Origin of the sequence: Microbacterium aurum (genome assembly GCF_016907815.1) — a bacterium.
GTDB lineage: Bacteria > Actinomycetota > Actinomycetes > Actinomycetales > Microbacteriaceae > Microbacterium > Microbacterium aurum.
This window is the reverse complement of the sequence record NZ_JAFBCQ010000001.1, coordinates 2876629-2932854: the sequence shown is the minus strand read 5'-3', so window position 1 is coordinate 2932854 and position 56226 is coordinate 2876629. Positions and strand designations below refer to the sequence as shown.

Annotated in this window: 49 protein-coding genes and 3 pseudogenes (2 of these 52 cut by a window edge); 30 read left to right on the top strand and 22 right to left on the bottom strand. The window is 71.9% G+C overall.

Translation table 11 applies throughout. The features are described from left to right. The 5 genes from atpA to JOD60_RS14400 form a co-directional block, all read left to right on the top strand. Window positions 1-1481, top strand: partial view of a F0F1 ATP synthase subunit alpha gene (gene atpA, locus JOD60_RS14420; protein ID WP_076691318.1) — the 3' portion only. It extends 160 nt beyond the left edge of the window; 1481 of the gene's 1641 nt are visible here — the last part of the coding sequence; its start codon lies off the left edge, out of view; its stop codon occupies window positions 1479-1481. Window position 1482: 1 nt separating this feature from the next. Beyond that, on the top strand, window positions 1483-2397 hold the full coding sequence (locus JOD60_RS14415) for a F0F1 ATP synthase subunit gamma (RefSeq protein WP_076691317.1): 915 nt from the start codon (window positions 1483-1485) through the stop codon (window positions 2395-2397). Window positions 2398-2436: 39 nt separating this feature from the next. Next, window positions 2437-3891: a F0F1 ATP synthase subunit beta gene (gene atpD, locus JOD60_RS14410; RefSeq protein ID WP_076691316.1), complete on the top strand. Its 1455-nt coding sequence runs from the start codon at window positions 2437-2439 to the stop codon at window positions 3889-3891. A 1-nt stretch (window position 3892) separates the two neighbouring features. Continuing rightward, window positions 3893-4153 (top strand): F0F1 ATP synthase subunit epsilon, encoded by a 261-nt coding sequence (locus JOD60_RS14405; protein ID WP_076691315.1) that lies wholly within the window; start codon window positions 3893-3895, stop codon window positions 4151-4153. A 93-nt stretch (window positions 4154-4246) separates the two neighbouring features. Further along, window positions 4247-4996: a YaaA family protein gene (locus JOD60_RS14400; protein WP_076691314.1), complete on the top strand. Its 750-nt coding sequence runs from the start codon at window positions 4247-4249 to the stop codon at window positions 4994-4996. 2 nt (window positions 4997-4998) lie between these two features. Here JOD60_RS14400 and JOD60_RS14395 read toward each other — a convergent pair whose 3' ends face one another. Beyond that, on the bottom strand, window positions 4999-5484 hold the full coding sequence (locus tag JOD60_RS14395) for a DUF4282 domain-containing protein (RefSeq protein ID WP_076691313.1): 486 nt from the start codon (window positions 5482-5484) through the stop codon (window positions 4999-5001). A gap of 34 nt (window positions 5485-5518) precedes the next feature. Between JOD60_RS14395 and JOD60_RS14390 the strand changes: the two are divergent. The 4 genes and pseudogenes from JOD60_RS14390 to JOD60_RS14375 form a co-directional block, all read left to right on the top strand. Continuing rightward, window positions 5519-5986, top strand: a pseudogene (locus JOD60_RS14390) (ABC transporter transmembrane domain-containing protein); the annotation flags it as partial. Continuing rightward, window positions 5983-6351: pseudogene (locus tag JOD60_RS14385) on the top strand (ABC transporter ATP-binding protein); the annotation flags it as partial. The pseudogenes JOD60_RS14390 and JOD60_RS14385, both read left to right, overlap by 4 nt. A 2-nt stretch (window positions 6352-6353) precedes the next feature. Next, window positions 6354-7142 carry a PP2C family protein-serine/threonine phosphatase gene (locus JOD60_RS14380; protein WP_076691312.1) on the top strand — a complete coding sequence of 263 codons (789 nt, stop codon included), beginning with the start codon at window positions 6354-6356 and terminating at the stop codon, window positions 7140-7142. 67 nt (window positions 7143-7209) lie between these two features. After that, entirely contained in the window at window positions 7210-10188 is a 2979-nt protein-coding gene (locus JOD60_RS14375) for an FtsK/SpoIIIE domain-containing protein (RefSeq protein WP_076691311.1), read from the top strand. Between the two features lie 42 nt (window positions 10189-10230). Here JOD60_RS14375 and ald read toward each other — a convergent pair whose 3' ends face one another. Further along, window positions 10231-11346 (bottom strand): alanine dehydrogenase, encoded by a 1116-nt coding sequence (ald, locus tag JOD60_RS14370; RefSeq protein WP_076691310.1) that lies wholly within the window; start codon window positions 11344-11346, stop codon window positions 10231-10233. Between the two features lie 44 nt (window positions 11347-11390). Continuing rightward, window positions 11391-12380 carry an asparaginase gene (locus JOD60_RS14365; RefSeq protein ID WP_076691309.1) on the bottom strand — a complete coding sequence of 330 codons (990 nt, stop codon included), beginning with the start codon at window positions 12378-12380 and terminating at the stop codon, window positions 11391-11393. 140 nt (window positions 12381-12520) lie between these two features. On the opposite strand from JOD60_RS14365, the gene JOD60_RS14360 reads away from it, so the two are divergent. After that, on the top strand, window positions 12521-12997 hold the full coding sequence (locus tag JOD60_RS14360; RefSeq protein WP_076691308.1) for an OsmC family protein: 477 nt from the start codon (window positions 12521-12523) through the stop codon (window positions 12995-12997). A 250-nt stretch (window positions 12998-13247) separates the two neighbouring features. Here JOD60_RS14360 and JOD60_RS14355 read toward each other — a convergent pair whose 3' ends face one another. Together JOD60_RS14355 and JOD60_RS14350 are read right to left on the bottom strand one after the other, a co-directional pair. Continuing rightward, window positions 13248-14093 (bottom strand): DUF559 domain-containing protein, encoded by an 846-nt coding sequence (locus JOD60_RS14355; protein ID WP_076691307.1) that lies wholly within the window; start codon window positions 14091-14093, stop codon window positions 13248-13250. Window positions 14094-14626: 533 nt separating this feature from the next. Then, a complete protein-coding gene (locus JOD60_RS14350) occupies window positions 14627-15466 on the bottom strand; it encodes a lysophospholipid acyltransferase family protein (RefSeq protein WP_084202027.1) in 840 nt (279 codons plus the stop codon). An 87-nt stretch (window positions 15467-15553) separates the two neighbouring features. Here JOD60_RS14350 and JOD60_RS14345 point away from each other — a divergent pair, with 87 nt between their 5' ends. Next, a complete protein-coding gene (locus JOD60_RS14345; RefSeq protein ID WP_076691306.1) occupies window positions 15554-16525 on the top strand; it encodes an FKBP-type peptidyl-prolyl cis-trans isomerase in 972 nt (323 codons plus the stop codon). Window positions 16526-16591: 66 nt separating this feature from the next. Continuing rightward, on the top strand, window positions 16592-17677 hold the full coding sequence (dxr, locus tag JOD60_RS14340; RefSeq protein ID WP_076691305.1) for a 1-deoxy-D-xylulose-5-phosphate reductoisomerase: 1086 nt from the start codon (window positions 16592-16594) through the stop codon (window positions 17675-17677). A gap of 18 nt (window positions 17678-17695) precedes the next feature. Here the strand turns inward: dxr and pflA are convergent, their stop codons facing one another. The 5 genes from pflA to JOD60_RS14315 form a co-directional block, all read right to left on the bottom strand. After that, the gene (gene pflA / locus JOD60_RS14335; protein ID WP_076691304.1) at window positions 17696-18604 is read right to left on the bottom strand and encodes a pyruvate formate-lyase-activating protein; all 909 of its coding nucleotides are present in this window, start codon (window positions 18602-18604) and stop codon (window positions 17696-17698) included. A gap of 22 nt (window positions 18605-18626) precedes the next feature. Beyond that, window positions 18627-20891 carry a formate C-acetyltransferase gene (gene pflB / locus JOD60_RS14330; RefSeq protein ID WP_076692236.1) on the bottom strand — a complete coding sequence of 755 codons (2265 nt, stop codon included), beginning with the start codon at window positions 20889-20891 and terminating at the stop codon, window positions 18627-18629. A gap of 127 nt (window positions 20892-21018) precedes the next feature. Then, a complete protein-coding gene (locus JOD60_RS14325) occupies window positions 21019-22653 on the bottom strand; it encodes a Mur ligase family protein (protein ID WP_076691303.1) in 1635 nt (544 codons plus the stop codon). A gap of 104 nt (window positions 22654-22757) precedes the next feature. Then, complete coding sequence (locus tag JOD60_RS14320) at window positions 22758-23465, bottom strand: DUF1775 domain-containing protein (protein ID WP_076691302.1); 708 nt, start codon at window positions 23463-23465, stop codon at window positions 22758-22760. 50 nt (window positions 23466-23515) lie between these two features. Continuing rightward, window positions 23516-24106, bottom strand: a complete 591-nt coding sequence (locus JOD60_RS14315) for a hypothetical protein (RefSeq protein WP_076691301.1) — start codon at window positions 24104-24106, stop codon at window positions 23516-23518. A 71-nt stretch (window positions 24107-24177) separates the two neighbouring features. Here JOD60_RS14315 and JOD60_RS14310 point away from each other — a divergent pair, with 71 nt between their 5' ends. Then, window positions 24178-25524 (top strand): M50 family metallopeptidase, encoded by a 1347-nt coding sequence (locus tag JOD60_RS14310; protein ID WP_076691300.1) that lies wholly within the window; start codon window positions 24178-24180, stop codon window positions 25522-25524. 42 nt (window positions 25525-25566) lie between these two features. On the opposite strand, the gene JOD60_RS14305 is transcribed toward JOD60_RS14310, so the two are convergent. Both JOD60_RS14305 and JOD60_RS14300 read right to left on the bottom strand, forming a co-directional pair. Beyond that, entirely contained in the window at window positions 25567-27501 is a 1935-nt protein-coding gene (locus JOD60_RS14305; protein ID WP_076691299.1) for a chorismate-binding protein, read from the bottom strand. 157 nt (window positions 27502-27658) lie between these two features. Beyond that, complete coding sequence (locus JOD60_RS14300) at window positions 27659-28030, bottom strand: hypothetical protein (RefSeq protein WP_076691298.1); 372 nt, start codon at window positions 28028-28030, stop codon at window positions 27659-27661. 60 nt (window positions 28031-28090) lie between these two features. Between JOD60_RS14300 and ispG the strand changes: the two genes are divergently transcribed. After that, complete coding sequence (gene ispG / locus JOD60_RS14295) at window positions 28091-29242, top strand: flavodoxin-dependent (E)-4-hydroxy-3-methylbut-2-enyl-diphosphate synthase (RefSeq protein WP_198159056.1); 1152 nt, start codon at window positions 28091-28093, stop codon at window positions 29240-29242. A gap of 184 nt (window positions 29243-29426) precedes the next feature. Here the strand turns inward: ispG and JOD60_RS14290 are convergent, their stop codons facing one another. Continuing rightward, window positions 29427-30644: a trans-sulfuration enzyme family protein gene (locus JOD60_RS14290; RefSeq protein WP_076691297.1), complete on the bottom strand. Its 1218-nt coding sequence runs from the start codon at window positions 30642-30644 to the stop codon at window positions 29427-29429. 116 nt (window positions 30645-30760) lie between these two features. Here JOD60_RS14290 and JOD60_RS14285 point away from each other — a divergent pair, with 116 nt between their 5' ends. Continuing rightward, a complete protein-coding gene (locus tag JOD60_RS14285) occupies window positions 30761-31276 on the top strand; it encodes an Lrp/AsnC family transcriptional regulator (protein WP_232321626.1) in 516 nt (171 codons plus the stop codon). A gap of 155 nt (window positions 31277-31431) precedes the next feature. Here JOD60_RS14285 and JOD60_RS14280 read toward each other — a convergent pair whose 3' ends face one another. From JOD60_RS14280 to JOD60_RS17230, 4 genes and pseudogenes are all read right to left on the bottom strand, one after another. Then, window positions 31432-32460 carry a 1-aminocyclopropane-1-carboxylate deaminase gene (locus tag JOD60_RS14280; RefSeq protein WP_076691295.1) on the bottom strand — a complete coding sequence of 343 codons (1029 nt, stop codon included), beginning with the start codon at window positions 32458-32460 and terminating at the stop codon, window positions 31432-31434. After that, window positions 32457-33131 carry a GntR family transcriptional regulator gene (locus JOD60_RS14275; protein WP_076691294.1) on the bottom strand — a complete coding sequence of 225 codons (675 nt, stop codon included), beginning with the start codon at window positions 33129-33131 and terminating at the stop codon, window positions 32457-32459. Before JOD60_RS14275 ends, JOD60_RS14280 begins: the two co-directional genes overlap by 4 nt. Before the next feature lie 128 nt (window positions 33132-33259). Next, window positions 33260-34102: a hypothetical protein gene (locus JOD60_RS17235; RefSeq protein ID WP_307823875.1), complete on the bottom strand. Its 843-nt coding sequence runs from the start codon at window positions 34100-34102 to the stop codon at window positions 33260-33262. Window positions 34103-34223: 121 nt separating this feature from the next. Then, window positions 34224-34862, bottom strand: a pseudogene (locus tag JOD60_RS17230) (RNB domain-containing ribonuclease); the annotation flags it as partial. On the opposite strand from JOD60_RS17230, the gene JOD60_RS14265 reads away from it, so the two are divergent. Further along, window positions 34754-35821, top strand: a complete 1068-nt coding sequence (locus tag JOD60_RS14265; RefSeq protein WP_198159206.1) for a hypothetical protein — start codon at window positions 34754-34756, stop codon at window positions 35819-35821. The pseudogene JOD60_RS17230 and the gene JOD60_RS14265 sit on opposite strands and share 109 nt — an antisense overlap. A 41-nt stretch (window positions 35822-35862) precedes the next feature. After that, window positions 35863-37620, top strand: coding sequence for a proline--tRNA ligase (locus JOD60_RS14260; protein ID WP_076691292.1), 1758 nt, complete (start codon window positions 35863-35865; stop codon window positions 37618-37620). 335 nt (window positions 37621-37955) lie between these two features. Here the strand turns inward: JOD60_RS14260 and JOD60_RS14255 are convergent, their stop codons facing one another. Beyond that, the gene (locus tag JOD60_RS14255; protein WP_076691291.1) at window positions 37956-38465 is read right to left on the bottom strand and encodes a pyridoxamine 5'-phosphate oxidase family protein; all 510 of its coding nucleotides are present in this window, start codon (window positions 38463-38465) and stop codon (window positions 37956-37958) included. Between the two features lie 105 nt (window positions 38466-38570). Between JOD60_RS14255 and JOD60_RS14250 the strand changes: the two genes are divergently transcribed. After that, entirely contained in the window at window positions 38571-39632 is a 1062-nt protein-coding gene (locus tag JOD60_RS14250) for an LOG family protein (protein ID WP_076691290.1), read from the top strand. Window positions 39633-39657: 25 nt separating this feature from the next. On the opposite strand, the gene JOD60_RS14245 is transcribed toward JOD60_RS14250, so the two are convergent. Next, window positions 39658-40464: a DUF1206 domain-containing protein gene (locus JOD60_RS14245; RefSeq protein ID WP_232321625.1), complete on the bottom strand. Its 807-nt coding sequence runs from the start codon at window positions 40462-40464 to the stop codon at window positions 39658-39660. 1 nt (window position 40465) lies between these two features. Further along, complete coding sequence (locus tag JOD60_RS14240; protein WP_076691289.1) at window positions 40466-41089, bottom strand: acetate uptake transporter family protein; 624 nt, start codon at window positions 41087-41089, stop codon at window positions 40466-40468. A gap of 124 nt (window positions 41090-41213) precedes the next feature. Between JOD60_RS14240 and nusA the strand changes: the two genes are divergently transcribed. The 4 genes from nusA to rbfA all read left to right on the top strand — a co-directional run bounded on the left by nusA (window position 41214) and on the right by rbfA (window position 45867). After that, complete coding sequence (gene nusA / locus JOD60_RS14235) at window positions 41214-42203, top strand: transcription termination factor NusA (RefSeq protein WP_076691288.1); 990 nt, start codon at window positions 41214-41216, stop codon at window positions 42201-42203. Between the two features lie 9 nt (window positions 42204-42212). Then, on the top strand, window positions 42213-42464 hold the full coding sequence (locus JOD60_RS14230; RefSeq protein ID WP_076691287.1) for a YlxR family protein: 252 nt from the start codon (window positions 42213-42215) through the stop codon (window positions 42462-42464). A 92-nt stretch (window positions 42465-42556) separates the two neighbouring features. Continuing rightward, a complete protein-coding gene (gene infB / locus JOD60_RS14225) occupies window positions 42557-45316 on the top strand; it encodes a translation initiation factor IF-2 (protein WP_198159055.1) in 2760 nt (919 codons plus the stop codon). Between the two features lie 110 nt (window positions 45317-45426). Then, window positions 45427-45867 (top strand): 30S ribosome-binding factor RbfA, encoded by a 441-nt coding sequence (gene rbfA / locus JOD60_RS14220; protein WP_076691285.1) that lies wholly within the window; start codon window positions 45427-45429, stop codon window positions 45865-45867. A gap of 15 nt (window positions 45868-45882) precedes the next feature. On the opposite strand, the gene JOD60_RS14215 is transcribed toward rbfA, so the two are convergent. Beyond that, window positions 45883-46749, bottom strand: coding sequence for an HhH-GPD family protein (locus JOD60_RS14215; RefSeq protein WP_076691284.1), 867 nt, complete (start codon window positions 46747-46749; stop codon window positions 45883-45885). Window positions 46750-46908: 159 nt separating this feature from the next. Here JOD60_RS14215 and truB point away from each other — a divergent pair, with 159 nt between their 5' ends. The 4 genes from truB to JOD60_RS14195 are packed head-to-tail and all read left to right on the top strand — an operon-like array spanning window position 46909 to window position 49720. Beyond that, window positions 46909-47913, top strand: a complete 1005-nt coding sequence (gene truB / locus JOD60_RS14210) for a tRNA pseudouridine(55) synthase TruB (protein WP_076691283.1) — start codon at window positions 46909-46911, stop codon at window positions 47911-47913. Then, the gene (locus tag JOD60_RS14205; protein ID WP_076691282.1) at window positions 47910-48278 is read left to right on the top strand and encodes a hypothetical protein; all 369 of its coding nucleotides are present in this window, start codon (window positions 47910-47912) and stop codon (window positions 48276-48278) included. The genes truB and JOD60_RS14205 overlap by 4 nt, the downstream gene beginning before the upstream one ends. Before the next feature lie 33 nt (window positions 48279-48311). Then, entirely contained in the window at window positions 48312-48770 is a 459-nt protein-coding gene (locus JOD60_RS14200; RefSeq protein ID WP_076691281.1) for a hypothetical protein, read from the top strand. Further along, window positions 48767-49720 (top strand): bifunctional riboflavin kinase/FAD synthetase, encoded by a 954-nt coding sequence (locus JOD60_RS14195; protein WP_076691280.1) that lies wholly within the window; start codon window positions 48767-48769, stop codon window positions 49718-49720. The genes JOD60_RS14200 and JOD60_RS14195 overlap by 4 nt, the downstream gene beginning before the upstream one ends. A 6-nt stretch (window positions 49721-49726) precedes the next feature. Here JOD60_RS14195 and deoC read toward each other — a convergent pair whose 3' ends face one another. Continuing rightward, window positions 49727-50443, bottom strand: coding sequence for a deoxyribose-phosphate aldolase (gene deoC / locus JOD60_RS14190; RefSeq protein WP_076691279.1), 717 nt, complete (start codon window positions 50441-50443; stop codon window positions 49727-49729). A gap of 95 nt (window positions 50444-50538) precedes the next feature. Between deoC and JOD60_RS14185 the strand changes: the two genes are divergently transcribed. From JOD60_RS14185 to JOD60_RS14170, 4 genes are all read left to right on the top strand, one after another. Next, window positions 50539-51423, top strand: a complete 885-nt coding sequence (locus JOD60_RS14185; protein ID WP_076691278.1) for a glycerophosphodiester phosphodiesterase — start codon at window positions 50539-50541, stop codon at window positions 51421-51423. A 75-nt stretch (window positions 51424-51498) separates the two neighbouring features. Then, complete coding sequence (locus tag JOD60_RS14180) at window positions 51499-51711, top strand: heavy-metal-associated domain-containing protein (RefSeq protein ID WP_076691277.1); 213 nt, start codon at window positions 51499-51501, stop codon at window positions 51709-51711. Continuing rightward, window positions 51708-54017, top strand: coding sequence for a heavy metal translocating P-type ATPase (locus JOD60_RS14175; protein WP_076691276.1), 2310 nt, complete (start codon window positions 51708-51710; stop codon window positions 54015-54017). The genes JOD60_RS14180 and JOD60_RS14175 overlap by 4 nt, the downstream gene beginning before the upstream one ends. Window positions 54018-54246: 229 nt before the next feature. After that, window positions 54247-56226, top strand: the 5' portion of a protein-coding gene (locus JOD60_RS14170) for a DEAD/DEAH box helicase (protein ID WP_076691275.1). Its footprint extends 183 nt past the window's final position; only the first 1980 of its 2163 coding nucleotides appear in the window; its start codon is at window positions 54247-54249; the stop codon falls past the right edge of the window.

The following is a 56226-nucleotide window of genomic DNA, read 5'->3' as shown; positions in this document are numbered from 1 at the left end:
ACGAGCTCGTCCGGTTCGCCAACGGCGTCGAGGGCTTGGCGCTGAACCTCGACGAGAACGAGATCGGTGTCGTCGTGCTCGGCGACTTCTCGGGCATCAACGCCGGCCAGAAGGTCACCCGCACCGGTGAGGTGCTCTCCGTCGCCGTCGGCGACGGCTACCTCGGCCGCGTCGTCGACCCGCTCGGCAACCCGATCGACGGTCTCGGCGAGGTCGCGACCACCGGTCGCCGCGCGCTCGAGCTCCAGGCGCCGGGCGTCATGCAGCGCAAGAGTGTGCACGAGCCGATGCAGACCGGCATCAAGGCCATCGACGCCATGATCCCCGTCGGCCGCGGTCAGCGTCAGCTGATCATCGGCGACCGCCAGACCGGCAAGACCGCCATCGCGATCGACACGATCATCAACCAGAAGGCCAACTGGGAGTCGGGCGACGTCACCAAGCAGGTGCGCTGCATCTACGTCGCCATCGGTCAGAAGGGCTCCACCATCGCCTCCGTCAAGGGCGCGCTCGAGGATGCCGGTGCGATGGAGTACACGACGATCGTCGCGGCCCCGGCATCCGACCCTGCCGGCTTCAAGTACCTCGCCCCCTACACCGGCTCGGCCATCGGCCAGCACTGGATGTACGAGGGCAAGCACGTCCTGATCATCTTCGACGACCTGTCCAAGCAGGCCGAGGCGTACCGCGCCGTGTCGCTGCTGCTGCGCCGCCCGCCGGGCCGCGAGGCCTACCCCGGCGATGTCTTCTACCTGCACTCGCGTCTGCTCGAGCGCTGCGCGAAGCTCTCGGACGAACTCGGTGCGGGCTCCATGACGGGCCTTCCGATCATCGAGACGAAGGCCAACGACGTGTCGGCCTATATCCCGACGAACGTCATCTCGATCACCGACGGCCAGATCTTCCTGCAGTCCGACCTGTTCAACGCCAACCAGCGTCCCGCGGTCGACGTGGGCATCTCGGTGTCGCGCGTCGGCGGTGACGCCCAGGTCAAGTCGATCAAGAAGGTCTCCGGCACGCTCAAGCTCGAGCTCGCCCAGTACCGCTCGCTCGAGGCGTTCGCGATGTTCGCCTCCGACCTCGACGCCGCCTCGCGCCGTCAGCTCGAGCGCGGTGCGCGTCTGACCGAGCTGCTCAAGCAGCCGCAGTACGACCCGTACCCGGTCGAGGAGCAGGTGGTGTCGATCTGGGCCGGCACCAACGGCAAGCTCGACACCATCGAGGTCGAGGATGTGCTCCGCTTCGAGCGCGAGCTGCTCGACTACCTCAAGCGCAACACGACGATCCTCGACACGCTCCGCGACACCAACGTCTTCGACGACGCCACGGCTGCAGAGCTCGAGAAGGTCACCGACGAGTTCATCCTGGAGTTCCAGGGCGGCAAGGGCCAGGCCATCAACAAGCCGGGTCACGAAGAGGTCGCCGCCGCGCACGAAGAGGACGTCAACCAGGAGAAGATCGTCAAGGGCCGCCGCGGCTGATATGGGCGCACAACTCCGGGTCTACAAGCAGAAGATCGCTTCTGCTCAGACGACCAAGAAGATCACGAAGGCGATGGAACTCATCGCGGCTTCGCGCATTCAGAAGGCGATGGCGCGCGTGCGCGCATCCTCGCCCTTCGCGCGGGCCGTGACGCGCGCCGTCTCCGCCGTGGCGACCCACTCGAACATCCAGCACCCGCTCACGACCGAGCGCGAGACGATCCGCCGCTCGGCGGTGGTCATCTTCGCCAGTGACCGGGGCCTGGCCGGCGCGTTCAACTCGCAGATCCTCCGTGAGGGCCTGCAGTTGGGCGAGCTGCTGCGGTCGCAGGGCAAAGAGGTCGAGTACTTCCTCGTCGGCCGCAAGGCCGTCGGCTACTTCCAGTTCCGTCGCATGTCGGCGGCGGGGGAGTGGACCGGCGACACCGACACCCCGCACTTCAACACCGCCGAGCAGATCGCGGGCGCCCTCCTGGACGCCTACGACCGCGGCGGCGAGGAGCAGGGCGGCGTCGACGAGATCCACCTCGTCTACAACCGCTTCGTCAGCATGATGACGCAGGAGCCCGAGACGGTGCGCCTGCTGCCGCTGGAGGTCGTGGAGGCCGACGAGGTGGAAGCCGCCACTTCCGCTCCGAACGCGGTGTACCCGCTGTACGAGTTCGAGCCGAGCCCCGAGGTCGTCCTCGACGCGCTGCTGCCGGTGTACGTGCAGAGCCGCGTGTTCAACGCGCTGCTGCAGTCCTCGGCCGCCAAGCACGCCGCGACGCAGAAGGCGATGAAGAGCGCGAGCGACAACGCCGACAAGCTCATCACCGACTACACCCGGCTGCGCAACAACGCGCGTCAGGCCGAGATCACCCAGCAGATCGCCGAGATCGTCGGCGGCGCCGACGCGCTCGCGTCGGGCAAGTAAGCCGCGACGGCATCCAGACCACACCGAAAGAGACAGACAATGACTGCCACCGCCACCGCCGAAAAGGCCGAGACGACGGTCGTCGGGCGCGTCGCACGCGTCACCGGCCCGGTCGTCGACATCGAGTTCCCGCACGATGCGATCCCCGACATCTACAACGCGCTGAAGACGACGATCACGATCGGCGACGAGTCCACCGAGATCACGCTCGAGGTCGCCCAGCACCTCGGCGACGACCTCGTCCGCGCCATCTCGCTGAAGCCCACCGACGGCATGGTCCGCGGCCAGGAGGTGCGCGACACCGGCGGCCCCATCACGGTTCCGGTCGGTGACGTCACCAAGGGTCGCGTGTTCAACGTCACCGGTGACGTGCTGAACGCCGAGCCGGGCGAGACGATCGAGGTCACCGAGCGCTGGGGCATCCACCGCCAGGCGCCGAACTTCGACCAGCTCGAGTCGAAGACCCAGATGTTCGAGACCGGCATCAAGGTCATCGACCTGCTCACCCCGTACGTGCAGGGTGGCAAGATCGGCCTCTTCGGCGGCGCGGGCGTCGGCAAGACCGTCCTCATCCAGGAGATGATCCAGCGCGTCGCGCAGGACCACGGCGGTGTGTCGGTGTTCGCCGGCGTCGGCGAGCGCACCCGTGAGGGCAACGACCTCATCCACGAGATGGAGGAGGCGGGCGTCTTCGACAAGACCGCGCTCGTGTTCGGTCAGATGGACGAGCCGCCGGGGACGCGTCTGCGCGTGGCCCTGTCGGCGCTGACGATGGCGGAGTACTTCCGCGACGTGCAGAAGCAGGACGTGCTGCTGTTCATCGACAACATCTTCCGCTTCACGCAGGCCGGTTCCGAGGTCTCGACCCTCCTCGGTCGCATGCCGTCCGCGGTGGGTTACCAGCCCAACCTCGCCGACGAGATGGGTGTGCTCCAGGAGCGCATCACCTCGACCCGCGGTCACTCCATCACCTCGCTCCAGGCGATCTACGTGCCCGCCGACGACTACACCGACCCCGCGCCGGCGACGACGTTCGCGCACCTCGACGCGACGACCGAGCTCAGCCGTGAGATCGCGTCGAAGGGTCTGTATCCTGCCGTCGACCCCCTGGCATCCACCAGCCGCATCCTCGACCCGCGCTACATCGGCGCCGACCACTACCGCGTGGCGACCGCCGTGAAGCAGATCCTGCAGAAGAACAAGGAACTGCAGGAGATCATCGCGATCCTCGGTGTCGACGAGCTCTCCGAAGAGGACAAGGTCGTCGTGGCCCGCGCCCGCCGTATCCAGCAGTTCCTCTCGCAGAACACCTACATGGCGAAGAAGTTCACCGGCGTCGAGGGCTCCACGGTCCCGATCAAGGAGACGATCGAGTCGTTCGACGCGATCGTCAAGGGTGACTTCGACCACGTCGCCGAGCAGGCGTTCTTCAACGTCGGCGGCATCGGCGACGTCGAGGAGAAGTGGGCGAAGATCCAGAAGGAGAACAGCTGACATGGCTCTGACCGTCACCCTCGTCTCCGCCGAGGAGGAGGTCTGGCACGGCGAGGCCTCCCTCGTCGTGGCGAAGACCGTCGAGGGCGAGATCGGCTTCATGTCGGGCCACGAGCCGGTGCTGGCGATCCTCGCCGAGGGCCAGGTGCGCATCACCCAGGCCGACGGCTCCAAGGTGATCGCGAGCGCCGACGACGGGTTCCTGTCGATGGAGAACGACGAGCTCACCATCGTCGCCGGACACGCCAGCCTGCAGTCCTGATCACCTCCCGCCGAGAAACCACTTTCCGCTCGAGAAACCACGTCACGCGTGGTTTCTCCCGCGGGGAGTGGTTTCTCGCATGAAAGGGCACGGATGCTGATCTTGCTGCCGCCGAGCGAGACCAAGCGACCCGGGGGCCGGGCGCGCCCCCTCGACCTCGGCTCCCTCGCGCTGCCGCAGCTCGCGCCGCAGCGCGCGGCGGTGATCGAGGCGCTGGGCGCCCTGAGCGCCGACGAGGACGCCGCCGCGCGCGTGCTGAAGCTGTCACCCCGCCAGCGCGGCGAGATCGCCGGCAACGCCCTGCTGCGCACGGCGCCGACGCTCCCCGCTGTCGACCGCTACACGGGGGTGCTCTACGACGCGCTGGATGCCGGGACGCTCGACGGAGCCGCGCGGCGGTGGCTCGGCGGCCACGTCCTCATCCACTCCGCGCCGTTCGGCCCGGTGGGAGCGCTCGACGCCATCCCGGCGTACCGACTCGCCGCCGGCACGACGTTGCCGGGCCTGCCGCCGCTGCGCCGGCTGTGGGCCGACGCCGTCACCGACGCCCTGGCCGCGGCGGCGCCGACGTTCGTGCTCGACCTGCGCTCGGAGGCGTACGCGGCGCTCGGGCCGGTGCCCGCCGGCATCCGTTCGGCGTACCTGCGTGTCGTCACGCGCGGCGACGACGGCACGACGCGCGCGCTCAACCACTTCAACAAGCACGCCAAGGGCGACCTCGTGCGGGCTCTGGCGGCCTCGCGGCCCCGCGTCGCGACGGCGCAGAGCCTCATGGACTGGGCGGGCGCTACCGGCCTGGAACTCCGCGCCGGAGCGGACGGCGAGCTCGACCTCGTCGTGTGAGCTCAGCGCCGCGTGTTCGCCGCCGTGCGCTCGGTGTTCTCGGCGATCGCGACGAGGGCGACACCCGCTTCGATCACGAAGCGGAGCACGACGACCGCGAGGAACGCCAGCACCGGGACGACGATGATCGTCGACACGATCAGCGCGATGCCGCCGCCCGGGTTCCACCACAGGGCGCCGATGCCCGACACGATGCCGCCGACGAACGCCGCGACGAACGAGATGCCGATGGCGACGAGCCCCACGAGGTAGAACACGCTCGCCAGCCGACGCGTGATGAACCGGGTGAAGGTCAGGTCGAACAGCGCGGCGAGGAAGCCGCGCCCGATGTCGTCGAGGTCGCCGACCAGGCGCGGGACGCCGGTGTCGTCGACCCCGGCGATGCCCACGGTGTCCTCGCCGCCCGCGGGGGTCGCGCCGGCGCGCGCCGCCTCGGCGGCGGGTCGGTCCGGCAGCGGCGGCGGGGTGGGGGTGTTCGCGTCGGTCATGGGGTCCTCCCTGTGGATGCTGTGGCCAGGCTACCGGGTCGTCGCGTTCTCGCAGCGCGAGGTCGGGCAGTTCGGGGCGCCGTCGCTGATCACCCGCAACACCAACGACGTACAGCAGGTGCAGATGCTCGTGCAGATGTCGGCGACGGTCATGGTGTCGGCCGCCATGCTCGCGATCGGCGGCATCGTGATGGCGGTGCGCCAAGACGTGGGCCTGTCGTGGCTGATGGCCGTCTCGGTGCCGGTGCTGCTGGTGATCGTCTCGCTCATCGTCGTGCGGATGGTGCCCGCGTTCACGAAGATGCAGGCGCGCATCGACCGCATCAACCAGATCATGCGGGAGCAGCTCACCGGCATCCGCGTCGTCCGTGCCTTCGTCCGCGAAGACGAGGAGCGCACCCGCTTCACGGCGGCGAGCGCGGACGCCATGGTGACCGGGCTGCGCGCGGGCAATCTCATGGCGCTGAAGTTCCCGGCCGTCATGCTCGTCATGAACGTGAGCGTCAGCTCGTGACGATCGCGCGCGCGTTCCTCGCCGACCCCCGCATCCTCATCCTCGACGAGGCGACCAGCTCGGTCGACACGCGCACCGAGCTGCTGATCCAGCGCGCCATGTCGCGGCTGCGGGCCGACCGGACCGCGTTCGTCATCGCGCACCGGCTGTCTACGATCCGCGACGCCGACCTCATCCTGGTGATGGAGGACGGCGCGATCGTCGAGCAAGGCGCACACGACGAACTGCTGGCCGCGCATGGCGCGTACCGCCGGCTGTACGACGCGCAGTTCGAAGCCGCCATCGACGAGGGCGATGCGGCGCCCGGCACGCCCGTCGCGCCGTGGGCGGGGGAGGCGTCCACTAGAGTGTGACCGTGCCCGAAGCCGCGACCCAGTCGCGCACCGTCCCGCTGCAGGACGGTGCGCTGGAACTGCAGTGGTCGGCGATCACCCACACCGGTCGCCGCCGCGAGGTGAACCAGGACGCCGTGCTCGCCGAGTATCCGCTGTTCGTCGTGGCCGACGGTATGGGCGGCCACATTGGCGGCGAGATCGCGAGTTCCCGCACGATCGAGCGGCTGCGCGCCGTCGTCGGCAAGGGCGAGGTGACGCCGAAGACGATCGAGAAGGCGCTGGCCCGGGCCGTCGCCGACATCGCCTCCCACCCCGAAGCCACCGACGACGGGACCGGCACGACGGTCACCGGCGTGTACCTCGACACCTCCACCCCCGAACCGACGTGGGTGACTCTCAACATCGGGGACTCGCGGGTGTACCTGTTCCGCGACGGCGGGCTCGCGCAGGTCACGACCGACCATTCGGTCGTCCAGGAGCTCATCTCCGCGGGGCGCCTCAGCCCCGAGGAGGCCGAGAACCACCCCTACGGCAACGTGATCACCCGCGCCGTCGGGCCGTCGGACGGCGTCTCGCCGGACTACGTGCGTCTCGAGGTGCAGGACGGCGACCGGTTCGTGGTGTGCAGCGACGGTCTCACGAAAGAACTCACCGACTACGGCATCCTGCACTTCCTGCTGCAGCACGAGGACCCCACCGAGGCCGCGGTCGACATGCTCGAGGCGGCGCTGGAGAACGGCGGGCGCGACAACATCACGATCATCGTGCTGAACGTGCGCCGCATCGCCTCCTCCCCAGCGGCCGACTGACGCGAGTCCTCCACCGATCCGCCCTTTCGGGCGCCGCGCGGCGCGGCGACGCGCTTGACTGTCGCGCATGCATCACGAGGACCTCGACACGGATGCCGGCGACGCGATCCGGCTGCCCGCACCCCCGCCGGCGCCACCGCGACCGGCGATTCCGCTCCTCACCGCCGTCGTGCCCGTCATCGGCGCCGTGGTCCTCTGGCGGCTGACAGGTTCGGTGTATTCGCTCTGGTTCGCCGCCCTCGGCCCGGTGCTGGCGATCGCCGGGTTCGCCGACGGGCTGCGCGGATCGCGACGCGTCGCCCGCCGGGCACGCCGTCAGGCGACGACGGAACTGGCCGCGATCGACGCGGCGCTCGCCGAGCGTCACGCCGACGAACGTCGCCGGGCCTGGGCGCGGACGCCCGACGTCGCGGGATACTGCGCCGCGCCCGGCGAGATCTGGCGTCAGGTTCCGGGGCGGGAGGAGGTCGTCGTCGTCGGTCGCGGCACCGCCCGGAGCGCGGTGCGCGTGGACGGCGAGCCGCACGACGACGCCGCCCGCGCCGTGCGGCGACGCGCGCGGCTGCTCGAGGACGCGCCCGTCGCGGTGCCGCTGCAAGCGGGCATCGCGGTCTGCGGACCCGCACCCGCCGCCGCGGCGGTCGCGCGGGCGCTCGCGCTGCAGGTGTGTCTCGCGCATCCGCCGGGCCGTGTGCGCGTCGTGGGTGCCGGGGAGCGGGATGCCGACGCGCTGCCGGCGCGGCTGCCGCAGCGCGAGGCCGCCGGCGGCGCGACCCTGCTCGTGGCACCGCACGGGCGCAGCGTGCCGGACGACGTCGACATCCCGATCGTGCGCGTCGCGGACGGCGCGCCCCCGCCACCGCGGTGCGCGGCGGTGCTGACGCTGACGGCGCCGGGGCGGGCGCGGCTGGAGCACGGCGGCGCCACGCGCGAGATCCGCGTCGAGGCGGTGTCCGCCGGTCAGGCGCTCACCGTCGCCGACGAACTCGCGGCGCGGGCCGCGCAGCTGGGGCAGCGGATCGACGGGGCGGTCGCGTTCGCGGATCTGCCCGCCGCGGCGCCGTCGGCGGAATCGTTGGCGACGTGGATCGGATCGTCCGGGGGAGAGGCCGTCCTCGTCGATCTCGTCGCCGACGGCCCTCATGCCGTCGTCATCGGGGTCACCGGGTCGGGCAAGAGCGAGCTGCTGACCACCTGGGTCGCGGGGATGTGCCGCGGCCGCAGCGCGCGGGAGGTCTCGTTCCTGCTCGTCGACTTCAAGGGCGGCCGCACCTTCGACGCACTCGCCGGTCTGCCGCACGTGGCGGGGGTGCTGACCGACCTCGATGACGCCGAGGCGCTCCGCGCCGTCGAGAGCCTGCGCGCCGAGATCCGGCACCGCGAGCGGGTGCTCGCCGAGGCCGGGGCGCGGGAGATCGGCGATGACCCCGGCATCCTGTCGCGCCTCGTGATCGTCGTCGACGAGTACGCCGCGCTCGTGGCCGCCCACCCGGGGCTTCACGAGCTGTTCGGTGACATCGCCGCGCGCGGCCGCGCGCTCGGCATGCACCTGGTGCTCGCCTCGCAGCGCGCCGCCGGATCGTTCCGCGACGCGGTGCTCGCCAACGCGCCGCTGCGGATCGCGCTGCGGGTGACCGATGCCGCCGACTCGCGCGCCGTGCTCGGCACCGACGAAGCCGCGCACCTGCCCGGCGCGCCCAGCGCCCGGGGCGTGGCGTTCGTGCGTCGAGCCGCCGACTCCGCGGCTCTCCGCGTACGCGTCGCACGGTGCGCGCCCGGCGATCTCGCCGCGGTCGCCGGTTCGGCGCCCACGGCCGAGCGTGCCCGGGCGCCGTGGCTGCCCGCGCTCCCCGCCCTCGTGCCGCTGTCGCGCGTCGCGGAACCCGGTCGGATCGCGCTCGGACTCGTCGACGAGCCCGAGCATCAGCGGCAACCGGCGCTGCTGCTGCCGGGCGTGGTGGCGGCGGCGGGCGGGGCGAATGCTGCGGTCGGGGGTGCATCAGGCGGGGACGCCGTCGGCGCGTGCGGCGGGTTCGCTGTGGTGGGAGCGTCGGGCAGCGGTCGCACGACGCTGCTGCGGACGGTCGCGGCCCAGCATCCGCGGGTCATGTGGGTCCCCGCCGACCCGGAGGGGGCGTGGGACGCGCTGGCCGCGGTGGATGCGGCGCCGGGCGGGACGGCGCTGCTCGTCGACGATGCCGACGTCATCGCCGGTCGATTGCCCGCCGAGTACGCCGCGGAATGGCTGGCGCGGCTGGAGCGCGCCGCGCGCGAGGCGCGCGGCCGGGGGATGCTCGTCGTCGTGGCGGCAGCGCGTGTGTCGGGTGCGCTGTCGCGGACGATCGAGCTTCTGCCGGGGCGGGCGCTGCTGCCGCTGGCCTCCCGCGCCGATCACGTCGCGGCGGGTGGCGAATCGGCCGACTACGCCGGCGATCAGCCGCCCGGACGCGGCCGGTGGGGGCGGCGGCTCGTGCAGTTCGCGATGCCGGATGCGCCGCCGGCCGGCGCGGCGTTCCCGGCCGCGGTCCCGGGCTCGGCCCGGGGTGCGGCGCAGGGTGCGGGGCCGAGTGCTGTGCCCGATGCTGTGCCCGGTGCTGTGCCCGGCGCCGCCGGGGGTGCGGCATCCGGGCAGCCGCGATCCTGGCGGCCCGGGCGGACGCCCACGGCCCTCGTGCTGCCACCCGGGGTGTCGGCCGAGCGGTTCGCCGGCGGAGGCGTGCGCCTGTCCACGGTGGACGAGGCCGCGGCATCCGCCGGTCCTGCCGGGGCGACCGCGGCGGGCGCCGGATCGGCTGCGGCGGGCACCGGAGCGGCTGCGGCGCCGGGGACCGTCGTCTGGGGCACGCCGGAGGCGTGGCTCGGGCAGTGGCGGCTGCTCGCCGCGATGCGGGCGGCGTGCGACGTCGTGATCGCGGCGGAGTGCGCGCCGGAGTACCGCTCCCTCACCGGGCGGCGCGAGCTGCCGCCGTACGCCAGCCCCGGCGCGGGTCGTGCGTGGCTGCTTCGTCCGGGCGGCGACGTCGCGCGCGTCGTCCTGCCGCGGTGACCGCGGCTGGCGCCGATCGGGCCGCCCGCGCTCCCGTCGCGGTCAGACGAGGACGTCCTCGAGAGCGGCGGCCGACAGGTCGTGCGCCGCGGCGACACCGGCATTGACGGCGTGGCCGCCCGCCGTGTTCAGGCCGAGCGCCAGCGCGGGGTCGGTGCGCAGCGCCTCGCGCCATCCCGCCGAGGCGATCCGACGGACGTAGGGCAGTGTCGCGTTGGTCAGCGCCGAGGTCGACGTGTTCGGCACGGCGCCGGGCATGTTGGCGACGCAGTAGAACACGCTGCCGTGCACCGGGAAGGTCGGATCGGCGTGCGTGGTCGGATGGGTGTCCTCGAAGCATCCGCCCTGGTCCACGGCAATGTCGACGAGCACCGAACCGGGCCGCATCCGCGCGACCATGTCGTTGGTCACGAGCTTCGGCGCCTTCGCGCCCGGGATGAGCACCGACCCGATGACGAGGTCAGAGCCGACAACGGCGCGGTCGAGGTCCAGCGGGTTCGATGCGGCGGTCTTGACGCGCCCCTGGAAGTGGTCGTCGAGAAAGCGCAGGCGCTGGATGTTCGTGTCGAAGATGGTGACGTCCGCCCCCAGCCCTGCAGCGATCACGGCGGCGTTGGCGCCCGCGACGCCGCCGCCGATGACCGTGACGGATGCCGGGCGGGTGCCCGGCACGCCCGACATCAGCAGTCCGAGTCCGCCCGCGGAGCGCAGCAGCGTCGCCGCCCCCACGGTCGGGGCGAGACGTCCCGCGACCTCGCTCATCGGCGCGAGCAGCGGCAGCGTGCCGCCCGGCAGCTGCACGGTTTCGTAGGCGATCGCGGTGACGCCGTCGGCGAGCAGGCGCTCGGTCAGTGGTCGATCGGCCGCCAGGTGCAGATAGGTGAACAGCACGAGGTCGTCGCGGAAGTAGTCGTACTCCGCGGCGATCGGCTCCTTCACCTTCAGCAGCAGTTCGGCGCGCGCCCAGATCTCGGCGGGGTCGTCGAGCAGGATCGCGCCGGCCGCGGCATACTCGTCGTCGCTCATCGACGAGCCGGCGCCGGCGCCGCGCTGCACCGCGACCTCGTGGCCGGCGGCGGTGAGGTCATGGACCCCCGCGGGGGTCAGGGCCACCCGGTACTCGTTGTTCTTGATCTCGGTGGGGACACAGATGCGCATGAGACTCCTCCTTGAGTCCGTCGGCCTCGTGAGCGTCGGGACGGCTATATCGTCGGCCGGATGAGGCCGACCGGGTTTCCGCCGCCGGTCACGGTCAATGGAAGCTGGGTGATCACGCCGGCGACATCGGCGGCCGCGAGGGCGCCGGCGCGTACGAGCAGCGTGAGGGCGATGGCGGTCGCGGCGCGTCCGCTGCCGTCGAGCACCTTGAGGGCGACGGTCACCCCGTTCGGCGCGGTCATGATCATGACGCCTTCGGCGCCGCCCTTCGCGAACACGCCCAGGCGCTCGATGGCGATCGTGTCGGGGCGTCCAGGGCCGTCGATGGCCCACGGGTTCTCGCGCACCGCCCGCACGAGCGTGCCCGCCAGACGGTGCAGCCCGAACGGCGAGCGTTCGGAGGCGGTGCCGATGCGGTGCGCGGCGCGCGCGAGCGCCGTCAGGCTCATCGCGTGCACGGGTGCGCCGCAGCCGTCGACGGCGGTCGCGGCGACCTTCGCGCCCGTCAGCCGCTCGACGACCTCGCGGATGTGCAGCTGCAGCGGATGCTCGGGATCGAGATACCCGGCGGTGTCCCAGCCGCGCGCGACGCAAGCGGCCAGCATGGTGGCGTGCTTGCCGGAGCAGTTCATGCGCACCCGCTCCGGCCGGCCGAGCTCGCGGACCATCTCGTCGCGAGTGGCGGTATCGGTGGGCCAGGACGGCGGGCAGCCGAGGTCGTCTTCGCCGAGGCCGGCGGAGTGGAGGATGTCGCGGACGACGGCGACGTGACGGTCGGTGCCCGCGTGGCTCGCGGTGGCCAGGGCGAGGCGCTCGCCGTCCAGCGTCACGCCGGCGGTGAGGCACCCGAGGGCCTGCAGCGGCTTGAGGCTGGAGCGGGGGAGGATCGGCGTGTCGACGTCGCCGAGCGTGGTCTGGACCACGCCGTCCGGGTCGAGCACGATCGCCGCTCCCGCGTGGCGCGACTCCACGAAGCCGCTGCGCTCGACGACGGCGAGCTCGACGGCCCCGGTCACCGGAAAGGTCTCTGCCACCCCGTCAGCCTATCGTCGCGCGCCGTTCCGGCCGGGGTGGCCCGAGTGGTGGTGCCGTGGTGGTGCCGGGGGTGCCGGGGTGGTGCCGGGGTGGTGCCGGCATCCGCCCGTGCATCCTGGCACCGTGGCAGACTGACCGGATGCTGGGTGAACATCGCTACGCGCTGCGCAGTCGCTGGACGGGCAACCGGGGAACCGGGACGAGCGGATACCGCGACTACGACCGCTCGGTCACGATCTCGATCGACGGCAAGCCGGACCTCGCCGCCTCGAGCGACCGCCCGTTCCGCGGCGACGGCGCGAAGTGGAACCCGGAGGATCTGCTGCTGGCGGCGCTGTCGGAGTGTCACCTGCTGTCGTACCTGCACGCGTGCGTGCAGGCGGGCGTCGTCGTCGTCTCCTACGACGACGACGCGACGGGGCTCATGACCGAGGACGGCCGCGGCGGCGGAGCGTTCACCGAGGTGACGCTGCATCCGCGGGTCGTGGTGGCGTCGGCATCCATGATCGAGCCGGCCGAGGCCGCGCACGCGCAGGCTCACGAGTGGTGTTTCATCGCCAACTCGGTGAACTTCCCGGTGCGCCACGACGCCGTGGTCACCGCCCTCGGCGACTGACGCGCCGCGCTGCGCGTGCCGCGGTGCGCGGCGCGCCGCCGCGGCCAGCGCTCCGTGGTCGCGGCCCGCGCCCTGTGGCCCGCGGCCGATCCCGTTCCGGGGTCTGCCCGCGCTCCGCGGCCGACCCGCGGCCCGCACCCGATCCCGTTCCGGGGCGATGCTGTTCCGAAAGCAGGCTGAATCGACCCCGCAGCCGCCCTTGAGCGTCCCGACGCACTGTTCAGCCTGCTTTCGCGACACGATCGCACCGTCAGATGGTCGCGCGAGCCGCGAGCAGGCCGACGATCGCGGCTCGGACCTCGTCCGAATGCCAGAGGATGTCTTCGGCGATCGGCCGGTAGGTGGCGTATCCGCGGGCGGCGGCCGCCTGGTCGCGGCGCCGGTCCCGCTTCTGGTCCGCCCACGACGAGTGGTGCTCCTCGCTGTCGCACTCGATGATGAGCCAGCCGTTCACCACGAAGTCGACCCTCCCGACGCCGGCGATCACGACCTGGATGTCGAAGACGCATCCGATCGAACGCAGGATCAAGCGCATGAGGGTCTCCGGCCCCGATTCCGCCCGTGAATCCAGGAGTCGCCGCAGCCGCCGGTAGCGGCGGGGCAGAGCCGCGAACAGTTCGTCCAACTCGTCGTGCGGGAAGACGCCGAGGTGCAGCGCCGAGTCGATGGTGGCGATCGCCGCGCGGGGTGGCTGGCAGAGGACCGCCTCACGCAGCGCGTCGAAGACGTCCACGCTCATCGACCGCGGATGCGGCGTGCGCGACAGCTGCTCGCGATGTACACGGCCGTGCGCGCTCATCGCGGGCAGGCGCGCCGCGTCCGCGGTGACGTGGATGTGCCGTGTCGAATGGTCCAGGACGAAGACGCCGCGTCGGCGCAGCTCCGAGATGCAGGCGAGCCGCCCGCGCGTCCGTCCCGCCTCGACGCAGTCGGCGTCGGTGTCGGCCGTGCAGTAGGCGCCGCGGCGCACCGTGACCAGCCTGCCGAGGCCGGCGGCGGTGCGGATGTCGCGGCCGCGCCATCCCCGTTCCACCAGGTCGCGGGTGCGGAAGAAGGAGGGGGCAGGGCCGGCGTCCGGCGGACGGGATCTGAACATGACGGTCAGCCTTGTCCCCCGCGGCCCTGCGGTGCGGCGGGAGAGGCCGAACTGTGGAGAGATCGCCGAAACCGCGACCTGGGGAGAGAGCGATGAGCCGTGCGCGGTGGCGACGTTCGACGGGCGCGCCGTCGCGAAAGCAGGCTGAAACGGTCTCGGTGGGGGCCGTGGCGGCCGAATCGGTCGATTCAGCCTGCTTTCGGAACGCCGTCCCGCGGTCAGCGGCGTTCGGGGAGTCGACCGCGCGATGTCGGCGTGGGTGGGGCGCGCCGTCGCGAAAGCAGGCTGAAACGGTCTCGGCGGGGCTCGCGACGGCCGAATCGGTCGTTTCAGCCTGCTTCCGGAACGCCGTCCCGCGGTCAGCGGCGTTCGGGGAGTCGGCGCGGCGCGCGGCGGCGGCGTGGGTGGGGCGCGCCGTCGCGAAAGCAGGCTGAAACGGTCTCGGCGGGGCTCGCGACGGCCGAATCGGTCGTTTCAGCCTGCTTTCGGAACGCCGACCCGCAGCCAGCGGCCCCCGCGACGCAGACCCGGGGTCAGCGGCGCTCGTGCGGGAGCACCTGCTTGAGGCGTTCCACCGGGTTCGCGGCGGGCGCCTCGTTGTAGGCGTTCGCCAGCTCCTGACCCGACAGCGCATGGATGGCCGCCATGATCTCGTCGGTGGCGAGGCGCCGGGCCTTGCCCGACTCCGCCGATCCGTGGTGCGAGAGGTCGAGCGGCTCGCCGAAGCGCACCGTCACGCGCGGACGCAGCCGCGGGAACTTCGCCCCGACCGGCATGATCTCGTTCGTGCCGACGAGCCCGACCGGGATGACCGGCGCGCCGGTCTGCAGCGCGAGGAACGCGACGCCGGTGCGACCCTTGTACAGCCGGCCGTCGAGCGACCGGGTGCCCTCGGGATAGAGCGCGGTCGACCATCCGGCCTCGAGCATGCGACGCTGCTGGTCGAGCGCATCCAGCGCCGCCTGCCCCGCGCCGCGCTGCACCGGGAACGCACCGACGGCGTAGAAGAACTCCCGCGAGAACCAGCCCTTCACACCCTTGCCGTCGAAGTAGCTCGACTTGGCGAGAAAGCGCACCGGGCGGGGAGCGGCCATCGGGATGACGAACGAGTCGATGAACGACAGGTGGTTGCTCGCCAGGATGACCGCGCCCTTGCGCGGGAAGTTCTTGCGGCCCTCGATGCGCGGCCGGTAGATGAGACGTGCGAGCGGGGCGATCACCCAACGGCCCAACACGTACGTCGCGCCGATGCCGGGGACCTGACCCTCGTCGATGTCACTCGCCGCGGGGGGCTCCGAACCGGGTGCGTCGGCAGCGGGAGTCGGGGCGGTCACCAGACGAGGGTACTCCCGAATCCATTCCGCTTCGCGCATGGCGGGCGAGGCGATGCTCCCAGCGGGCACAGAAGAAAGTGCGCCAGGATGGTGGGGTTCCCGTCTCCCCTTCTGTGAGGTCTTCTCTTGCGCCTGCGCCCGTTCGCCGCCCTGTCCGCCGCCGCCGTCTCGGTCGTTCTGCTCGCTGGGTGCTCCGGCCTGGGCGGAGGCAACACGAGCGCGTCGCCGAGTGCGACGGATGCCGCCGCGGTCGACCTCTGCGACGCGCAGGCCCCCGCCGGCGCCGCCTCCGACGCCGTCACCGTCTCGGGTGATGCCGGCGCGGCCCCGACGGTGGCGTTCACCTCGCCGCTCGATGTCAGCGAACTGCAGGCCACCGTCGTGTCGGAGGGATCGGGCACGCCCATCACGGCAGGAGACTTCGTCTCGTACGCGATGACGGCGTACGACGCCGACAGCGGCGAGGAGATCGGTCAGATCGGCTACGAGCCCGGGCAGCTCATGCCCACGCAGATCTCCGCCGACAGCCCGCTCGGCCAGGTGCTGGGCTGCGGTGCGCCCGGCGAGCGCGTCGTCGCCGCGTTCCCGGCGAGCGAGTCGTCGGCCGCTCAGGTGTACGTGGTCGACCTGCTGAGCATCGTGCCGAGCGCGGCATGGGGCGAGGAGCAGGCCCCCGTCGAGGGGATGCCGACCGTCGCGCTCGCCGACAACGGCGCCCCCACGATCACCCTGCCCGGTGGCGACGCGCCCACCGAGACGCAGGTCGCGGTGCTGAAGAAGGGCGACGGCTACACGGTTCAGACCGGCGACCAGGTGCTCGTGCAGTACACGGGCGTGCGGTGGTCGAACGGCGAGACGTTCGACTCCACCTGGGACAAGGGTGGCGTGCCCACGTCGTTCTCGACGACGGGCGTCGTCACGGGCTTCCAGAAGGCTCTCGAAGGGCAGACCGTCGGGTCCCAGGTGCTCGTGGTGATGCCTCCCGCCGAGGGCTACGGAGAGGGCGAGATCAACTCGACCGACCTGAAGGGCGAGACCCTCGTCTTCGTCGTCGACATCCTCGGCGCTCAGCAGGCGACGCCGACCTCGACCGAGTGATCGCGCCCGGCCGGGCGTACGGCGCCCGGCCGCTACGCCCCGGTCGCGCTCGATAGGCTGATCGTCATGCGCCGCATCCTGATCCTCGGCTCCACCGGCTCGATCGGGACGCAGGCGCTCGACGTCATCCGCGACCGCCGCGACCGCTTCGAGGTGGTGGGTCTCGCTGCCGGCCGCAACGCCGACCTGCTCGCCGCGCAGGCGGCCGAGTTCGGTGTCGCGCACACTGCCCTGGGAGTGGATGCCGCCGAGCAGCTCGTCCGCGACGTCGACGCCGACGTGGTGCTCAACGGCATCACGGGATCCGTGGGCCTCGGGCCGACGCTCGCGGCGCTCGAGGCCGGCCGCACGCTCGCCCTCGCCAACAAGGAGTCTCTCATCGTCGGCGGTGAGCTCGTGACGGCGCTCGCCGCCCCCGGTCAGATCGTGCCGGTCGACTCCGAGCACTCGGCGCTGGCGCAGGCGCTGCGCGCGGGGACGGATGCCGAGGTGCGACGGCTCGTGGTCACGGCATCCGGCGGCCCCTTCCGCGGCCGCAGTCGCGCGGAGTTGGCAGCGGTCACGCCGGCGCAGGCGCTCGCGCACCCCACGTGGGATATGGGGCGCGTGGTGACGACCAACTCGGCGACCCTCGTCAACAAGGGGCTCGAGGTCATCGAGGCGCACCTGCTGTTCGGCATCGACTACGACGCCATCGACGTCGTCGTCCACCCGCAGTCGATCGTCCACTCCATGGTGGAGTTCGTCGACGGCTCCACGATCGCGCAGGCGTCGCCGCCCGACATGCGCTTGCCGATCTCGCTCAGCCTCGACTGGCCGCACCGCGTCGCCGGTGTCGGCGCGCCGCTGGACTGGACGACGGCGCAGTCGTGGACGTTCGAACCGCTCGATGAGACGGCCTTCCCCGCCGTCGCGCTCGCGAAGCAGGTGGGCCGCGCCGGCGCCACCTACCCCGCCGTCTTCAACGCGGCCAACGAGCAGGCCGTGGACGCGTTCCACGACGGCAGGCTGGGCTTTCCCGGCATCCTCGACACGATCGCCCGTGTCGTCGACGCGCACACGGCACCTGCCGAACTCACCCGGCAGACGCTCGCCGAGGCCGAGCGCTGGGCGCGCGACGCCGCCGACGCCGTCATCGCTGCCGCCGACTGACCGCGCGCCGGGGAGCGGTCAGTAGGTGACGAGGCCGTGCGCACGGAACTGCGCGCGCACCCGCTCCGTCGATTCCGGGGTCGGCGGCGGTGTGTCGGCGAGTTCGTAGGTGCGGCCCAGGGCCTCCCACTTGTCGCGACCCATCTGGTGGAACGGCAGCACCTCGACCCGGCTCACCGCACCGGGACGGATCTCGTTCAGCGATGCCGCGTACCGCGCGACCAGCTCGATGTTCTCGGCGTCGTCGGTGAGACCCGGGACGAGCACGAACCGCACCCAGATCTCGGGACCGCCCGCTCGCTCGGCCAGCCGCCGTCCGAAGGCGAGCGTGGGCTCCAGCTCGCGCCCGGTGACCTTCGTGTAGGTGTCGGGGTCGCCGCTCTTGACGTCCAGCAGCACGAGGTCGACGTCGTCGAGCAGGGCGTCGGATGCCGCGGCGCCCAGGTATCCGGACGTGTCGATGGCGGTGTGGACGCCGAGTTCCTTCGCGCCGCGGAGGATCCGCGCCGCGAAGGCGGGCTGCATCAGCACCTCGCCGCCGGAGAGGGTGATGCCGCCGCCGGTGGCGCGGAAGACGCCCGTGTACCGCGCGATGCGGGCCAGCAGCTCGTCGCTCGTGACCGGCTTGCCGTCCTTCATCGCGAGCGTGTCGGGATTGTGGCAGTACAGGCACTGCAGCGGGCAGCCGCTGAGGAACGTCGTCAGGCGCGTCCCCGGGCCGTCCACGGCGGTCACGAGCTCCCACGAGTGCACCGATCCGAGCCGGCCCTCGCGCATCGCGGTGAGACGCTCGTGCCGGTCGACGTCCTCGACGGTCCATCCGTCCAGGCCCGCGCCGGCCCGCCGCCCGGGCGCGGCGCCCTGGACGGGGAGGTCCAGGGCCACCACGTCCTCGGGAAGGACGGCGGGAAGCATCGTGGCGGCCATGATCGTCGGCTCCGGGGAGGGCTCAGACCGAGCCGTGGAAGGTCCGCGACAGCACGTCGAGCTGCTGCTCGCGGGTGAGCCGCACGAAGTTCACGGCGTAGCCCGAGACGCGGATCGTCAGCTGCGGGTAGTTCTCGGGGTGCTCCATGGCGTCTTCGAGCGTCTCGCGGTTCAGCACGTTGACGTTCATGTGATAGCCCTGCGACCCGACGTAGGCGTCGAGGAGACCGGCCAGGTTGTGCACCTGCTCGTCCTTCGTCCGGCCGAGCCCGGCGGGAACCACCGTGTTGGTCAGCGAGATGCCGTCCTGCGACTGGGCGTAGGGGAGCTTCGCGACCGAGAGGGCGGAGGCCAGCATCCCGTGCGTGTCGCGGCCGTTCATCGGGTTGGCGCCCGGGGCGAACGGCTCGCCGGCGCGGCGGCCGTCGGGCGTGTTGCCGGTGGCCTTGCCGTACACCACGTTGGAGGTGATCGTGAGCACCGACTGGGTCGGCAGCGCGTTGCGGTACATCGGGTGGCGGCGGATCTTCGCCATGAAGCGCTCGACGAGGTCGACGGCGATCGCGTCGGCCCGGTCGTCGTCGTTGCCGTACGTGGGGAACTCGCCGGTTGTCTCGTAGTCCACGACGATGCCGCGCTCATCGAACACGGGGGCGACCGTGGCGTACTTGATGGCCGAGAGCGAGTCGGCGGCGACCGACAGGCCGGCGATGCCGCAGGCCATCGTGCGCAGCACGTCCTTGTCGTGCAGCGCCATCTCGATGCGCTCATACGCGTACTTGTCGTGAGACCAGTGGATGCAGTTGAGGGCTTCGACATACGTCTCGGCGAGCCAGTCCATCGTCTTGTCGAACCGCGCCATGACGTCGTCGAAGTCGAGCGGGCCCTCACCCACCGGCGCGGTGGCCGGCGAGACCTGCTTGCCGGAGACCTCGTCGCGACCGCCGTTGATGGCGTAGAGCAGGGTCTTGGCGAGGTTCACGCGGGCGCCGAAGAACTGCATCTGCTTGCCGACCCGCATGGGGCTCACACAGCACGCGATCGCGGCGTCGTCGCCCCACGCGGGGCGGATGATCTCGTCGGACTCGTACTGCACCGCCGAGGTGTCGATCGACACCTGCGCGCAGTAGTCCTTGAAGCCCTGCGGCAGCTGCGGGCTCCAGAAGACCGTCATGTTGGGCTCGGGGGCGGGGCCCAGGTTGTAGAGCGTCTGCAGGTAGCGGAACGAGTTCTTGGTGACGAGCGGGCGCCCGTCCTCGCCCATGCCGCCGATCGTCTCGGTGACCCACGTCGGGTCGCCGGAGAAGAGCGCGTCGTACTCGGGGGTGCGCAGGAACCGGACGATCCGCAGCTTGATCACGAAGTCGTCGATGATCTCCTGCGCCTCGGTCTCGGTGAGCGTGCCGGCCTCGAGGTCGCGCTGGATGAAGATGTCGAGGAACGTCGACGTGCGCCCGAGCGACATGGCCGCGCCGTTCTGCTCCTTGACGGCGGCGAGGTAGGCGAAGTACAGCCACTGCACGGCTTCCTTGGCGGTCGTCGCGGGACCGGAGATGTCGTATCCGTAGGATGCCGCCATCTGCTTCAGTTCGCCGAGCGCGCGGATCTGCTCCGCGTGCTCCTCGCGCATGCGCACGACCTCTTCGCTGAACGGCGTGGTGTCCAGGCCCAGCTTGTCGACCTTCTTCGCGGCGATGAGCTGGTCGACGCCGTACAGCGCGACGCGACGGTAGTCGCCGATGATGCGCCCGCGGCCGTAGGCGTCGGGGAGGCCTGTGATGATGTGAGAGCTGCGCGCGGCGCGGACAGCGGGCGGGTAGACGTCGAACACGCCCTGGTTGTGCGTCTTGCGGTACTCGCTGAACACGGTCTTCAGGGTCTGGTCGACCTCGTAGCCGTAGGTCTCGAGGGCGCCCTCGACCATGCGCCATCCGCCGTTGGGCATGATGGCGCGCTTGAGCGGCGCGTCGGTCTGCAGGCCCACGATGACCTCGTCGCCCTCGGCAATGTAGCCGGGCGCGTGCGCCGTGATGCCGGCGGGGGTGTGGGTGTCGACGTCGTAGATGCCGTTCTCGCGCTCGGCGGGGAACATGCCCGCGAGCGTCTCCCAGATGCGGGTGGTGCGGGCGGTGGGGCCGGCGAGGAAGGTGGCGTCGCCGGTGTAGGGCGTGTAGTTGCGCTGGATGAAGTCGCGAACGTCGATCTCGTCCTGCCACGGGCCGGCGGTGAAGCCGGTCCAGGCTGCGGGCTGTGCGTCCTGGGCAGTGGTGGGGGTGACGGTGGTCATGACCCCAGGATAGAACCAGTGGTCAGACCACATAGCGAAGGCTTCGGAAAGCCACAACCGCCACGGCATTCGCGGGCGCTTCGTTGTGGCCTGACCACATACGCCATGGGCGACGCTCGTCGCGAGGTCAGCGCCAGTCGCGCGCGGGGTCCGACAGGGGGGTCTCGTCGGCCGGGTACGGCACGGGCCAGGACGGTTCCGGCACGGGCCACCCCGCGTCGCGCAGCGCGCGGCGGGCGAGCTCGCGCGCCGAGTACGGGGTCCGGACGCCGCGGATGTCGCGGTAGTCCTGGTGGCCGGGACCGGCCCACAGAATCGCGTCGCCCTCACCGACACGGGCGACGGCCTCGATGATGGCGCGCTCGGGCGGCGAGAACTCCAGGATCTCGGCATCGGGCCGGGCGCGCCGGGCGCCGTCGACGAGCGTCGCGCGGATGCTGTCGGGATCCTCGTGACGCGGATGGTGATCGGTCACGATCAGCAGATCGCTGCCCTCCACCGCCGTGCGCCCCATGTCCAGTCGCTTGGTCGCGTCGCGGTCGCCGTCGGCGCCGAAGACCATCACGACTCGGCCGGGGGTGACCCGCCGCACCGCGGCGAGCGTCTTCTCGAACGCATCGGGTGAGTGGCCGAAGTCGACGTAGACCGCGGGGCCGCGCTCGCCCGAGACGCGCTGCGTGCGGCCGGGGAGGTGCGCGTCGATGCGCTGTCCGTCGAGCGCGTCGGTCAGGCGCGCCCAGGGGTAGCCGGCCTCGAGGAGCATCACGATCGCGAGACCGGCGTTGGCGGCCATGTGTCGTCCGATCACCGGCACGGTCGTCGTCAGCGCACCGGCGGGGCCGGTGAGCGTGAACTCGGTGCCGTCCTGGCGCTCGGCGACGATCTCGACGGTCCAGTCGGCGGATGCCGCGGCAGCCGCCGCGATCGCGGGCGTGACGATCGTGACCGTCGGCACCTCGCTGCGGGCGGCGACTTCCGCGCCGTACGACGAGTCGAGGCACACGACGGCGCGACGGGACCGGTCGGGGCGGAACAGCGGCAGCTTCGCCTCGAAGTACTCCCGCATGTCGGCGTAGTCGTCGAGGTGGTCATGGGTGAGATTCGTGAATCCGGCGACGTCGAACACGATGCCGTCCACGCGGTGGCGGCTGAGCGCCTGCGCGCTGACTTCGACGGCGACGGCCTCGACGCCGCGCTCGCGCATGAGGGCGAGGAGGGCGTGGAACTCGGATGCCTCGGGTGTCGTCAGACGCGAGACGATGACCTCGCCGGCGATGTGGCGCTCCGCCGTCGACGACAGGCCTGTGACGACGCCGAGCTGCGCGAGGATGCCCTCGAGCAGGTGCGAGACGCTCGTCTTCCCATTGGTACCGGTCGTCGCGAGCAGCACCGGCAGGTTCTCGGCCGTGTCATAGACCCAGGCCGACAGGTCGCCGAGGAGCGCGCGCGGGTCGTCGACGACAACGACGGGCAGACCGGAGTCGGCGGCGATCGCCGCCCCCGCCTCGTCGGTGATGACGGCGACGGCACCGGTGGCCGCGGCCGCCTTCGCGAACTCGGCACCGTGCCGGTTGACGCCGCGGATCGCGACGAACGCCTCACCGGGGCGCAGGTCCGCCGTCGCGAGGGTGAGACCGGTCAGCTCGACCGCTGCCGCGTCGCCGCGGACATCGCCGCCGAAGCGTGCCGCGAGGTCGTCGAGCCGGCGACGGGGCGGGTGCGCCGGGCGCAGGACGGGCGGGAGGTGCGAGCCGGTAGTCATAGCGCTCCCATCCTCTCACCCCGCCCCGCACGCGGCGGGGTCGCCGCGCAGCCGCGGCGACCCCGCCGGTGCGGACCGGTTCGACCCGTTCCGAGCAGTGGCGCTCAGGCGCGCCGGCGGCGTCCGACCACGGCGACGACGAGCGCGGCGAGGGCGGCCACGAGCGCGCCGCCGCTCAGCCAGCGGGCGACCGGGTCGGCGTCGGATGCGGTGGCCGCGGCATCCGCCTCGTCGTGCGCGTGCTCGCCGTCGGTGGCGGCCTCGGTCGCGGCCCCGTGGCCGTGGCTGTCTCCCGCCGCGGCGACGGCGCCGACCGCGACGACCGGTGCGGGAGCGGCGAGGTCGTCCTCGGTCTGGCCGTCGCCGGCGACCTCGGACCAGTCGGTGGACCCGACCTCGCAGGTCTGCAGCACCGGGAAGGCGACGGCGGTGTTCGCGGCGGACGACGCGAAGATGACGTCGAGGGCGACCGAGGCGGCCACCCCGGTCTCCACCGGCGTGACGGCGGTGTAGGTGACGCTCGTCGGGATGCCGTCGTCGCCGACCTCCCGAGAGATGCTCCAGGCGCCGTCGAGCACCGGGGTCACCCCGTCGATGCCGTCGGGGATGGTGATCGTGATCGCGGTGGTCGGGGAGTCGTCGCAGCCGTGGCTGAACGAGAACGCCAGGCGCGTGGTGGCGCCGGCATTCGAGGTGTCGGGGGTGATGTGGACGTGGGCCGAGGCGGCGAGGGGTGCCGCGACGGCGAGGACGGCTCCGGCGAGGACGCCGGTGAGAAGGCGCGCGCGGCGGCGCGGGGACGTGCTGTTCATGAAGGTTTCTCTCTGTGTGTCGGGTGCGGCGGATGCCGCGAAGGCCATGCTCAGCGCGCGAGCGCGGGCGGCCCCCGACGGGACAGGGAGAAGGGCGGCAGCGTAGGCAGTGTCACCGGCAGCGGGGCCAGCGCGCGCACCCGCGGCGCCCGCGGGACGAGGGTGGGGGCGGCGGGGCGCGGCAGGAGGCGGCGGATGCCGCGGGCGAGCGCCGCCAGCATCCGCTCGCCGCGCGCGAGGAGCACGACGGTGACGGCGGCGGCGATCGCGTGACCGATCATCATGCCGCCCGAGGCATGCAACACATGCGCCTGGGCGACCGGCCCGGCGCCGAGCGACGTCCCGCCGTGAACGTGACCGGCGGCGACGGGGGCTGCCGTGCCGACGGCGGCGAACGCGAGGTGCAGCGCGGCTTGCGCGAGCGCGACGGCCGCGCCGAGGCGCAGCGGGCGGGGACGGTCGCCGACGAGGGCGACGGCGACGGGGGTCGCCAGCAGGGCGACGGCTACGAGCAGCCAGGCCGGCGGAGCACCGCCCCCGGAGAGCGTGTGCGCGGTGGCCGAGACGACGACCGCGACGGATGCCGCCGCGAACCCGCGCAGCGCCCGCGCGCGTCGCGCCGCCTGCCGCCGGGAATCCACCCGACGAGCCTACCGGCCGTGCCGGGACCGGTTGGGCAAACTCAAAGCGGGTCACGATACCCTCGACGCTCGTGACCGTCATCGCCTTCCTCATCGGCGTCGTGCTGCTCGTCGTCGGGCTGGCGGTCTCCATCGCGCTGCACGAGATCGGTCACCTCGTGCCCGCCAAGAAGTTCGGCGTGCGGGTCGGCCAGTACATGATCGGGTTCGGCCCGACCCTGTGGTCACGGCGCATCGGCGAGACCGAATACGGCGTGAAAGCGCTGCCGCTCGGCGGCTACATCTCCATGGCGGGGATGTACCCGCCGTCGCCCGACGCGACCGCGACCGCGGACGCCCCCGCCGCCGGCGCTCCCGCCGCCGCGGGCACCGCCGGCAAGGCGGGCGGCGGCTTCTTCGCCACGATGGTGCAGGACGCGCGTCTCGCCAACGACGAGACCCTCGCCGGCGACGACGGACGCCGGGCGTTCTACGAGCTGCCGGTGTGGCAGCGCGTCATCGTCATGCTCGGCGGCCCGCTGATGAACCTGGTCCTGGCGGTGGTGCTGTTCGCGATCGTCTTCAGCGGCATCGGCGTGCAGACCGCGACGACCACGATCGCCGCGGTCAGCGAATGCGTGCTGCCGGCCGGATCGACCCAGACCGCCTGCGCCCCTGACGATCCCGCGTCGCCCGCCGCCGAAGCCGGCATCCAGCCCGGCGACGTCATCGTCTCGGTCGACGGCACCGACGTCGACAGCTTCGCGGCGGCATCCGCCATCATCCAGGCGGCGCCGAACCGCACGCTCGACGTCGTCGTGCGCCGGGACGGCGCCGAGCAGACCCTCCGCGTGACGCCGATGCTCGCCGAGCGCGAGGTACGGGGAGCCGACGGCGCGGTCACCACGGCCGAGGTCGGCTTCGTCGGGATGACGGCGACGACGGAGTACGTGCGGCAGCCGATCTGGGAGGGACCCGAGGCGGCGCTCGCGCAGGCGGGGCAGGTCGCCGGCATCATGTGGCAGCTGCCCGCCCGCGTCTACCAGACCGCCGCAGACATGATCGCCGGTCACGACCGCGACCCCAACGGCCCCCTGTCGGTCGTCGGCGTGGGGCGCCTGGCGGGCGAGGTGGCCGCGACCGACGCGCCGGTGCTCGACCGCGTCTCGACGCTGCTGGGGCTGCTGGGGTCGCTCAACATCGCGCTGTTCGTCTTCAACCTCATCCCGCTGCTGCCGCTGGACGGCGGTCACATCGTCGTGGCGCTGTGGGACGGCATCAAGCGCGCGTGGGCGAAGCTCTGGCGGCGACCGCCTCCGGCTCCGGTGGATGCGACGCGGCTCGTGCCGGTGACGTTCGTCGTGGTCATCGCGCTGGTCGTGATGGGCGGCATCCTCATCCTGGCCGACCTCATCAACCCGGTGCAGCTGCTCGGCTGACCACGCCGCGGACGCGGTGCCGTCGCGCCGGCTGCCGACCCGCTACGCCGCGTCGACCGGGGTCAGGGCGTGCGCGACGAGGCGCTCGAGGGTCGCCAGACCGTCGCGCGACAGGATCGACTCCAGGTGCCCCTGCACCGACGCGTAGCCGGGACCGCGGAGCGCGTACACGTCGCCGGATGCCGGGTCCGCCGCGATCTGGGTCGTACCCAGCTTCGTGGTGCCCGGGTCGACCCGTGCGGTGAACGTGTTGTAGAAGCCGATGGACGCCGGCGTGCCGAACACGTCGATCGTCTTCTGCAGCCCCTGGTGCGGCGCCGCGAGCGGGCCGAGACCGATGCCGAGGCGGTCGGCGAGGATCTGGTGGCTGAGACAGACGGCCACGAGCGGCCGGCCGCTCGAGAGCCGCGCGTCCACGACGCCGCGCATCGCCGCGATGCGCGTGTTCGCGCTGTCGCGCGGGTCGCCCGGTCCGGGGCCGGCCACGACGAGGTCGGCGACGTCCTGCGCGGCGGCATCCGCCCGGTCCCACGGCACGATCGTCACGGCGAACCCGAGGTGACGCAGCTGGTGGGCGAGCATCGTCGTGAACCGGTCCTCGGCGTCGATCACGACAGCCGTCAACCCGGCGAAGGGTCCCGCCTCGCCGGAGGCCTGCGGGTTCAGCCAGAACGGCGCGAGCCGCTCGTTGCGTGCGGCGAGCAGGGCCGCGATGTGCGGGTCGTCGGCGAGGCGACGGGGCTGCGCGGTGGGGGCGTCCTCGTCGAGGGCGGCAGCTTCGGCGACCTCGTCGCGGGGCACCGCGCCGATCGCGCCGAGCACGCCGGCCGCCTTGCCGTGGGTCTCGCTCACTTCGCCGTCGGGGTCGGAATGGCGCACGAGCGTCGCGCCGACCGGCACGCGCAGGCGTCCGTCCACCAGGTAGGCGGTGCGGATGAGGATGGGGGCGTCGAGGTCGTGCCCTGCCGCACTCCCGTCGGCGCCGGTGGACGGGGTGAACAGCGCCGCGACACCCGAGTAGTAGCCGCGCGGCGCGCGCTCGTGCCGCTTGATGACCGTGCACGCGTTTTGCATCGGCGAGCCGGTGACGGTCGGAGCGAACATGGTCTCGCGCAGGATGTCACGCGGATCCATCGTGCTGCGCCCGCGCAGCATGTACTCGGTGTGGGTGAGCCGCGACATCTCCTTCAGGTGCGGCCCGGTGATGCGGCCGCCGTCGCTGCAGACGGCGCTCATCATCTTGAGTTCCTCGTCGACGACCATGAACAGCTCCTCGGTCTCCTTGGTGGAGCCGAGGAACTCCGCGAGGGTCTCCGCCGTCGCGCCGCCGGCGGGGTGACGGAAGGTGCCCGAGATCGGGTTCATCGTGACGACGCCGCCCGTCGCGCTGACGTGCGCCTCGGGGCTCGCGCCCACCGCGAGATGGCCGGGGGTGGAGACGAGGAACGTCCAGTACGCGCCGCGCTCGTGCTCCAGCAGCGCCCGGAACCACGTGAGGCCCGCGGTGAGCGCGTCGCCGTCGACGGATGCCGTGTAGTCGCGGCGGATGACGAAGTTCGCGCCCTCGCCGCGACCGATCTCATCGGCGATCACCGTCCGCACGATGTCGGCGTACTCCGCGTCGGCGATGTCGAAGCCGGCGTCGTGCAGCGGCACCGGGGCCGTGGGGAGGGCGGCCATCACCTCGGCGCGCGGCAGGTGGGTGTGCTCGGCGACGACGAGGCAGCGCAGCGGTGCGGCGTCATCGTGGCACTCGAAGCCGCGCTCGACGACCTGTCGGTACGGCACGAGGGCGAGCACTTCGCGCGGTGTGCCGTCGGCATCCGTCACGGGGATGTCGGCGAGCAGCGCCACGTCGACGACGTCGCCGGTGAGGAGCTCGACGGTGCTCTCGTCGCGGGCGATGAGGGCGAAGGGCGCACCCGACGCGAGGACGGCGGACAGCGCGTCGGGCTGGGCGGACGGGCTCGGAGTCATGCCGGGCCTTTCTGTGGTTCGGGCGGACCGCTCGTCGCTGGAACGAAAAGACCGCCTCGATGGGCGGTCTGTGTCTCTTCGGGATTACCGGTCGCGCGTACACACCGCCTCAGCGGGTGTGCCACCAGGAGCTGCGCGCGAACATGCGGTCACGATATCAGACGGCCGCAGCGCTCACCCGCGCCACGAGCTCCTGCTTGCGGCGCCACCCACCGGCTTCATAGCCGACGACGAGCACAGCGGGGGAGGCGGCGACGATGAGCAGTCCCCACGCGAGCGTGGCCCCGGCGGCGACGGCGGCGACGGCGACGGCGAGCAGCGCGGCATCCACGGTCCACTGGTTCTCCTGCACGCCGGCGGAGATCGTCAGGATCGTGCCGAGCACCACCTCGCCGAGGGCGATGATGACGAGCAGGCTGTAGCGCTTGACGAACGTCAGATCGAACAGCAGCTCCGGGGGAGTCGCCGCGCGGTGCGGCTCTCGCGGGTCGCGGCCGCTCATGCGGCCCAGCCGGTGGCTCATGCTCATGCGCACACGTCAGCGGCAGCGCTCAGCCTTCGTCCGGTCGCCGCGGCGTAGGCTGGTCCGGTGCCAGCTGTGAACCTCGGGATGCCGCGTGTGCCGGACGTCCTCGCCCCGCGCCGCAAGAGCCGTCAGATCAAGGTCGGCAAGGTGCTCGTCGGCGGCGACGCCCCCGTGAGCGTCCAGTCGATGACCACGACGCCCACGACGAACATCAACGCGACGCTGCAGCAGATCGCCGAGCTCACGGCATCCGGCTGCGAGATCGTGCGCGTCGCGGTGCCCTCGCAGGACGACGCGGACGTGCTGCACATCATCGCGAAGAAGAGCCAGATCCCGGTGATCGCCGATATCCACTTCCAGCCGAAGTACGTCTTCCAGGCGATCGACGCCGGCTGCGCCGCGGTGCGCGTGAACCCGGGCAACATCCGCAAGTTCGACGACCAGGTGGGCGCGATCGCGAAGGCCGCGAAGGATGCCGGGGTGTCGCTGCGCATCGGTGTGAACGCCGGATCGCTCGATCGCCGACTGCTCGAGAAGTACGGCAAGGCCACCCCCGAGGCCCTGTGCGAGAGCGCGGTCTGGGAGGCGAGCCTGTTCGAGGAGCACGACTTCCACGACTTCAAGATCTCGGTCAAGCACAACGACCCGATCGTCATGGTGAAGGCGTACCGCCTGCTCGCGGAGCGCGGCGACTGGCCGCTGCACCTCGGCGTCACCGAGGCGGGCCCCGCGTTCCAAGGCACCATCAAGAGTGCGACGGCCTTCGGCATCCTCCTGTCGGAGGGCATCGGCGACACGATCCGCGTCTCCCTGTCGGCGCCGCCCGCCGAAGAGGTCAAGGTCGGCCACCAGATCCTGCAGTCGCTGAACCTCCGCGAGCGCAAGCTCGAGATCGTCTCGTGCCCGTCGTGCGGGCGCGCGCAGGTCGATGTCTACACGCTCGCCAACGACGTCACCGAGGGGCTGAAGGACATGACGGTGCCGCTGCGCGTGGCCGTCATGGGCTGTGTCGTCAACGGCCCCGGCGAGGCCCGCGAGGCCGACCTGGGAGTCGCCAGCGGCAACGGCAAGGGCCAGATCTTCGTCAAGGGCGAGGTCATCAAGACCGTGCCCGAGGCCGAGATCGTGCAGACCCTCATCGTAGAGGCGAACCGCATCGCCGCCGAGCTCGGCCCGGACGCCCCCGTCGGCACCGCGCAGGTCGTCACCGTCTGATTGGTGCGGCCCGGGAGGGGCCGGGGGCGGGGGCCGTCGCGCCGCTGGGCCGCCGCCGGCGCGGGGCCGCGCGCCGGCGGCGCGCCGCGCCGGCGAGCCGCGCCGCGCGCCCGCGCCGTCGATGACGTTCGAAAAGCAGGGCGGATCGACCTCGCGGCGCCTTCCGGCCCGTCGGCGGGCCGGTTCAGCCTGCTTTCGCGACAGCGCCGGCCGTCGCGGCGGCCGGGCCGGCGAGCGTCCGCACCGCATCGAGCGCCGCCTCGAGGTCGGCGATGAGGTCGTCGGCGTGCTCGAGACCGATCGACAGGCGCAGGATGTCGGCATCCGGCCGTGCGTCGGGCGCGACCGGCCGGTGGGTCAGGGCCGCCGGATGCTGGATCAGCGAATCGACGCCGCCGAGGGACACGGCGTGCGTGAACAGCCGGGTGGATGCCGCCACCCGCGCAGCCGCGTCGTACCCGCCGCGCAGCCGGATCGACAGCATCGCTCCGGCCCCGTGCTGCTGCCGGGTCAGCAGGCCCTCCGGGTCGCCATCCAGGCCGGGGTAGAAGACCTCGGAGACGGCGTCGTGGCTCACGAGGTGGCGAGCGATCCGCTCGGCCGACGCCTGCTGCGCCCGCATCCGCAGCGGCAGCGTCGGCAGTCCGCGGTGCAGGAGATACGCACCGAGCGGGTGCAGGATGCCGCCGGTGATCGCCCGCACCCGGCGCAGCGCCGCCGCGGTCTCGTCGGAACAGGCGATCACGCCGCCGACGACGTCGCCGTGTCCGCCGAGATACTTCGTCGCGCTGTGCAGTGACATCGCGGCGCCATGGCGGAGCGGCTGCTGCAGCACGGGGGTGGCGAACGTGTTGTCGACGAGCACCGGCACCTCGCCTGCCTGCGCCACGACGGCGGCGATGTCGACGAGTTCGAGGGTGGGGTTGGCGGGGGTCTCGATGACGACCAGGCCGGTGTCTGGGCGGAGGTGCGCGGCGATCTCGTCGGCGGCGCAGAACGTCACCTCGGTGCCGAGCAGGCCCGTCGACAGCAGGTGATCGCTGCCGCCGTAGAGCGGGCGGACGGCGATGACGTGCGGGCGGGCGACGGCGGTGGTGTGGGAGAGCACAGCGGCGGTGAGCGCCGCCATGCCGGAGGCGAAGGCGACGGCCGCGTCGGCACCCTCCAGTGCGGCGAGCGCCTGCTCGAAGCGCGCCACGGTCGGGTTCCACAGACGCGCGTAGACGTGGCTGCCTCCTGCGAGGGGAGTGCCGCCCCCGGCGAGTGCCTCGTAGGAGTCTCCGCCGCGTTCGACGTCGGGCAGCGAATAGGTCGAGGACAGATCCAGCGGGGGAGTGTGGACGCCGAGGTCGGCGAGGTCGTCGCGACCGGCGTGCACGGCGAGAGTATCGAGGTGGTCCATGCCGGCATTGTGGCGGACAGTGCAGCTGCACGGGTCGCATGTTGCGGATCACGCAAGCCGTTGACCAGATCCCACGTGATCGAGCAATATCGAGACGAGAAGAGGAGGCGGCATTGGTGGATGCGCAAGCGGGTGCGTCGGGTCTGGATGACCTCGATCTGCGGCTGCTCGCCGCTCTCGTGCGGTCACCGGGGCGATCCAACAAGGCCCTCGCCGACGAGCTCGGCATCGCCGAATCGACCTGCGCCCATCGGGTGCGCTCGCTCCGCTCCCGCGGCGTGGTCTCCGGCGTGCAGGTCGTGCTGGACCCGGCATCCCTCGGTCTTCCGCTGCAGGCGGTCATTCGGGTGCGGCTGGGCCGGCACACGCGCGAAGGCGTCGGCCGGCTGTTCGACGCGATTGTCGCGACCCCCGGCGTGATCGAGGCGTTCCACGTCGCCGGCGAGGACGATTTCCTCGTGCACGTCGCGGTCGAAGATGCGACTGCGCTCCGCGACATCGTGCTGCAGCACATCACCGTGCACGAGTCGGTTCGCACGACCGAGACGCACCTCGTCTTCCAGCGGCGCGAGGGCGTCGGTCCGCTCGCCCGGGTGACGGCGCCGAGTCCCACGGCGAGCGGCAGGCGCTGACGACCCCGCCGGATGCCGCCGGCGCCAGGACGTCGCAGACGCCGGATGCCGCCGCGTTCGGATGCCGCCGATGTTCGAAAAGCAGGGCGAATCGACATCTCCGGCCGCTCTGGGGGCCGGAAGGCGCGTTTCGCCCTGCTTTCGAAACGAGATCGTCAGGCCGCGGGGTCCCAGAGGGAGTGGTAGGCGTTGATGGCGGGCTGGCCGCCGAGGTGGGCGTACAGCACGGTCGACGACGCGGGGATGTCGCCCGAGCGCACCAGGTCGATGAGCCCGGCGAGCGACTTGCCCTCGTAGACCGGGTCGGTGATCATCGCCTCGAGCTGCGCGCCGAGCGCCATGGCATCCATCGTCGATGCGACGGGGATGCCGTAGAGCTCGCCCGCCCATCCCTCCAGCACCTGGATCTCGTCGTCGCGGAGGTCGCGGCCGAGCTCGATGAGCTCGGCGGTGTTGCGGGCGATGCGGGCGACCTGATCGCGCGTCTTCTCCAGGGTCGCCGAGGCGTCGATGCCGAGGACGCGGCGCCTCACGCCGGTGAGGTCCTCCAGCGCCGCGAAGCCCGCGATCATGCCGGCGTGGGTCGAACCCGTGACGGTGCACACGACGATCGTGTCGAAGAAGACGCCGAGCGCCTTCTCCTGCTCGGCGACTTCGAACGCCCAGTTCGCGAAACCGAGACCGCCGAGCCGGTGCTCGCTGGCGCCCGCGGGGATGGGGTAGGGCGTGCCCCCGGCGGACTCCACCTCCTGCAGGGCCTGCTTCCACGAGTCGCGGATGCCGATGTCGAAGCCGGCGTCGTCGAGTCGGGAGTCGGCGCCCATCATGCGGGAGAGCAGGAGGTTGCCGACCTTGTCGTTCGTGGAGTCATCCCACGGCACCCACTTCTCCTGCACGAGGCGGGCCTTCAGCCCCAGATGGGCGGCGACGGCGGCGACCTGACGGGTGTGGTTGGACTGGTATCCGCCGATCGACACGAGCGTGTCGGCGCCGGAGGCGAGGACGTCGGGGACGATGTACTCGAGCTTGCGGACCTTGTTGCCGCCGAACGCGAGGCCGCTGTTCACGTCCTCGCGCTTGGCCCATACCTGCGCGCCGCCGAGGTGCTGCGTGAGGCGCTTCAGGTGCTGCAGCGGGCTCGGCCCGAACGTGAGCGGGTGGCGGGGGAACTCGTGCAGCTTCATGCGGTGTCCTGTTCGACGGTGGATGACGGGAGGTCGGCGGTCAGGGTCTGCCAGATCTGTTCGGTGAGACGCGCGGCAGCATCGGCGTCGCCCGCAGCGCACAGCTCGATCAGTTGCGCGTGCCGTGCGGCGGAGGCTTCGCCCTCGTGGGAGCCGAACCGCAGGCGCTCGGCGCGGCGGAGCACCGGCTCGTACTGGGCGAGCACGCCGGCGACGGCCCGATTGCCGCTGACGTCGATCGCGACCCGGTGGAAGCGGTCATCGGCATCCATCGCGGCGTCGACGTCGCCGCGACGGTGGGCGGCGGCGAAGTCGGCGTTCGCGGCGCGCATCGCGTCGAGGTCGCCGGGGGTGAGGCGGGGGACGGCGTCGCGCACGGCGAGGGCGTGCATCGCGGCGACGACGGCCTGCGCATCGCGGACCGCGTCGGCGTCGACCGGAGCGACCGCCGTCGACCGTCCCGGCACCGCACGGACGAGGCCCGCGCGGCCGAGCTCCAGCAGCGCTTCGCGCACGGGGGTGCGGCTGACGCCGAGCCAGGCGGCGAGGTCGCCGTCGCGCAGCTGCTCGCCGGGGGCGAGGGTGCCGTCGACGATGGCGTCGCGCAGCCGCGCGAGGACGTCTTCGCGCAGCAGTGGTCGGCGCGGCAGTGTCTCGGCGGGAACAGGCACGATATGCAATATATCGCATACCCCTACGGCGCACGTGACCCCGCACGGCACGCCGGCCCCGCTTCAGGTGGCGCGTTCCGCGGGAATCCTCGAGCAATGCCCGCGGCATCCGCCACCTGAAGCGGCGGTCAGACGCCCGCGAACGTCACGGTCCCGTCCGAGATGGATGCCGAGACGAGCCGCAGCAGGACGGTGGCGCCCGCGGCGGCATCCAGGCCTTTCACCTTCGCGCCCACGGGCGGGTCGGTCAGCTGCACCCGCGCGCCGTCCCCGCGCTGGGCGAGCACGACGGCCTCGAAGACCTCGCCCTCGCGGCCGTGCAGCACGGCCGCCTCGACCCGGTCCAGAGCGCCCGCGTCGAGCTGGGACGCCAGCTGCGAACTGCGCGCCATGGGCGCCGGCACGTCGGACAGCGACGCGCGCGCCCACTCCGGGACCTCGCGCCCGTTCGCGAGCGCCTCGCAGATGACGAGCACCCAGCGGTCGACGAGCCGGCGCAGCGGCGCCGTCGTGTGCGCGTACGGTGCGCCGATCGCCGCCTGGATGGTCTCGTCGGGCACCTCGCCGTCGAACGCGACGTAGCCCGCGCCGCGGAAGAGACCCGCTGCGTACTCCTTCACCGCGCGCGCCGCCGGCGACCGGTCGAGACCGCGCAGGTAGTCGCCGTAGGCGACACCGTCCTGCCACGGCAGCCCCAGCGCGACCGTCTGCGCGCGGAAGTCGGCGACGTCATCGGGGTCGGCGGGCGGCATCGTGCGCAGGATGCCGACGCGGCCGCGCAGCATGATGTCGGCCGCGGCCATCCCGGTCAAGAGGGACACGTGCGCGTTCCACTCCTCGAGCGCGACGCCGTGGTCGAGCTCGAGCCGGTAGCCGTCGCCGTCGGGCTCGATGCGGGCTTCGGGGATGTTGAGGCTCGCGCCGCCGCGCTCGCGCTCCCGGTCGGCGCGCTGCGCGCCGAACCACGCCATCGCAAGGAGGCTCGGCGGGGCGGTGCCGGCATCCGTCGCGCGCTGCGCGTCGTCGTATGACCACTGCGCGCGAGCGGACGACGGCGCGGGTCAGCGTCGTCTCCACCGGGCGTGCGCCTTCGTCGAGTTCGAAGCGCCACACGTAGGCGCGGCGGTCCACGCCCGGCAGCAGCGATGCCGCACCTTCGCTCAGCACGGGCGGATGCAGCGGAATGCGCCCGTCGGGCGCGTACAGTGTCTGACCGCGACGGCGCGTCTCGGCATCCAGCGCCCCTCCCGGCTCGACGAAGGCGGGAACGTCCGCGATCGCATAGTGCAGGATCGTCCCCGTCGCCGTGCGCTCGAGATGCAGCGCCTGATCGAGGTCGGTCGACCCCGCCGGATCGATCGTCAGGAACTCGATCTCCCGCAGGTCAGCGAGGTCCGCCTCGCCCGGATCGGTGGGCACGTCGGCGGCCGCGCGCTCCGCCTCGGCCTGCGCGTCGGCGGGGTAGGTCTCGGGGAGATCGAGCGCGTGTCGCAGGGCGGCGAGCGAGGCGGCCAGCTCCCCACAGGACGCCGCGGAGAGGAGGCGGGGGCGAGGGCGGGGCACGGGGTCAGTGTAGGTCGGTGCCGAGGGGATCGTGCAGGTTCGACCGTTAGCATGCCGACGTGCGTGTGACGAGGGTGAGATCCGGTTTCCCGAGGAGCAGGCGGGGTCTGGCCGGTGTCGCTGCGGCCGTGCTGGCTGTGCTGCTCGTGAGCGGCTGCACGTCGGCATCCGACACGACAACCGACGCGGACCAGACCGAGCAAATCTCCTCGGCGACGCCGTCACCGACGCCGTCACCCACCGAGAGTCCGGCGGTGCGCACGCTGTCCCCGACGAGCCCGATCGCGGGCGGATGCGCCGCGCTGGCGACGGCGCCGGGGGTCGCGGATGCGCTCGGCGAGATCCGTCACGTCGAAGCGCTCGCCGACCTCTGGCACGTCGGCATCGACACGGCGGGCGGACTCGCGTGCTCACTGCGGGGCAGCCGCGCGCCGGTGGACGTGTACATCATCCCCGACGCGCTCGTCCGGGGCGACGTCGCGACGCTCGCCGCCGAAGCCGCGTGCGAGCGGGACGGTATCACCGGGCAGTGCTGGGCGCCCGTGTCGGCGAACGGACACGTCACGCTCGTCGTCGGCGCGGTCGCCGCGTCAGAGGACAGTGCGACGGCCCTCACCATGCTCGGCGGCATCGCCGATGCGATCTCGGCCGCCGCGGCCGAAGGTGACCCGGTGCGGTCGCAGAAGACCACCTGGGTGAAACCGCTCGATTGCGAGAAGATCGCCGACACGATCGGACTCACGTCGATCCTCGGCTCCGACGCTGCCCGCACGGCGCTCGTCCGTCCCGCGGCGAGCGATGTCGACGAGCGCCTGGCTGCTGCCTCGAGCATGACGGCGCGGTGCGACTGGCGACGGACGCCCACGGCCGAGGGGGACAAGGGAGCGAACTTCAGCGTGATCGCCGTGCCGAACGGCGCGTGGGCATGGCGCACCGTGTCGGCGAACGTGCCGGACTCCGCCGAGGCCACCGTCGGCGGCTTTCCCGCGCGGGTGACGTCGACGGGCGACGTGTACGTGAGCGACGGGGTGAACCTGCTCCACCTTCAGGGAGCGCGCCTCTCGGGGATCAGCGTCGCGGATACCGCACAGGGCGTGCTGTTCGTCCTTGCCACCGGGTCGGAGTAGCCGCCGGGTCGGAGTAGCCGCCGCGGCTAAGCTTGACGCTCGTGGTCACCCGTCTGTCGAACTTCTTCCTCCGCACGCTCCGCGAAGACCCTTCGGATGCCGAGGTCACGAGCCACAAGCTGCTCGTGCGCGCCGGTTACATCCGCCGCGCCGCGCCCGGCGTGTTCACCTGGCTGCCGCTCGGCCTGAAGGTCAAGGCGAAGATCGAGGCGATCATCCGGGATGAGATGGCTGCGGCGGGTGCCTTCGAAGTGCACTTCCCCGCGCTGCTGCCGCGGGACCCGTACGAGCAGTCCGGCCGATGGACCTCCTACGGGGACGGAATCTTCCGGCTGCAGGACCGCAAGGGCGCCGACTACCTGCTCGCGCCGACCCACGAGGAGATGTTCACGCTGCTCGTGAAGGACCTGTGCTCGTCGTACAAGGACCTGCCGCTGACCATCTACCAGATCCAGGACAAGTACCGCGATGAGGCCCGGCCCCGCGCGGGGCTCCTGCGCGGCCGCGAGTTCACGATGAAGGACGCGTACTCGTTCGACTACACCGACGAGGGTCAGGACGCGTCGTACATGTCGCAGCGCGACGCGTACGAGCGCATCTTCCAGCGGCTGGGGCTCGAGTACGTGATCGTCGCCGCCGACAACGGCCTCATGGGCGGCGCGCGCAGCGAGGAGTTCCTGCACCCGACCGCCGTCGGAGAAGACACCTTCGTGCGCTCCGCGGGCGGCTACGCGGCCAACGTGGAGGCGTTCACCACCGAGGCGCCGGAGCCGGTGCCGTTCGACGCGGCCGGCTCCCCGGTCGTCTTCGACTCGCCGAACACGCCGACGATCGAGACGCTCGTCGCGCACTCGAACGCCGTGTTGGAGGGCGAGTACACCGCCGCCGACACGCTCAAGAACGTCGTGCTCGCGCTGACGCACCTCGACGGCACGCGCGAACTCGTCGTCGTCGGGCTCCCCGGTGACCGCGACATCGACGAGAAGCGCGCCGAGGTCGCATTCGCCCCGGCTGCGGTCGAGCCCGCCACCCCGGAGGACTTCGCGCGCCATCCCCTCCTGGTCAAGGGCTACATCGGTCCGTGGTCGCCGGAGGGCGCCGTGCTCGGCGAGGAGTCGGCCACCGGCATCCGCTACCTCGTCGACCCGCGCGTGGGCGAGGGGACGAGCTGGATCACCGGGGCGAACATCGACCAGAAACACGCGCACTCGGTCGTCGCGGGACGCGACTTCTTCGCCGACGGCGTCGTCGAGGTCGCCAACGTGCGCGCCGGCGACCCGGCTCCCGACGGATCAGGTCCGGTCGAGCTCGCCCGCGGCATGGAGATCGGTCACGTGTTCCAGCTCGGCCGCTTCTTCGCCGAGACACTGGGTCTGAAGGTGCTCGACGAGAACGGCAAGCTCGTGACGGTCACGATGGGGTCGTACGGAATCGGCGTGACGCGCATCCTCGCGATCATCGCCGAACTGAACAACGACGAGAAGGGCCTCATCTGGCCGGCATCCGTCGCCCCCTTCGACGTGCAGGTGGTCGCGACGGGCCGTGACGCGGTCGTGTTCGAGGTCGCCGAGGCACTGTCGGCGCAGCTGGATGCCGCGGGGCTCGACGTCCTGTACGACGACCGCCCCAAGGTCTCGCCGGGCGTGAAGTTCGGCGACGCCGAACTCGTCGGCGTGCCGCAGATCGTGATCGTGGGCCGCGGCGCGGCCGACGGCGAGGTCGAGTTGTGGGATCGCCGGTCGGGGGAGCGCGAGGTCGTGCCGGTCGCCGAGGTGGTGGCGCGGCTCACCGCGCGCTGACCCGCGCGCGGCGCGCCACGGCACGAACGTGGCGCCCGTCGCCTCCACCCGCTCCCGGAAGGCCGCCCCGGTGTAGAACCGCACGTGGTGCCCCCGCGCGACGAGGGTGTGCGCGACCGTGAGGACGGGAGCGACGTGCCCCGAGAACGGCATCGCGGTCACCATGAACCGAGCCATGGCGTGATCATCCCGCACTGCGGTGCCGGGCGCATCGGTGCTAGCCCCCACAATCTTCGCGGGCATTGCCGACGTGTCGCGACCGAAGAGGTGGCGCGAAGTGCCGCTACCGCCGCGGCGAAGCGACAAGATGCGCCACCTTTATGGCGCTCGACGACCTACCGGCTGATCTTGCCGTGGCGCATCGTGTCGTCGGGGGTGTCGCGGGTCACGAGGGCCTTGAGCATCCCCGCCGCCATGACGAGCTTGCCGTGGGCGGGCTCCCAGAACTCGGTCTCCCGCGGCGTCACCTTCAGCAGCGCGATGCCCGGCGTGTCCAGCCCGTCTTCGAACCAGATGTCGAGCGACGGCGTGTACAGCTGCTCCATCTTCGCGCGGTCGTGCACGACGCGCGCCGTGCCGGCGACCGACACGAACCGCATGCCCTTCGCGTCGAGGTAGGACAGCCCCACGTCGTGGTCCGCCTCGACCTCGTCGACCTTTTTCGTGTCGTCGGAGGTGAAGAACCAGATGTCGCCGTTCTCGTCCATCTCCCGCGTGCTCATCGGTCGGCTCACCAGATGGCCGTCGGCATCCGCCGTCGTCAACATCGTGAAGTCGATGTCCTCGACGAGCTCCTTCACACGGGCGGCGGCCTCGGGGCCGGTCAGTTCGTTGTTCTCGCTCATACCGTGACGCTGTCACGGCGCCGGTCGGCGACCCAGGGGGTTGACAGCGGCATCCGTTCACCTCGCGGAGGCCCGCGGCACGCAAGGTCATGCCAGGGTGGAGGTATGCCCGACCGCATCCTGCCTCCCGAAGTGACCGAGCACATCCGCGCGCTGCTGACGGATGCCGGGGTCACCGCCAACCAGGACCTCGTCGCCCGCATCCTCGCCACCGGCGTGGGGCTGGGGCTCGACGGCACCGACCGGCTCGACCTCAAGATCACCTCCGCCGCGCTCACCGAGATGCGCGCGGCGTTCCGGCTGTTCGCGCCCTACCGCGACGTGCCGAAGGTCACGATCTTCGGTTCGGCGCGCACGCGACCCGACGACGCGCTGTACCGCGCCGCCGTCGACGTGGCCGCCGCGCTCGCCGCGCGAGGCTGGTTCGTCGTCACCGGCGCCGGTCCCGGCATCATGCAGGCGGCGGCGGAGGGCGCCGGCCCCGAGCGCTCCCTCGGCGTCTCGATCCGGCTGCCGTTCGAAGAGAAGCCCAACGCCCTCGTCGCCGAGGCGGGTCGCGTCGTCGCGATGAAGTACTTCTTCACCCGCAAGCTCATGCTCGTCAAAGAGTCGCGCGGCTTCGTGTGCGTTCCCGGCGGCTTCGGCACGCTCGACGAGATGTTCGAGCTGCTCACGCTGCAGCAGACCGGAAAGGCCGACCCGACGCCGATCGTGCTGCTCGACGCGCCGGGCGGGACGTTCTGGGCGGCCTTCCGCCGCTATGTCGACGACCACCTCATTCCCGCGGGAGTGATCTCGCCCGACGACCTCGATCGCGCGCTCGTGACGGACTCGGTCACCGCCGCGGCCGACGAGATCACCGGGTTCTGGCGCAACTACGACTCGCTGCGCTGGGTGGGAAAACGCCTCGTGCTGCGCCTGCGTGCCGAGCCGACGGATGCCGAGCTCGAGAGCCTCAACGAACGGTTCGCCCACCTCGTGACCAAGGGGCGCATCGAGCGCACCGGTCCGCTCAAGCCCGAGGTCGCCGACGACGACCGGATCGACCTGCCGCGGATCATCATGCACTACGACCAGTCCCGGGTCGGGGAGCTGTTCCACCTCATCCGGGCGATCAACGAGTTCGGCAGCGCTCCGCCGGCGAGCCCGCCCGACCCTCACGCGTAGGTCCGGGGGCCCTGTCGCGGAACCGTCACAGCTTCGCGTAGCGGGCGCGGAAGAAGCAGAACACCCCGTACGCGACGAATCCCGCGCCGACGAAACCGACCAGGAACGGTCCGCCGACGACGCCCAGCAGCGCGTCGATCGCCCCGTCGAGTCCACCCGCGGCCGCCGGGTCGACGGCCACGGCGGCGACGACGAGCAGCACGCCGATGATCGCGAGCGAAACCCCCTTGGCGATGAAGCCGATGACGCCGAGCACCGTCACCGCGCGGCCGAGCCTGCCGGGCGGGATCGCGACCTTCGAGCGGAACGATCGGCGTACGCCCATGACGACGAACGCGATGCCGCCGATGCCGATGCCGAGGCCCACCGCGCCCAGCAGCACCGCGCCGCCCGGGATCGCCACCACGCCGCGGCTGGCGTCCTCCGCCGTCTGCTCCGCGTCGGGGCGCGCGCCGAGGGCGACGGATGCCGAGATGACGCCGAGCGCGACGAACACGATCGCCTGCCCGAACTCGGCGACCCGCACCGCCCACTTCTTCACGTCGGAGCGGCGACTGACCGCGACCCCCGCCACGAGATGCCACACGCCGAGCGCCCACAGCAGCACGGCCAGCAGCCACAGTGCGAGAAAACCCAGGGGAGCGTCGCCGATCGCGCGGAAGGCGCCGGACTGATCGCCCTCGCCCTGGCCGCCGAACGCGATCGCCAGGGCGATCGTGCCGATGAGCACGTGCACGACGCCGTTCGCCGCGTAGCCGCCGCGGGCGAGCGCACGCAGGGGCGTGCTCGCCTCGGCATCCCGTGCCGCCGCCTTCACGGGCTTGCCGGTCACGTCACGACTCCGGATCGATGGGTCCCGCCGGGCGGATCCATGCCGGTCCGAGCGGGAGCAGGTGGCGGCCGAGTGTGCGCCAATAGAACTTCTCGATCCCCATGTACGCGGCCAGCGCCGACGCGGCCAGCAGCAGGATCGACCCCGTGGTGGCGAGGGCGGGCGCCTCGGCGAACGCCGCGAAACCCTGCAGCGTGAGTCCCGCCGACACGCACAGCAGCGTCACCGGCAGCACCGAGTTGTGCTGCGCGGCCGGTGGGGTGAACGCCAGTGCGAGCACGGCGAAGCAGAGGGCGAACGTGCCGCGGGCGCCGGGAGCGACGTCGAGGACCCCGAGCTCTTCGCCGAGCAGGAACCCCGGGACGACGATCCAGTACCAGCCGAACGCGTTATATACGAGGAAGTGGAAATCGTCGCCCTTGAAGTACGACAGCATGCCCGCGAGCACCTGCACGACGCCCCCGAAGACGGCCCCGATCCAGAACACCGGGTGCTCGTCCTGCACGCCGAGGTGCGCCAGCTGCGCCGTGAACGTCGCGATGACGAACCCGAGCAGGCCGATGAGCCCCGGGTCGGCCGTCCGGTCGGCGTCGTCGGCCGGACGACGGTCGCTGCGCAGGTGCATGTAGCCAGTATGGTGCCCATCGCGGGCGCCGGGAATCCCCGGGGTCGCACCCCGCGGCATCCGGTAACGTTGGTGGGATGGCGCGGGGTGACCCGGCGCCGAAGAGCTGAATAGGGAGGCACCTGTGGACATCGATCTGGGACTGCTGCGGACGGTCGAGCGCGAGAAGGAGATCCCCTTCGATGAGCTCGTGCGCATCATCGAGCAGGCCATCCTCACCGCCTACGCCAAGCACACCTCGCCCGACGGCGAGCTTCCCGCGGGCGCCCGCGCCGAGCTCGACCGCAAGACCGGCCACGTCGCCGTGTTCATCCCCCTTCTCGACGAGGGGGGAGCGGTCATCGGCGAGGAGGAGTCGACGCCCGAGGACTTCGGCCGCATCGCCGCCTTCGCCGCCAAGCAGGTCATCAGCCAGCGCCTGCGCGACATCGCCGACGACGCGATCCTGGGGGAGTTCCGCGGCAAGGAGGGCGACATCGTCGCCGGTGTCATCCAGCAGGGCCCGAACCCCCGTATGGTGCACGTCGACCTCGGCACGGTCGAGGCGATCCTGCCTCCCGAGGAGCAGGTCGCCGGCGAGGAGTACCCGCACGGTGCGCGCCTGCGCGTGTACGTCACGTCGGTCGCGAAGGGGCTGAAGGGCCCGCAGATCACCGTCTCGCGGACCCACCCCGGACTCGTGCGCAAGCTCTTCGCCCTCGAGGTGCCCGAGATCGCATCGGGTCTCGTGGAGATCACCTCGCTCGCCCGCGAAGCCGGTCACCGCACCAAGATCGCCGTGACGGCGAAGGATCCCGCCATCAACGCCAAGGGCGCCTGCATCGGCGAGCTCGGTCGTCGCGTGCGCGCCGTCACCGAGGAACTCGGCGGCGAGAAGATCGACATCGTCGACTACGACCCCGAACTGGCCCGGTTCGTCGCGAACGCCCTGTCGCCGGCGAAGGTGACGTCGGCGTTCGTGCTGGATGCGGGTACGAAGGCCGTCCGGGCCCTCGTCCCGGACTACCAGCTCTCGCTCGCGATCGGCAAGGAAGGGCAGAACGCCCGCCTCGCGGCCAAGCTCACCGGCGCCAAGATCGACATCCAGCCCGACAGCATCTTGGAAGACGAGTAACGGGGTAGGATGGAACCCGTTCGAACGTGCGTGGGATGCCGCGCGCGTGCCCCACGGTCCTCCCTCCTGCGAGTGGTGGAACAAGGCGGTGCCCTCGTCGCAGACGAGAAGGCGGTCCTGCCGGGTCGGGGTGCGTGGGTGCATGACACGAGCGCGTGTGTGGATGCCGCCATCCGGCGCCGCGCCTTCGGACGAGCATTGCGTGTGTCGGGCCCGCTCGACACGCAGACCTTTCAGAACACCCACCAGCGAAACGGCTGAACGGCTATGGACACAAAGTGAACGGCTCGAAATGAGACCCGTCCGCAAGTAACGGTCTGCCCTGTCCGGGGGAGACCTCAGACAGGAGAATTGTGGCAAACCCACGCGTGCACGAAATCGCTTCCGAGGTCGGAGTCGACAGTAAAGTCGCTCTCGCGAAGCTGAAGGAGCTCGGCGAATACGTCAAGAGCCCCTCATCGACCATTGCGCCCCCGGTGGCGCGCAAGCTCCGTGCGGCACTCGAGGCCGACGGCGCGGCGAAGCCCGCCGACGCCGCGAAGCCGGCGGAGAGCAAGCCGGCCACCCCGGCCCGCCCCGGCGGCGCCCGCCCCGGCCCCGCCGCGCCTGCCGCGCCGAAGCCGGCTCCCGCTGCGCCCGCCGCGCCCGCGGCCGCGACGCCTGCTTCGGCGGCCCCCGCCGCGGCGGCGACGCCCGCCCCGGTCGCCGACAAGCCGGCGTCCGACAGGCCGGCGGCAACGCCCGGCACGGCTACCCCGGGCACCGCGACGCCCGGCGCTCCGCGTCCCGGTGGCGCTCCGCGCCCCGGCAACAACCCGTTCGCGTCGAGCCAGGGCATGGGCCAGCGTCCCACCGGTCCGCGTCCGGGCAACAACCCGTTCGCTTCCGCACAGGGCATGGGCCAGCGCCCGACCCCCGGCAACATCCCGCGCCCGCAGGCGCCGCGTCCCGGCGCCCCGCGCCCCGGCGCTCCGCGTCCCGGTGGTGCCGGTCGCCCCGGTGGCGGCCGTCCCGGCGCCCCGTTCCAGCAGCGTCCCGGCGGTCCCGGTCGTCCCGGCGGCGCCGGCGGCTTCCAGCGTCCCGGTGCTCCCGGCGGCGCGCCCGGTGGTGGCTTCGCCGGTCGCCCGGGTGGTGGTGGCGGCCGCGGTCGCGGTCCCGGCGGCGGCACCGCGGGTGCCTTCGGCAAGGGCGGCGGCAAGAGCAAGCAGCGCAAGTCGCGTCGGGCGAAGCGGCAAGAGTTCGAGATGAGGGACGCCCCGGTCGTCGGCGGCGTCAACGTCCAGAAGGGCAACGGCGAGATCATTCGTCTCCGCCGCGGCGCCTCCATCGCCGACTTCGCGGACAAGCTCGAGGCGATCCGCGGCTACACCGTGCAGCCCGGGACGCTCGTGACGATCCTCTTCAACCTCGGTGAGATGGCCACCGCGACCGAGTCGCTGGACGAGGCCACGTTCGAGGTGCTCGGTGCCGAGCTCGGCTACAAGATCCAGATGGTCTCGCCCGAGGACGAGGACAAGGAGCTCCTGGAGGGCTTCGGTCTCGACCTCGAGGCGGAGCTGGAGGCCGAGAGCGAGGACGACCTCGAGATCCGGCCGCCGGTGGTGACCGTCATGGGTCACGTCGACCACGGTAAGACGCGACTGCTCGACGCGATCCGTCAGACCAACGTCGTGGCGGGCGAGGCCGGCGGCATCACCCAGCACATCGGTGCCTACCAGGTGTGGACCGAGCACGATGGCATCGAGCGCGCGATCACCTTCATCGACACCCCCGGTCACGAGGCGTTCACCGCCATGCGTGCCCGTGGTGCGCAGGTGACCGACATCGCGATCCTCGTGGTCGCCGCCGACGACGGCATCATGCCCCAGACGGTGGAGGCGCTGAACCACGCCCAGGCGGCCGGTGTGCCGATCGTGGTCGCGGTGAACAAGATCGACAAGCCCGAGGCCAACCCCGCCAAGGTGCGCCAGCAGCTGACCGAGTATGGCCTGGTCGCCGAGGAATACGGCGGCGACGTCATGTTCGTCGACGTCTCGGCCCGGCAGAACATCGGCATCCAGGATCTCCTCGACGCCGTTCTGCTCACCGCTGACGCGGGTCTGGACCTCACGGCCAACCCGAACAAGGCGGCCCGCGGTGTCGCGATCGAAGCCAAGCTCGACAAGGGCCGCGGCTCGGTGGCGACGGTCCTCATCCAGTCCGGAACGCTGCGCGTCGGCGACGCGATCGTCGCGGGAACGGCCTACGGTCGCGTCCGCGCCATGATCGACGAGAACGGCGACGCGGTCGACGAGGCCTTCCCGTCGCGCCCCGTGCAGGTGCAGGGTCTCAACTCCGTGCCCCGCGCCGGCGACACCTTCATCGTCACCGAGGAGGACCGCACCGCCCGTCAGATCGCCGAGAAGCGTGAAGCGGCCGAGCGCAACGCGCAGCTGGCGAAGGCCCGCAAGCGCATCTCGCTCGAGGACTTCACCCGTGCGCTCGAAGAGGGCAAGGTCGAGTCGCTCAACCTCATCATCAAGGGTGACGTCTCCGGTGCCGTCGAGGCGCTGGAGGAGTCGCTGCTCAAGATCGAGGTCGACGACTCGGTGCAGCTGCGCATCATCCACCGCGGTGTCGGTGCGATCACCGAGTCCGACATCAACCTGGCCACGATCGACAACGCGATCGTGATCGGCTTCAACGTCCGCCCCGACACGAAGGCGCGCGAGCGCGCCGCCCGCGAGGGTGTGGACGTCCGGTTCTACTCGGTCATCTACAACGCGATCGAGGACGTCGAGCAGTCGCTGAAGGGCCTGCTCAAGCCGGAGTTCGAAGAGGTGCAGTCGGGTGTGGCCGAGATCCGCGAGGTGTTCCGCTCCTCGAAGTTCGGCAACATCGCCGGTGTCATCGTCCGCTCCGGGACGATCACGCGCAACGCCAAGGCGCGCGTCATCCGCGAGGGTGTCGTCATCGCCGATGGCCTGGCCATCGAGTCGCTGCGCCGGTTCAAGGACGACGTCACCGAGGTCCGCACGGACTTCGAGGCCGGCATCGGACTGGGCAAGTACAACGACATCCAGGTGGGCGACGAGATCGAGACCACCGAGATGGTGGAGAAGCCCCGCGGCTGACCCCTGCGTTTCGACTCGCTTCGCTCGCTCAACGACCGGGGACCTGGTCCCCGGTCGTTGAGCGAGGAGCGAAGCGACGAGACGAAACGCCCCAAGGAAAGGACGACAACATGGCAGGCGAACGTCAGGCACGGCTCGGCGACCGCATCCGCGTCATCCTCGCGGAGCGCCTCGAGAAGGGGCTGCGCGACCCGCGGCTGGGCTTCGTGACCATCACGGATGTCCGGGTGACCGGTGACCTGCAGCACGCCTCCGTCTTCTACACCGTGTACGGCACCGACGAGGAGCGCGAGGCCTCGGCCCAGGCGCTGAAGTCGGCGACCGGCATGCTGCGCAGCGAGGTCGGCAAGCACCTGAACGTGCGCCTGACGCCGTCGCTGGAGTTCATCCCCGACGCCCTGCCCGAGAACGCCGGCCACATCGCCGACCTCCTCCGCGAGGCGCAGGAGCGGGATGCCGCCGTCGCGGGTCTCGCGGCAGGTGCCGCCTACGCGGGCGACGCCGACCCCTACGTCAAGCCCCGCGAGCACGACGCCGACGACGAGGACTGACTCCGCTCCCCGGAGCTAGTGGGGGAGCCGCAGGGTGCCGCCGGACGCCTCGACGAGGCCATCGGCGATGAGGGAATCGATCGCGCGGTCACGCTGAGCGGGATCCGACCAGTCCGGGATCACCGCGGCATCCGCCAACGCGTGGCCGACGGCGCCACGGAGCGCCTGCAGCACAGCCCCGCGCGCCTGCCGGTCGCTGCCCTCGTAGCGCGCCTGGCGGCGGCGGGTGTCTCCCGTGTCGGGATGGCCGGCGGCGCGCCACGCGCACCGATCGGCGATCGGGCAGGCGTCGCAGCGCGCCGCGCGCGCCGTGCAGACCACCGCGCCGAGCTCCATCGCTGCGGCGTTGACGATCGCCGCCTCGGCGGAGTCCGCGGGCAGGATCGCCGCCATGGCCGCGAGGTCGCCCTTCGACGGCGGGCCGGGCTGGGAGCGGCCGTCGACGGCCCGGGCGAGTACCCGCCGCGTGTTGGTGTCGACGACCGGATGCCGGTCGCCGTACGCGAACGCAGCCACCGCCCGCGCGGTGTAGTCGCCGATCCCGGTCAGCGCCAGGAGGTCGTCCACCTCACGGGGGACGACGCCGGCGTGGCGGTCGCGGATCTCCACCGCCGCGCGGTGCAGCCACAGCGCGCGGCGCGGATAGCCGAGGTTCGCCCACTGCGTCACCGCGGCGGCCGGGGGATCGGCGGCGAGCGCCGTCGGCGTCGGCCAGCGCTGCAGCCACCCCTCCAGGTGCGGGATGACCCGCGCCACGGGCGTCTGCTGCAGCATGAACTCGCTGACGAGGGTTCCCCACGCGCCGAAGCCCGGCTGCCGCCACGGCAGATCGCGGGCGTTCTCGCGGTACCACGCGATGAGCGGCGCGGCGAGGTCGGGCATCACGCCAGCCTACGATGCTCGCGCGTGCGCAATTCAGTCCGCACGGCTCGCGCACGAGCGACGGTGCCCGGAATTCCTGGAACCGTCCGCGGCCGCGACGGCGCGGAGACTGAGTTGGGAACACGAAGCGGCGCGGACCGCGCCGCTTAGGCTGGAGGAATGCCCGACGCCTCCGCCTCACCCAACGGCAGTCTGCTGGTCGACAAGCCGCAGGGCATCACGAGCCACGACGTCGTCGCCCGCGCGCGACGCGCGCTCGGCACCCGCAAGATCGGTCACGCCGGCACTCTCGACCCGATGGCGACCGGCCTGCTCATCCTCGGTGTCGGCCCTGCCACGCGCCTGCTGACCTACATCGTGGGGCTCGACAAGACCTACGAGGCCACGATCCGCCTGGGAGTGTCGACCGACTCCGACGACGCCGACGGCACGACGACGGCGCAGGCGGATGCCGCGGCGCTGGCCGCCGTGACCGACGAGCGCATCCGGGACGGCATCGCGGCGCTCACGGGCGAGATCTCCCAGGTTCCCAGCACCGTCTCGGCGATCAAGATCGGCGGCAAGCGGGCCTACGACCTCGCTCGCGCGGGGGAGGAGGTGCGGCTGAAAGCCCGCACCGTCACGGTGAGCCGCTTCGAGGTGCGCCCTTCGACAAGCTCAGGGACCGGAGCGGGCTCAGCCGCCGCGGCGGGCTCCGGGTCCGGAGCGGGCTCAGCGGCCGGAGCGGGCAAAGGGACCGCGTCGGGCTCACGCGACGGCGTCATCGATCTGGATGTCGTGGTGGACTGCTCCAGCGGCACCTACATCCGCGCGCTCGCCCGCGACCTCGGTGCCGCCCTCGGCATCGGCGGCCACCTCACCGCCCTCCGCCGCACCCGCATCGGCCCGTTCGGGGTGGCCGACGCCGCGACCGACCTGACCGGCGACCTGCGCCTGCTGCCCCCGGCGGACGTGGCGACCGCGGTGCTCGGCGCCTTTCCCGTCACGGCGGACGAGGCGCGCGACCTCCGTCACGGCAAGCGGCTCGCGGGTGCCGCCGACCGCCTGGCCGGGCTGCCGACGGCGACGCCGGCGGCGATCGATCCGGACGGCCGCCTCGTCGGCATCGTCGAGCGCCGCGGCGGCGACGTCAAGAGCGCGATGAACATGGCGGAGGACGCATGATCCTGTGGTTCACGATCGTCCAGCTCGTCGTCGCCGTGGTCGTCGGAGCCGTGGCGCTGATCCTGGGCCTGGCCGGCCGCCGGCCGAGCGATCTGACCGTGGGCGGCATGGCCCTCGTCCTCGTGCTGCTGCTCGCGCAGGTGGTCATCGCGATCGTCGCACCGCTCGCGGGCAATCCGCCCGTGGGCAGCGCGCTGGAGTACTGGGTGTATCTCGTCTCCGCGGTGCTCATCCCACCGGCATCCGTCTTCTGGGCCCTCATCGAACGCAGCCGGTGGAGCACCGTCATCATGGGCGTCGCCGCGCTCTCGGTAGCCGTCATGGTGTGGCGCATGCAGGTCATCTGGACCGTTCAGGCGGCCTGAAGCGGGCGCTTGGGCGCCTATCATTGACGAGTCATGTCGTCACAGCCTCGCACCCGAATGACCGGCATCGGACGCGTCCTCGTGGTCGTCTACGCGATCATGGCGCTTGCCGCGACCGGGCGTTCGTTCGTCCAGATCGTGCAGGACTTCGCCGCCGCTCCGCTCGCGTACACGCTGTCGGCGGTCGCCGCGGCGGTGTACATCCTCGCGACCGTCGCGCTGGTGCGCTCGGACTCCCGCGTCTGGTACGTCATCGCGTGGATCGCGATCGGCTTCGAACTGGTCGGCGTGCTCGTCGTGGGCACGCTGAGCCTGACGCACCCGGAGCTGTTCCTCCACGACGCGACCGTGTGGTCGGGTTATGGCTTCGGCTACTTCTGGGTGCCCCTCGTGCTGCCCTTCGTGGGACTGTGGTGGCTGCGCAGCTCCGGACGGACGAGCGATGAGGCGACGGATGCCGGGGCGCTGGCGACGGGGAGGTCCAGCTGGTGATCGTCTTCCATGACCCCGCGGAGGTGCCTGCCGGCTTCGGACCGAGCGTCGTCGCGATCGGCAAGTTCGACGGCGTGCACTCCGGGCACCGGGCGGTGATCGACCGCGCCCGCGTCACCGCGACCGACGCGGGCGCCCAGGTGGTGGCGGTGACGTTCAACCGCAACCCGCTGAGTCTCCTGCGGCCCGAGCTCTGCCCCGAGCCGCTCTCCAGTGTCGACCAGAAGCTCGCCCTCCTCGCCGAGGCGGGGGTGGATGCGACCCTCGTCCTCCGCTTCGACGCCGAACTGGCGGCCCTCGAGCCGCGGGTGTTCGTCGAGCATGTGCTGGTGCGGCTCGGCGTGGTCACCGTCATGGTGGGCGACGACTTCCGCTTCGGCCGGGGTGGGGTGGGCGATCCCGTGCTCCTGCAGCGGCTCGGCGAGGAGTACGGCTTCGACGTCGACGTCGTCGGCGATGTGCAGGGCGGCGGTCGGCGCGTATCGTCGTCGTGGGTGCGCGATCTGCTCGCCGCGGGTGACGTGGAGGGCGCGGCCCGACTGCTCGGCCGCGCGCACACCGTGACCGGCGAGGTCGTGCACGGCCTCAAGCGCGGTCGCGAGCTGGGGTTCCCGACGGCGAACCTCAGCGCGGACGCCGAGGGCTTCATCCCCGCCGACGGCATCTACGCCGGCTGGCTCGTCGACCTCGGCGGTCCGGACGATGCGTCGAGCGTGACCACGCGATACCCCGCGGCGATCTCGGTCGGCACGAACCCCACCTTCGACGACGTCCCGCTGCGGCAGGTGGAGGCGTACGTGCTCGATGAGACGACGCTGGACCTGTACGGTCACCGCGTGCAGATCCAGTTCACGCACCGCATCCGCGGCATGGTCGCCTTCGAGGGCATCGACGCGCTCATCGCGCAGATGACGGACGACGTCGCGCGGGTGCGCGCCGTGCTGACCTGACCCGGGTCAGTACGAGGAGGCGTCCACGGCGCCGACGGCGTCGCCGCCGGCATCCACGCGCCGCGCCTCGCCGAGGATGACGGCGCTGCCGCTGGTGCCCAGGCGCGTCGCGCCGGCCGCGAGCATCGCCAGGGCGTCGGCGTAGCTGCGCACCCCGCCGGAAGCCTTGACCTGCACGCCTGGACCCACGTTCGCCCGCATGAGCTCGACATGCGGCACGGTCGCGCCGCCGCCGGCGAAGCCGGTGGAGGTCTTGACGAAGTCGGCGCCCCCGGCCTCGGTCAGGCGGCTGCCGCGGGCGATCTGCTCGTCGTCGAGAAGCGAGGTCTCCAGGATGACCTTCGTGACGTGACCGGATGCCGCGGCCACGACCGCAGCGATGTCGGCGGTCACGACGTCGTCGAACCCCGAGCGCAGCGCGCCGATGTTGACGACCATGTCGAACTCGGTCGCGCCGTCGGCGAGCGCCTGACGCACCTCGGCGACCTTCGCGGCGGTGGAGGTCGTGCCGTGCGGGAATCCGATGACCGTGCCGACGGCGACGCCCGTGCCGTCCAGGCGCGCGACGGCGTGGGCGATGTCGCTCGGGCGCACGCACACGCTGAAGACGCGCCACTCGGCGGCGATGTCGAGTTCGGCGTCGACGTCCGCGCGGGTCAGCTCGGGCTTGAGGATCGCGTGGTCGATGGTGGCGGCGAGGTCGCGCTCGGTGATGGTGGCCATGGCTCCAGCGTACGCGTCGAAAAAGATCACAGAAGGGTAACGGCCGCGCTAGGGTGGCGATGACGACGACGTCACCCGGCACGAAGGATCACCCGATGACCCCTGAGCGGCCCGCCGATCGGCTTCCCGCCCTCCTGATCGTCTGCGCGCTCGCCGCCGCCAGCATGGTGATCGCCCTCGCCGGCGTGTCGCCCGCGCGGGTCAGTGCGGTCGAGCTGATGGGCGCCGAGCGCACGCCCGGCGAGGCGGCCTTCATCGCCGCTCACCGCGGCGGCTCGGCGATGGCCCCGGAGAACACGCTGCCCGCCGTCCGGGCGGCACTGGTGAGCGGCTTCGACTACGTCGAGGTGGACCTCGCCCTCACCGCAGACGGCGTGCCGGTGCTCATGCACGACCGCACTGTGAACCGCACGACCGACGGCACCGGCCCGCTCGCCGCGCTGACGCTGGCGGAGGTGCGCCGGCTGGACGCCGGGGCGTCGTACTCCGCGGCATTCGCCGGCACATCGGTGCCGACGGCGACGGAGTTCCTCGACGTGCTCGCCCGGCTGGACGGAAAGGCGATCCTCGACCTCAAGGGCGTGTGGACGCCGGAGGCCGCCGCGACCCTCGTCGACGAGGTCGCGGCGCGCGGGCTGGAGCGTCAGGTCGCCGTCGCGAGCTTCGATGCACGCACCCTCGCCTACGTGCAGACGCACTCCCGCGTCATCTCGCGCCTCCTCATCCTGAAGTCCCTGCCCGCGGACGTGGTCGACGCGGCACTCGGCGTGGGAGCGCGGGGCATCGTCGTCGACCGCTCCGCGCTGAAGGCGCACCCCGACGCCGTCGACGACCTGCACGCGGCCGGCCTGCGGGTCGTCGCCTACACGCTGAACTCCGATCGTCAGTGGGATGCCGCGACCACCCTGGGCGTGGACGGCATCGTCACCGACGACCCGGGACTGCTGCAGCACTGGCAGCGCGGCCTCGCCAGCGACTGACGGGAATACCCCAGGGGGGTATCCTGGTTGTCGAGGATGTCGCCCCCTCCGGGCGGCGTCGAGAGGAGTTTCACCATGACTACCCGCACCTACACCGTCCAGGGGATGACCTGCGCGCACTGCGCCGGAGCCGTCTCGCGCGAAGTCCGCAAGGTTCCCGGCGTCACCGACGTCACCGTCGACGTGGGCACCGGCATCCTGACCGTCGCGTCGAGCGATGCGCCGTCCGATGCCGCGGTCGCCGCGGCCGTCGACGAGGCCGGTTACGTCCTCGTCGCAGGGCAGTGAGCACCTCGACCGGCGACGCGCGCGCCCAGGCCGTCCTCGACATCGAGGGGATGACCTGCGCGAGCTGCGTCGCCCGCGTCGAGAAGCGGCTGCAGCGCCTGGACGGCGTGACGGCAGCGGTCAACCTCGCCACGGAATCGGCACGCGTGGACTACCCGGCCGCGCTCGATGCCGACACGCTCGTCGCCGCCGTGCGCGAAGCGGGGTACGACGCCCACGTGCGCACTCGTGCCGCCGCGCCCGTGCACGACGGTGGCCACCCGCACCCTCACCCGCAGGACGCCCACGCCGACCATGCCGCGCACGCGGTGGCATCCGGCGGCCACGTGCACGACGTCGAGGACCGCCCCGGCACGGTGACGCTGCGCACGCGGCTGGTCGTCAGCACGGTGCTGGCGCTGCCGGTCGTGGTGCTCGGCATGGTCCCGGCCTGGCAGTTCCCGGGCTGGCAGTGGGTTTCGCTCGTCCTCGCCACCCCGGTGGTGCTGTGGGGCGGCTGGCCGTTCCACCGTGCGACGTTCGCCAACGCGCGACACGGCGCGATGACGATGGACACCCTCATCACGCTCGGCACCGGCGCCGCGTACCTCTGGAGCCTGTGGGCGCTGCTGTTCGGCAGCGCCGGCCGCATCGGGATGACGCACGACACCGGCCTCTTCGTGCCCGTCCACGACCCGTCGTCGCTCGTCTACTTCGAGGTGGCGGCCGCCGTCACCGTCTTCCTTCTGCTGGGACGCGTCATCGAGCAGCGCTCCAAGCGTCGCGCCGGTGCCGCCGTGCGCGCCCTCATGGAGTTGTCCGCGCGTGATGTCGAACTCGAGTCCGGCGCACGCGTGCCGATCGAGCAGCTGCAGGTCGGCGACGTGTTCGTCGTGCGTCCCGGGGAGAAGATCGCCACCGACGGACGTGTCGTCTCGGGCCGCGCATCGGTCGACGAGAGCATGATCACCGGCGAGTCCGTCCCCGTAGAGGTGGATGCCGGCGCCACCGTCACCGGCGGCACCATCGCCGCCGACGGCCGCCTGATGGTCGTCGCGACGTCGGTCGGCGACGACACCCGTCTCGCCCACCTGGCCCGGCTCGTGGAGGACGCGCAGGCGGGCAAGAGCCGCGTGCAGCGACTCGCCGACCGCATCTCCGGCGTGTTCGTCCCGGTCGTGATCGTCCTCGCGGTGCTCACGCTCCTGGCGTGGATGATCGTCGGCGGCTTCAGCGGCGCGTCCATCGCCGCGGGCTTCACCGCCGCCGTCGCGGTCCTCATCATCGCCTGCCCCTGTGCCCTGGGACTTGCCACCCCCATCGCGATCCTCGTGGGCACCGGGCGCGGCGCCCAGCTGGGCGTGCTCATCACCGGTCCCGAGGCGCTGGAGGCCGCCGACCGGATCGACACGGTCGTGCTCGACAAGACCGGAACCGTCACCGAGGGGCGCATGGCGGTCACGTCCGTCGTCCCGATCGGCGACGCCGATGCCGCGCGCATCGGTCACCTCGTCGGCTCGCTCGAGCAGGCGTCCGAGCATCCCCTCGCGCGCGCGGTGGCGGGCCTCGCGCCCACGCCCGCCGCGGTCACCGAGTTCGCGGGACATGCCGGGCGCGGTGTCAGCGGCACGGTCGAGGGCCACGACGTCTTCGCCGGCCGGGCCGCCTTCGCCGCCGAGCGGGCGGGGGAGCTCCCCGAGCCGGCGCGCGCCGCGGTCGCCGCCGTCGAGGAGGCCGGGGCGACCGCGGTCGTCGCCGGATGGGACGGCGCCGTGCGCGCCGTGCTCGCGGTGTCCGACACGGTGCGCGCCGACAGCGCGCGCACCGTCGCGGCGCTGCGCGCGCTCGGGCTCGACGTCATCCTGCTGACCGGCGACAACGAGGGCGCGGCGCGTGCCGTGGGCGCGGCCGTCGGCATCCCTCGCGTGATCGCCGGCGTCCTGCCGGAGGAGAAGGTCGCCCAGATCGGGCTCCTGCAGCAGGACGGCCGCCGTGTCGCGATGGTCGGCGACGGCATCAACGACGCCGCGGCGCTGGCGACCGCGGACCTCGGGCTCGCCATGGGCGGGGGGACGGATGCCGCGATGCACGCCAGCGACATCGCCCTCACCGGGCACGGGCTCGCGCCCGTGCTGACCGCGATCCGTCTCAGCCGCCGCACGATGCGGATCATCCGCGGCAACCTGTTCTGGGCGTTCGCGTACAACGTGGCGGCGCTGCCCCTGGCGGCCCTGGGCCTGCTGAACCCGATGATCGCCGGGGCCGCGATGGCCTTCTCGAGCGTCTTCGTCGTGCTCAACAGCCTGCGGCTGCGCTCCGCCTCCTGATCCGCGCCGCGCTGCCGCGCGCGTGGTTTCTCGACGCCGACGGCGGACGCGCTAGACTGAGGGTCGGGGATCCGTCCGCCGTCGCCGCAGCTCGCAGAAGCGAGTGCCCGCAGCCGGGGGAGCGGACCTCGCGCTTTCCCTCCCGCGGCAGCCGTCGCGGACTCCGACCGCCCGGTCCTCCGACCGGACGCACGCCGGTTCTCACCGGCGTCTCACGCTCAGGAGGAGCATGCCGCCCACGGCATCCATCGCCCCCGCCTCGCGCCGACGCGGCTCGTCCTCGCGGGGTTCGGCGGCGCGCCGCGACGACGACGCGCCGCTCATCCCGATCCTCGCCCGCAAGGTGCGCGAGGTCGAGGCCAAGGCCCAGCGCGGCAAGCTCGGGCCGACCAACCGCGTCAAGTTTCAGGTGATCGCGTTCCTGGTGCGCGAGGAGCGCGCCCGCGTCAAGGCCGACGACGCGATCGCCGCCGCGGCGCGCGCGGAGCTGCTGAAGCGCCTCGACGGGGTGGCCACCATCCTCGCCAAGACCGCCGCCCGCGACACGTCCCTCATCCAGCTGCTCGAAGTCGACGCGGCGACCTCTCCCGTCGCCAAGCGGATGCGCCGTGACTGGCTGCTCGAGTCCGGGGCCGAACTGCCCGAGGACGAGCTGATCATCACCGACGTCGCCCCGGTGCAGACGCCCGTCGTGCCCGCCGCGCTCGCCGAACGGCAGGTCATCCCGCCGCAGATCGAGGCGCGCCGCGAGGCCAACCCCTTCCTCGCCCCCGATGTGGCGCTGCGCGCCCCGGCATCCTCCGTGCGCCGCCGTCTGGACGGCTGGGAGCTCATGGGCCCCCTCTACAAGGCGTTCGAGACCGGCGCGGGGGGAGCGGCGGCGTCCATGGAACTGCCGCCCGTCCCGGAGTTCGACCGTCTCTCGCCCAAGGGGCTGGAGATCATGCCCCACCAGTCGCGGTTCCTCGAGGCCGTGCGCACCGGGCACCGGTCGTTCCTCCTCGCCGACGAGCCGGGTCTCGGCAAGACCGCGCAGTCGGTGCTCGCCGCCTCCGTCGCGAATGCCTACCCGCTGCTGGCGGTCGTTCCCAACGTCGTCAAGATGAACTGGGCGCGCGAAGTCGAGCGGTGGACGCCACAGCGTCGCGCGACCGTGATCCACGGCGACGGCGACACCGTCGACGCGTTCGCCGACGTGTTCATCGTCAACTACGAGGTGCTCGACCGGCACCTGGCGTGGCTCGGTTCGCTGGGGCTGCGCGGCATGGTCGTCGACGAGGCGCACTTCATCAAGAACCTCTCTTCCCAGCGCTCGCAGAACGTGCTGGCGCTCGGCGCTCGCATCCGCGAGCAGGTGCGCGATCCGCTCATGCTCGCCCTGACGGGAACGCCGCTGATCAACGACGTCGAGGACTTCGACGCCATCTGGCGCTTCCTCGGCTGGACCAACGGCGAGAAGCCGGGGCCCGAGCTCATGGCCAAGCTCGACGCGACCGGCCTCACCCCGGCCGACAAGGCGTTCTATCCCGAAGCGCGCGACGCCGTCATCTCGATGGGCATCGTCCGCCGCAAGAAGAAGGATGTCGCGGCCGACCTGCCCGACAAGCTCGTCGCCGACCTTCCCGTGGAGCTCGACGACGAGTACGGCCGCTCGATCCGCGCCGCAGAGCACGAGCTGGGCGAGCGTCTGGCAGCGAAGTACCGCCGCATCATCGAGGCGCGCGGCGACACCGTGCGCCTGGGCGAGTACGACGAGGACATCGTCCGCCTGGTCGCCCACGGCGAACTGGAGGAGTCGAAGGCCGCCGGGGCCGGCGCCGACAACGTCTTCACCATGGTCCGCAAGATCGGTCAGGCCAAGGCGCTGCTGGCGGCGGACTACGCCGTCCAGCTGCAGCGCTCGGTCGGCAAGGTCGTCTTCTTCGCGAAGCACATCGATGTGATGGATGCCGCGGAAGCGCACTTCGCGGCATCCGGACTGCGGACCATCTCGATCCGCGGCGACCAGTCCACGCCCGCCCGGCAGCAGGCGATCGACGCGTTCAACGGCGATCCCGACGTCGCGATCGCGGTGTGCTCGCTGACGGCGGCCGGCGTCGGCCTCAACATGCAGGCGGCGTCCAACGTCGTGCTCGCCGAGCTCAGCTGGACCGCCGCCGAGCAGACGCAGGCGATCGACCGCGTGCACCGGATCGGGCAGGACGAGCCG

Excerpts from the sequence above, each read along its gene's own strand:
- rbfA (WP_076691285.1), top strand. The coding sequence starts at position 45,427 with ATGGCAGGCGAACGTCAGGCACGGCTCGGCGACCGCATCCGCGTCATC.
- JOD60_RS14355 (WP_076691307.1), bottom strand. The coding sequence starts at position 14,093 with ATGTTCAGATCCCGTCCGCCGGACGCCGGCCCTGCCCCCTCCTTCTTC.
- JOD60_RS14200 (WP_076691281.1), top strand. The coding sequence starts at position 48,312 with ATGTCGTCACAGCCTCGCACCCGAATGACCGGCATCGGACGCGTCCTC.
- JOD60_RS14320 (WP_076691302.1), bottom strand. The coding sequence starts at position 23,465 with ATGAACAGCACGTCCCCGCGCCGCCGCGCGCGCCTTCTCACCGGCGTC.
- JOD60_RS14185 (WP_076691278.1), top strand. The coding sequence starts at position 50,539 with ATGACCCCTGAGCGGCCCGCCGATCGGCTTCCCGCCCTCCTGATCGTC.
- JOD60_RS14205 (WP_076691282.1), top strand. The coding sequence starts at position 47,910 with ATGATCCTGTGGTTCACGATCGTCCAGCTCGTCGTCGCCGTGGTCGTC.
- JOD60_RS14230 (WP_076691287.1), top strand. The coding sequence starts at position 42,213 with ATGGAACCCGTTCGAACGTGCGTGGGATGCCGCGCGCGTGCCCCACGG.
- JOD60_RS14325 (WP_076691303.1), bottom strand. The coding sequence starts at position 22,653 with ATGACTACCGGCTCGCACCTCCCGCCCGTCCTGCGCCCGGCGCACCCG.
- JOD60_RS14290 (WP_076691297.1), bottom strand. The coding sequence starts at position 30,644 with ATGGACCACCTCGATACTCTCGCCGTGCACGCCGGTCGCGACGACCTC.
- atpD (WP_076691316.1), top strand. The coding sequence starts at position 2,437 with ATGACTGCCACCGCCACCGCCGAAAAGGCCGAGACGACGGTCGTCGGG.
- JOD60_RS14350 (WP_084202027.1), bottom strand. The coding sequence starts at position 15,466 with ATGCGCGAAGCGGAATGGATTCGGGAGTACCCTCGTCTGGTGACCGCC.
- JOD60_RS17235 (WP_307823875.1), bottom strand. The coding sequence starts at position 34,102 with ATGGCGTGGTTCGGCGCGCAGCGCGCCGACCGGGAGCGCGAGCGCGGC.
- JOD60_RS14240 (WP_076691289.1), bottom strand. The coding sequence starts at position 41,089 with ATGCACCTGCGCAGCGACCGTCGTCCGGCCGACGACGCCGACCGGACG.
- JOD60_RS14215 (WP_076691284.1), bottom strand. The coding sequence starts at position 46,749 with ATGCCCGACCTCGCCGCGCCGCTCATCGCGTGGTACCGCGAGAACGCC.
- JOD60_RS14280 (WP_076691295.1), bottom strand. The coding sequence starts at position 32,460 with ATGAAGCTGCACGAGTTCCCCCGCCACCCGCTCACGTTCGGGCCGAGC.
- deoC (WP_076691279.1), bottom strand. The coding sequence starts at position 50,443 with ATGGCCACCATCACCGAGCGCGACCTCGCCGCCACCATCGACCACGCG.
- JOD60_RS14405 (WP_076691315.1), top strand. The coding sequence starts at position 3,893 with ATGGCTCTGACCGTCACCCTCGTCTCCGCCGAGGAGGAGGTCTGGCAC.
- JOD60_RS14300 (WP_076691298.1), bottom strand. The coding sequence starts at position 28,030 with ATGAGCATGAGCCACCGGCTGGGCCGCATGAGCGGCCGCGACCCGCGA.
- JOD60_RS14180 (WP_076691277.1), top strand. The coding sequence starts at position 51,499 with ATGACTACCCGCACCTACACCGTCCAGGGGATGACCTGCGCGCACTGC.
- JOD60_RS14375 (WP_076691311.1), top strand. The coding sequence starts at position 7,210 with ATGCATCACGAGGACCTCGACACGGATGCCGGCGACGCGATCCGGCTG.
- JOD60_RS14250 (WP_076691290.1), top strand. The coding sequence starts at position 38,571 with ATGCCCGACCGCATCCTGCCTCCCGAAGTGACCGAGCACATCCGCGCG.
- ald (WP_076691310.1), bottom strand. The coding sequence starts at position 11,346 with ATGCGCATCTGTGTCCCCACCGAGATCAAGAACAACGAGTACCGGGTG.
- truB (WP_076691283.1), top strand. The coding sequence starts at position 46,909 with ATGCCCGACGCCTCCGCCTCACCCAACGGCAGTCTGCTGGTCGACAAG.
- JOD60_RS14400 (WP_076691314.1), top strand. The coding sequence starts at position 4,247 with ATGCTGATCTTGCTGCCGCCGAGCGAGACCAAGCGACCCGGGGGCCGG.
- JOD60_RS14415 (WP_076691317.1), top strand. The coding sequence starts at position 1,483 with ATGGGCGCACAACTCCGGGTCTACAAGCAGAAGATCGCTTCTGCTCAG.
- pflB (WP_076692236.1), bottom strand. The coding sequence starts at position 20,891 with ATGACCACCGTCACCCCCACCACTGCCCAGGACGCACAGCCCGCAGCC.
- JOD60_RS14360 (WP_076691308.1), top strand. The coding sequence starts at position 12,521 with ATGCTGGGTGAACATCGCTACGCGCTGCGCAGTCGCTGGACGGGCAAC.
- dxr (WP_076691305.1), top strand. The coding sequence starts at position 16,592 with ATGCGCCGCATCCTGATCCTCGGCTCCACCGGCTCGATCGGGACGCAG.
- pflA (WP_076691304.1), bottom strand. The coding sequence starts at position 18,604 with ATGGCCGCCACGATGCTTCCCGCCGTCCTTCCCGAGGACGTGGTGGCC.
- JOD60_RS14395 (WP_076691313.1), bottom strand. The coding sequence starts at position 5,484 with ATGACCGACGCGAACACCCCCACCCCGCCGCCGCTGCCGGACCGACCC.
- JOD60_RS14305 (WP_076691299.1), bottom strand. The coding sequence starts at position 27,501 with ATGACTCCGAGCCCGTCCGCCCAGCCCGACGCGCTGTCCGCCGTCCTC.
- JOD60_RS14255 (WP_076691291.1), bottom strand. The coding sequence starts at position 38,465 with ATGAGCGAGAACAACGAACTGACCGGCCCCGAGGCCGCCGCCCGTGTG.